At 61.7% G+C, this 51782-nt stretch carries 48 protein-coding genes, 3 pseudogenes and 1 riboswitch (1 of these 52 cut by a window edge); of the genes and pseudogenes, 14 read left to right on the forward strand and 37 right to left on the reverse strand.

Features of this window, described 5'->3' with window-relative positions; all coding sequences use genetic code 11:
• Positions 1–341 carry the 5' portion of a demethoxyubiquinone hydroxylase family protein gene (locus ATY29_RS11885; RefSeq protein ID WP_097532834.1) on the reverse strand. The gene continues 256 nt to the left of window position 1, outside the view, so the window shows 341 of its 597 coding nt (coding positions 1–341); its start codon is at positions 339–341; its stop codon lies off the left edge, out of view.
• 101 nt (positions 342–442) lie between these two features.
• A pseudogene (locus ATY29_RS11890) lies at positions 443–2310 on the reverse strand (ABC transporter ATP-binding protein).
• A 201-nt stretch (positions 2311–2511) separates the two neighbouring features.
• Between ATY29_RS11890 and ATY29_RS11895 the strand changes: the two are divergent.
• Positions 2512–2913: a GFA family protein gene (locus ATY29_RS11895; RefSeq protein WP_097532793.1), complete on the forward strand. Its 402-nt coding sequence runs from the start codon at positions 2512–2514 to the stop codon at positions 2911–2913.
• Positions 2914–2946: 33 nt separating this feature from the next.
• Here the strand turns inward: ATY29_RS11895 and ATY29_RS11900 are convergent, their stop codons facing one another.
• The gene (locus ATY29_RS11900; protein ID WP_097532794.1) at positions 2947–3420 is read right to left on the reverse strand and encodes a VOC family protein; all 474 of its coding nucleotides are present in this window, start codon (positions 3418–3420) and stop codon (positions 2947–2949) included.
• 261 nt (positions 3421–3681) lie between these two features.
• On the opposite strand from ATY29_RS11900, the gene ATY29_RS11905 reads away from it, so the two are divergent.
• Complete coding sequence (locus ATY29_RS11905) at positions 3682–4284, forward strand: histidine phosphatase family protein (protein ID WP_003564458.1); 603 nt, start codon at positions 3682–3684, stop codon at positions 4282–4284.
• Between the two features lie 121 nt (positions 4285–4405).
• On the opposite strand, the gene ATY29_RS11910 is transcribed toward ATY29_RS11905, so the two are convergent.
• Positions 4406–5410: a carbon-nitrogen hydrolase family protein gene (locus tag ATY29_RS11910; protein WP_003564460.1), complete on the reverse strand. Its 1005-nt coding sequence runs from the start codon at positions 5408–5410 to the stop codon at positions 4406–4408.
• A gap of 221 nt (positions 5411–5631) precedes the next feature.
• Complete coding sequence (locus ATY29_RS11915) at positions 5632–6021, reverse strand: VOC family protein (protein WP_097532795.1); 390 nt, start codon at positions 6019–6021, stop codon at positions 5632–5634.
• A gap of 194 nt (positions 6022–6215) precedes the next feature.
• Here ATY29_RS11915 and ATY29_RS11920 point away from each other — a divergent pair, with 194 nt between their 5' ends.
• The gene (locus tag ATY29_RS11920) at positions 6216–6431 is read left to right on the forward strand and encodes a hypothetical protein (RefSeq protein WP_003564464.1); all 216 of its coding nucleotides are present in this window, start codon (positions 6216–6218) and stop codon (positions 6429–6431) included.
• Positions 6432–6538: 107 nt separating this feature from the next.
• Positions 6539–7309, forward strand: coding sequence for a 4-hydroxy-tetrahydrodipicolinate reductase (gene dapB, locus ATY29_RS11925; protein WP_097532796.1), 771 nt, complete (start codon positions 6539–6541; stop codon positions 7307–7309).
• 47 nt (positions 7310–7356) lie between these two features.
• Here the strand turns inward: dapB and ATY29_RS11930 are convergent, their stop codons facing one another.
• A complete protein-coding gene (locus ATY29_RS11930; protein ID WP_003564467.1) occupies positions 7357–8283 on the reverse strand; it encodes an ornithine cyclodeaminase family protein in 927 nt (308 codons plus the stop codon).
• A 100-nt stretch (positions 8284–8383) separates the two neighbouring features.
• On the reverse strand, positions 8384–8890 hold the full coding sequence (locus tag ATY29_RS11935; RefSeq protein ID WP_003564469.1) for a GNAT family N-acetyltransferase: 507 nt from the start codon (positions 8888–8890) through the stop codon (positions 8384–8386).
• Positions 8891–9780: 890 nt separating this feature from the next.
• Here ATY29_RS11935 and ATY29_RS11945 point away from each other — a divergent pair.
• Both ATY29_RS11945 and ATY29_RS11950 read left to right on the forward strand, forming a co-directional pair.
• On the forward strand, positions 9781–11241 hold the full coding sequence (locus ATY29_RS11945) for a pyridoxal phosphate-dependent decarboxylase family protein (protein WP_244597393.1): 1461 nt from the start codon (positions 9781–9783) through the stop codon (positions 11239–11241).
• A 123-nt stretch (positions 11242–11364) separates the two neighbouring features.
• Complete coding sequence (locus tag ATY29_RS11950) at positions 11365–12150, forward strand: class I SAM-dependent methyltransferase (protein WP_003564475.1); 786 nt, start codon at positions 11365–11367, stop codon at positions 12148–12150.
• Between the two features lie 75 nt (positions 12151–12225).
• Here ATY29_RS11950 and ATY29_RS11955 read toward each other — a convergent pair whose 3' ends face one another.
• Together ATY29_RS11955 and ATY29_RS11960 are read right to left on the reverse strand one after the other, a co-directional pair.
• Complete coding sequence (locus tag ATY29_RS11955) at positions 12226–12648, reverse strand: TIGR02594 family protein (RefSeq protein ID WP_003564477.1); 423 nt, start codon at positions 12646–12648, stop codon at positions 12226–12228.
• Positions 12649–13146: 498 nt separating this feature from the next.
• The gene (locus tag ATY29_RS11960; RefSeq protein ID WP_097532798.1) at positions 13147–14319 is read right to left on the reverse strand and encodes an MFS transporter; all 1173 of its coding nucleotides are present in this window, start codon (positions 14317–14319) and stop codon (positions 13147–13149) included.
• A gap of 344 nt (positions 14320–14663) precedes the next feature.
• Between ATY29_RS11960 and ATY29_RS11965 the strand changes: the two genes are divergently transcribed.
• Entirely contained in the window at positions 14664–16565 is a 1902-nt protein-coding gene (locus ATY29_RS11965; RefSeq protein WP_097532835.1) for a potassium transporter Kup, read from the forward strand.
• Positions 16566–16594: 29 nt separating this feature from the next.
• Here the strand turns inward: ATY29_RS11965 and ATY29_RS11970 are convergent, their stop codons facing one another.
• Positions 16595–18175: a Na+/H+ antiporter gene (locus ATY29_RS11970; protein WP_003564485.1), complete on the reverse strand. Its 1581-nt coding sequence runs from the start codon at positions 18173–18175 to the stop codon at positions 16595–16597.
• Between the two features lie 206 nt (positions 18176–18381).
• On the opposite strand from ATY29_RS11970, the gene ATY29_RS11975 reads away from it, so the two are divergent.
• Positions 18382–19161, forward strand: a complete 780-nt coding sequence (locus ATY29_RS11975) for a dioxygenase family protein (RefSeq protein WP_097532799.1) — start codon at positions 18382–18384, stop codon at positions 19159–19161.
• A gap of 159 nt (positions 19162–19320) precedes the next feature.
• Complete coding sequence (locus ATY29_RS11980; protein WP_003564489.1) at positions 19321–19602, forward strand: hypothetical protein; 282 nt, start codon at positions 19321–19323, stop codon at positions 19600–19602.
• A 17-nt stretch (positions 19603–19619) separates the two neighbouring features.
• Here the strand turns inward: ATY29_RS11980 and ATY29_RS11985 are convergent, their stop codons facing one another.
• The 15 genes from ATY29_RS11985 to ATY29_RS12055 form a co-directional block, all read right to left on the reverse strand.
• Positions 19620–21107 (reverse strand): right-handed parallel beta-helix repeat-containing protein, encoded by a 1488-nt coding sequence (locus ATY29_RS11985; protein WP_003564490.1) that lies wholly within the window; start codon positions 21105–21107, stop codon positions 19620–19622.
• 392 nt (positions 21108–21499) lie between these two features.
• Positions 21500–22996: a right-handed parallel beta-helix repeat-containing protein gene (locus tag ATY29_RS11990; protein WP_097532800.1), complete on the reverse strand. Its 1497-nt coding sequence runs from the start codon at positions 22994–22996 to the stop codon at positions 21500–21502.
• Positions 22997–23371: 375 nt separating this feature from the next.
• Complete coding sequence (locus ATY29_RS11995) at positions 23372–24580, reverse strand: ABC transporter permease (protein ID WP_097532801.1); 1209 nt, start codon at positions 24578–24580, stop codon at positions 23372–23374.
• A gap of 4 nt (positions 24581–24584) precedes the next feature.
• A complete protein-coding gene (locus ATY29_RS12000; protein WP_003564496.1) occupies positions 24585–25724 on the reverse strand; it encodes an ABC transporter permease in 1140 nt (379 codons plus the stop codon).
• The gene (locus ATY29_RS12005) at positions 25721–26419 is read right to left on the reverse strand and encodes an ABC transporter ATP-binding protein (protein WP_097532802.1); all 699 of its coding nucleotides are present in this window, start codon (positions 26417–26419) and stop codon (positions 25721–25723) included. The genes ATY29_RS12000 and ATY29_RS12005 overlap by 4 nt, the downstream gene beginning before the upstream one ends.
• Before the next feature lie 91 nt (positions 26420–26510).
• Positions 26511–27737 carry an efflux RND transporter periplasmic adaptor subunit gene (locus ATY29_RS12010; RefSeq protein WP_025416487.1) on the reverse strand — a complete coding sequence of 409 codons (1227 nt, stop codon included), beginning with the start codon at positions 27735–27737 and terminating at the stop codon, positions 26511–26513.
• A 127-nt stretch (positions 27738–27864) separates the two neighbouring features.
• Entirely contained in the window at positions 27865–28947 is a 1083-nt protein-coding gene (locus ATY29_RS12015; protein ID WP_003564502.1) for a helix-turn-helix domain-containing protein, read from the reverse strand.
• Between the two features lie 106 nt (positions 28948–29053).
• The gene (locus tag ATY29_RS12020) at positions 29054–29635 is read right to left on the reverse strand and encodes a dienelactone hydrolase family protein (protein ID WP_097532803.1); all 582 of its coding nucleotides are present in this window, start codon (positions 29633–29635) and stop codon (positions 29054–29056) included.
• A gap of 27 nt (positions 29636–29662) precedes the next feature.
• On the reverse strand, positions 29663–30028 hold the full coding sequence (locus ATY29_RS12025; protein ID WP_003564505.1) for a cytochrome C oxidase subunit IV family protein: 366 nt from the start codon (positions 30026–30028) through the stop codon (positions 29663–29665).
• Between the two features lie 7 nt (positions 30029–30035).
• Entirely contained in the window at positions 30036–30755 is a 720-nt protein-coding gene (locus tag ATY29_RS12030; protein ID WP_003564507.1) for a heme-copper oxidase subunit III family protein, read from the reverse strand.
• A gap of 11 nt (positions 30756–30766) precedes the next feature.
• Positions 30767–31480, reverse strand: a complete 714-nt coding sequence (locus ATY29_RS12035; protein WP_097532804.1) for a cytochrome c oxidase subunit 3 — start codon at positions 31478–31480, stop codon at positions 30767–30769.
• Positions 31477–33246 carry a cytochrome c oxidase subunit I gene (gene ctaD / locus ATY29_RS12040; RefSeq protein WP_003564511.1) on the reverse strand — a complete coding sequence of 590 codons (1770 nt, stop codon included), beginning with the start codon at positions 33244–33246 and terminating at the stop codon, positions 31477–31479. The genes ATY29_RS12035 and ctaD overlap by 4 nt, the downstream gene beginning before the upstream one ends.
• 64 nt (positions 33247–33310) lie before the next feature.
• Positions 33311–34129 (reverse strand): cytochrome c oxidase subunit II, encoded by an 819-nt coding sequence (locus ATY29_RS12045; protein ID WP_003564513.1) that lies wholly within the window; start codon positions 34127–34129, stop codon positions 33311–33313.
• 146 nt (positions 34130–34275) lie between these two features.
• Complete coding sequence (locus ATY29_RS12050) at positions 34276–34665, reverse strand: c-type cytochrome (RefSeq protein ID WP_003564516.1); 390 nt, start codon at positions 34663–34665, stop codon at positions 34276–34278.
• A gap of 179 nt (positions 34666–34844) precedes the next feature.
• Positions 34845–35768: an MYG1 family protein gene (locus ATY29_RS12055; RefSeq protein WP_097532805.1), complete on the reverse strand. Its 924-nt coding sequence runs from the start codon at positions 35766–35768 to the stop codon at positions 34845–34847.
• A gap of 272 nt (positions 35769–36040) precedes the next feature.
• Between ATY29_RS12055 and ATY29_RS12060 the strand changes: the two genes are divergently transcribed.
• Positions 36041–36532 carry an HIT family protein gene (locus ATY29_RS12060; protein WP_025416492.1) on the forward strand — a complete coding sequence of 164 codons (492 nt, stop codon included), beginning with the start codon at positions 36041–36043 and terminating at the stop codon, positions 36530–36532.
• A 38-nt stretch (positions 36533–36570) separates the two neighbouring features.
• On the opposite strand, the gene ATY29_RS12065 is transcribed toward ATY29_RS12060, so the two are convergent.
• The 6 genes from ATY29_RS12065 to ATY29_RS12090 all read right to left on the reverse strand — a co-directional run bounded on the left by ATY29_RS12065 (position 36571) and on the right by ATY29_RS12090 (position 42627).
• Entirely contained in the window at positions 36571–37134 is a 564-nt protein-coding gene (locus tag ATY29_RS12065; RefSeq protein WP_097532806.1) for a hypothetical protein, read from the reverse strand.
• Between the two features lie 111 nt (positions 37135–37245).
• Positions 37246–38010, reverse strand: coding sequence for an ABC transporter ATP-binding protein (locus tag ATY29_RS12070; protein WP_097532807.1), 765 nt, complete (start codon positions 38008–38010; stop codon positions 37246–37248).
• The gene (locus ATY29_RS12075; protein WP_097532808.1) at positions 38007–39047 is read right to left on the reverse strand and encodes a FecCD family ABC transporter permease; all 1041 of its coding nucleotides are present in this window, start codon (positions 39045–39047) and stop codon (positions 38007–38009) included. The genes ATY29_RS12070 and ATY29_RS12075 overlap by 4 nt, the downstream gene beginning before the upstream one ends.
• Positions 39044–40060 carry an ABC transporter substrate-binding protein gene (locus ATY29_RS12080; RefSeq protein WP_097532809.1) on the reverse strand — a complete coding sequence of 339 codons (1017 nt, stop codon included), beginning with the start codon at positions 40058–40060 and terminating at the stop codon, positions 39044–39046. Before ATY29_RS12080 ends, ATY29_RS12075 begins: the two co-directional genes overlap by 4 nt.
• A gap of 156 nt (positions 40061–40216) precedes the next feature.
• Positions 40217–40472: riboswitch (cobalamin riboswitch) on the reverse strand.
• Positions 40473–40639: 167 nt separating this feature from the next.
• A complete protein-coding gene (blh, locus tag ATY29_RS12085) occupies positions 40640–41920 on the reverse strand; it encodes a bifunctional sulfur transferase/dioxygenase Blh (RefSeq protein ID WP_097532810.1) in 1281 nt (426 codons plus the stop codon).
• Between the two features lie 113 nt (positions 41921–42033).
• Entirely contained in the window at positions 42034–42627 is a 594-nt protein-coding gene (locus tag ATY29_RS12090; RefSeq protein WP_025416498.1) for a hypothetical protein, read from the reverse strand.
• Positions 42628–42744: 117 nt separating this feature from the next.
• On the opposite strand from ATY29_RS12090, the pseudogene ATY29_RS37650 reads away from it, so the two are divergent.
• Positions 42745–42942, forward strand: a pseudogene (locus tag ATY29_RS37650) (hypothetical protein); the annotation flags it as partial.
• A gap of 205 nt (positions 42943–43147) precedes the next feature.
• Here the strand turns inward: ATY29_RS37650 and ilvB are convergent.
• Together ilvB and ATY29_RS12105 are read right to left on the reverse strand one after the other, a co-directional pair.
• Positions 43148–44820 (reverse strand): annotated as a pseudogene (ilvB, locus tag ATY29_RS12100) (biosynthetic-type acetolactate synthase large subunit).
• 308 nt (positions 44821–45128) lie between these two features.
• Positions 45129–45590 (reverse strand): hypothetical protein, encoded by a 462-nt coding sequence (locus ATY29_RS12105; protein WP_037091365.1) that lies wholly within the window; start codon positions 45588–45590, stop codon positions 45129–45131.
• A 248-nt stretch (positions 45591–45838) separates the two neighbouring features.
• Between ATY29_RS12105 and ftsZ the strand changes: the two genes are divergently transcribed.
• The gene (gene ftsZ, locus ATY29_RS12110) at positions 45839–46861 is read left to right on the forward strand and encodes a cell division protein FtsZ (protein ID WP_003564537.1); all 1023 of its coding nucleotides are present in this window, start codon (positions 45839–45841) and stop codon (positions 46859–46861) included.
• A 799-nt stretch (positions 46862–47660) separates the two neighbouring features.
• On the opposite strand, the gene ATY29_RS12115 is transcribed toward ftsZ, so the two are convergent.
• Positions 47661–48485 carry a helix-turn-helix transcriptional regulator gene (locus tag ATY29_RS12115; protein ID WP_097532811.1) on the reverse strand — a complete coding sequence of 275 codons (825 nt, stop codon included), beginning with the start codon at positions 48483–48485 and terminating at the stop codon, positions 47661–47663.
• A 92-nt stretch (positions 48486–48577) separates the two neighbouring features.
• On the opposite strand from ATY29_RS12115, the gene ATY29_RS12120 reads away from it, so the two are divergent.
• On the forward strand, positions 48578–49468 hold the full coding sequence (locus ATY29_RS12120; RefSeq protein ID WP_097532812.1) for an SDR family oxidoreductase: 891 nt from the start codon (positions 48578–48580) through the stop codon (positions 49466–49468).
• Positions 49469–49525: 57 nt separating this feature from the next.
• Here the strand turns inward: ATY29_RS12120 and ATY29_RS12125 are convergent, their stop codons facing one another.
• Positions 49526–49735, reverse strand: coding sequence for a hypothetical protein (locus ATY29_RS12125; RefSeq protein ID WP_097532813.1), 210 nt, complete (start codon positions 49733–49735; stop codon positions 49526–49528).
• A 1-nt stretch (position 49736) separates the two neighbouring features.
• Complete coding sequence (locus ATY29_RS12130) at positions 49737–49937, reverse strand: hypothetical protein (protein ID WP_025416503.1); 201 nt, start codon at positions 49935–49937, stop codon at positions 49737–49739.
• 126 nt (positions 49938–50063) lie between these two features.
• On the opposite strand from ATY29_RS12130, the gene ATY29_RS36845 reads away from it, so the two are divergent.
• On the forward strand, positions 50064–50237 hold the full coding sequence (locus ATY29_RS36845; protein ID WP_097532814.1) for a hypothetical protein: 174 nt from the start codon (positions 50064–50066) through the stop codon (positions 50235–50237).
• A 517-nt stretch (positions 50238–50754) separates the two neighbouring features.
• Here ATY29_RS36845 and ATY29_RS12135 read toward each other — a convergent pair.
• A partial coding sequence (locus ATY29_RS12135) for a calcium-binding protein (protein WP_097532815.1) occupies positions 50755–51782 on the reverse strand: 1028 nt, incomplete at its 5' end.

Here is a 51782-nt window from a genome sequence, read left to right on the forward strand (position 1 = left end):
GTGCTTTCCACTGCCTCTGTGCAAATCCAGATCATGTTGCGCCCGCCAAGCGCCGTCAGGATGCCGAGTATGGAGCCGCCGAGGCTCCAGAAGGCCATGACGCGACAGGGCTTGGCGTTCCTTGCAGGCATCGCCTCACGAAATAGGCGGCAATGGTCGATCTCGTCCTCACGCATCTCTTCGAGCGCCGGGACGATGTCGGGAAACAGACGCCGAGCCATCAGGATCTGGGCGCCATAGATCCTGACAGCGCCGAATTCCCCCGCATGATTGACCTTCAGAATACGACGGATCGTGACATCGGGGTCGCGGATACCCGAGCTGTCCGACGGATTGACCATGACCACCTCGCCCCAATTGCCTTGGAGGCAATAGGCAGCAACGCCGCTGCTCTCGTCAAGGGGCGCTGGCCTTGCTCGATCTGCCGCGGCAAGATGGGCGATCACCCCCCAGGCGGGCCCGGCACGGGGTCGTCAATGTCTTCGGGAATGAAACCGCCGGTCTGGCGTTTCCACAGACGGGCAAACAGCCCGTCGCGTTCGACCAGTTCGTCCGGCCTGCCCTCCTCCACGATCCGCCCGTGATCGAGCACGACGATCCGGTCCATCCTGGCGATGGTCGAAAGGCGATGCGCGATGGCGATCACCGTCTTTCCCTCCATGACGAGGTTCAGCCTTTCCTGGATGGCGGCTTCGGATTCGCTGTCGAGGGCTGAGGTCGCCTCGTCGAGCACGAGGATCGGCGCGTCCTTCAGCAGAACACGGGCGATCGCCACACGCTGCCGCTGGCCTCCCGAAAGTTTGATGCCACGGTCGCCGACGAAGGCTTCATAGCCCTTGCGGCCCTCGCCGTCCGAAAGATCGGCAATGAAGGCATCGGCGCTTGCCATCTTCGCCACCGCCTCGATCTCCTCCATCGTCGCCTCCGGCCGGCCGTAACGGATATTGTCCCCGACCGAACGATGCAGCAGCGCGACATCCTGTGCGATGACGCCGATGGCGCGGCGAAGGCTCGCCTGCGTCACCGCGCGGATGTCCTGCCCGTTGATCAGGATCGAGCCGTCGCCGATGTCGTAGAAGCGTAGGAGCAGGCTTACCAGCGTTGTCTTGCCTGCTCCGGAGAGGCCGACAAGGCCCACCTTTTCGCCGGGCCTAATCGCCAACGACAGGTCATCGATAACAGGCTTGCCGGACTTGTAGGCGAATCGGACGTTCTCAAAACGGACCTCCCCACGGCTGACCGCCAGTTCGGCCGCATCCGGCCGGTCGATGATGGTGGGCGGCGTTGTCATCACCGGCATGGCATCCTTGATCGTGCCGAGCGCGCGGAAGATCTGCTGTCCCATCTGCAGGAAGGTGAAGGAGCCTGCCGAGAGGCGTTGGAGGATGTAAACCATCGCGGTGAAATCACCCACGGTCATGAAGCGGTCGAACAGCCCCCAAAAACCCATTCCGAGCATGACGAGCCAGAGCACCATGTTGAGGCTGATGACGACGAGCTCCGTTGTGCGGTAGATGCGCTGTTCGTGGTGAAGCGTGTCGACCCCTTTGGACATGATCTTTCGTAGCGCGCCCGCCTCGCTGTCTTCCGCGGCGAACTGCTTGACCATCTGGATATTGCCGTAGATGTCGGTCAGCGCACCGGAGATGAGGCTGTTCTGCTTTGCCGAGCGGCGAGCGCGCTCCGTAAAATCCGGAACGACCTTGATCGCGAAAACGATGTTGAAGGCGACCCAGGCTATGACCGGCAGTGCAAGCTGCCAGGAGAGCGCGAGCAGAAGAAGAACGGAACCGATGATCTGAAGCAAGAAGCGGGGTGCCGTCTGGAACGCGATGAGGATCTGTTGCTGGACGGCAGTAGCGACCTGACCCAACCGGGATGCGACCTGGCCGGCGAAAAGATCATGGAAGAAAGCGAGATCCTGTCGCTCGACGGCCTTATGCCCCTGCCATTGGATCGCAACGGGTAGGCTAATGCCGATCGTATGCGAGTTAAGTAGAAAAGAACGGGCATCACCGGAAAAAGCAGAAAGGCGAGGACTGTTAGGAGTCGGAACTCACTGTCGACGAAGAGTTCCACGCCTTGTGTCGTCACTCCGTCGACAATGACGGAAAGACCCCAGATGATCGTAAGGTTGATTGCTTCGATCGCCATCGAGGTCAGCGCCATGGTAATGATAACACCCCGAAACATTGCGATGAAGTGCAAGAGGACCGCCACAGGTCCCTTGGTGGGCATCGGCCTGTAAGGAATGTCGAGCGGCCGAATCAACGTTTCGAAGGGACGATAGATCGCATCTGAAATCGACATGGGCCACTCGGATTAGATCGGGAGAAGGCGTGGACTCAGCTACGCAAGGTCGCAGAAAACCATCTCCACGCTGCAATCTCAATTAGAAATTTCAAAAATCTACCAAACGAAATAGGCGGGCCTGGATCGCTCAATTGCGGTCATCGCGCCATTGAGGCACGATGCCTCAAGGAAACAGCGAGCAGAATCGGACCGACCCTTATGCTGACGGGCTCATGTCATTGCGGCAAGGCGAACTGGACGCTGGAAGGCGATCCCGGTTCGATCACCGCCTGCAACTGTACGCTCTGCCGGCGCTACGGCACGCTATGGGCCTATGATTACGAAGGAGAGCGTATCGCTGTCAGCGGAGAAACCGCTTCCTATACCCGCTCCGACCGAGAGACGTCGTCCCTCGAAATTTTGTTCTGCCCGTCCTGCGCCTGCGTCCTGAGTTGGCGCGGCCTGCGGCATCAAAAGGACGGCCGCCGGCGCATGGCCGTCAACCTGCGGCTTGCGCCGCCGGATCTCGTCGCCGATCTGCCCATCGATCATTTCGACGGGCTGGACACGTTCGAAGATCTTCCATCCAAAGGGCGTTGCGTGCGCGACCTCTGGTTCTGACAGCCGGGCATTTATTGGCTTCACGCGGGCATCTCAGCCGCGCCGGGCCGCCTCGATCGCTGCGATATCGATCTTCCTCATCGTCATCATCGCGTCGAAAGCACGCTTTGCCTGACCACCGCCTGCCGCCAGCGCTTCGGAAAGGACACGCGGCGTGATCTGCCAGGACACACCCCATTTATCCTTGCACCAGCCGCACTCACTTTCCTGGCCGCCATTGCCGACGATGGCGTTCCAGTAGCGGTCGGTTTCCTCCTGATCGTCGGTTGCGATCTGAAACGAGAAGGCTTCGGTGTGTTTGAACGTGGGGCCGCCGTTCAGGCCGATGCAGGCAACACCCGCAACGGTGAATTCAACAACCAGCACGTCTCCCTGCTTGCCATCCGGATAATCTCCCGGTGCCCGAATGACGGCGCCGACGGCGCTGTCGGGAAACGTCGCGGCATAAAAGCGGGCAGCCGCCTCGGCGTCTTTGTCGTACCATACGCAGATCGTGTTCTTGGCCATTGCGCGGATCCTCTCGCTTTCGTTTGAATTTCCCCCGTGAAATAAGAAGCAAACCGCGTTTCTCCAGCCCACCGAAACAATTTCCCGGCAGCGATCGCTGCACTGCCGAGTAACCAAACGCGCCGGTCGGAGAAGATGGGGGCTCGTGTAAATCGCGCCAATTGCGGTCATCATCGATCTGTAGGATGACTGAGGCTGCTGCAACCGCCCCTCTCGGTTCAGCGGACCGCTCATTGTTGCATTGGCCGGACTGGAACACTGATGATTTACCTGCTTCGCCACGGCGAGACCATTTGGAACAGCTTGGGCCGTTTCCAGGGCCAGAAAGATTCATCGCTGACGGAGCGCGGTATCGAACAGGCTGAACAGGCCGCGAAGCTCCTGAAAAAGGAAGTTGCGGGTAGCGAGGATTCATTCCAGCTCCACGTTAGCCCGCTAGGCCGTACTCTGGAGACTGCGGCTCGCGTGAAACGAATATTGCCACTGGTGGCCCGCCTGGAACCACGGCTGATGGAGGTGACCGTCGGCTCTTGGGACGGCATGACCCAGTTCGAGATCGACAACGAGTTTCCAGGAATGCTGGACGGATCCGACGCTTTTGATTGGTATTTCAAATCGCCCGACGGGGAAAGCTTCGATGCTGCCTGTGCCCGGGCGCAGGACTGGATCTCAGGCATAGCTGGACCGACAGTCGCGATTTCGCACGGGCTGTTTGGCAGATTGGTCCGCGGCGTATATTCCGGCCTTTCAAAACGAGAAATGTTGGAACTGCCCGTTCCCCAAGACGGGTTCTATCGCCTTTGCGATCGAGAACTCACTTTGGTAAGCGCTTCGGTCGAACCAATATCCAGCGTCATTGCATGATAAGGGCTCATGTCTAGGTGACCGCCGCGACCCACCAAAGTTCATTGCCGTTTTATAGCGCCGCATCACCGGCGACGCGCTTTGTTTTTATGCATGTCGGTATCCCGGACACCGGACGACACTAGAACATGTTCCGACCTTCACTGCGCGGGTCACCGTCAACACGATGCGGCTCGTAGAGCCCGCTCCGCGCCTTACGCCGCCAGGGACGGGAAAGATCCCCGGAATTGTCATCGATATCGGCGAGCGATATCGCGGCCGTTCCATCCGTAGGGCATTGCGCCGCCCATCGACCGCCAGGAGCGACGATCCCGGAAGACACGGGATCAGCTAAACCCGGATGTGCGAGTAGGGAAAAGCTGACCCAGTAGCGATTGCTCGCCGCATGCCCCTGCGCCTCTGCAGCGAAGCCCAAATCGTTGACGGGTAAACCACCGGTCGACGAAAACAGCACACAATGGACATCGAGCCGCTCATACTCGCTGAAAATCTCCGGATAGTGACACTCCATGCCGAGCGCGCAGCCGAAACGAATGCCGTCGACCTCGAAGGTCACCGGGATCGATCCCGGCGTGTACATGAAGGAGATCTTGGTGTTAGACAGTAGGCGTTCGTCGTAGCGCGTCACCAGTTCACCGCGGTCGGAGATGACGTAGAGGCTGTTGTGCGGCCGGTGCGGCGCCGTCAGCGGATGCACCGAGCCGATGACCGCCCAGAGCCCGAGCTCGCGTGCCAGCCTGCGCGTCGCATCCAGCTCCTCACGCAGCACCGCCCATTCGAACCGGCGCCAATCGGATGGTCCGATCTCTCTCGGCCCCATCTTCGACATGATGCGCTTGTTGGGCGATGATGTCGTCCCTTCGGGAAAGTGCACGAGCCGCGCACCCGCCTCTCGCGCCTGCTTCATCAACAGGCGCATCTCCTCGCCGCTCCGGCGAAGTTTGTCGATATCCCGGGGATCGTCTGCATAGGTGGTCTGCGCCACGGCGAGACGCAAGCGTCTTGCCTCGGGCAATGCGTCATTCGTCAGCTTGGGAAGAACATGCATACGGGCGGCAGTGTAGGATTCACCCGTCTTGGCGGCGCGCGCACGCACCCGCCGCTTGAAATTTCCATTCTCAGTCATATCAGGGCCTCTCACGTTCCGGACATCGTTCCCCAGCAACAGGCCCGAAACATCAGGACCAGGATTACGACCCGAGACGAAAGTCCCTTTGCCTCCGATTGAAGACCTTGCTGGGGAAGGTCTAGGGAGGTTCGGCGTTAGGTCACGCCGAATGGAGGATGTCGAGATGGCCGCGATTCGTCAATTCGGGGAATGGAGGCGACTGGTGGGCGCCGAGGGCCCTACTCGGGCCTGCTATCTTGACCCACTCGCCACGGCGGGTCGACGCGGTTCGATCCGGCGAAATAAAGGATGATGCGGTTGCCGCCGGGATCGAATAATTCGGCTTCGCGCCAGAGCCAACTCTTGTCCTCGGGGCCGCTCACGAAACGAAGACCGGCCTCGCTGAGACGGCCGACCGTCTCGTCCAGGCTCTCGCATTCGAAATAGACTGTGGTTCCACCACCGCCAATTTCGCCCTGATGCAGGGAGAAGGTACTGTCCCCGTCCGGGCAGACGAAGCGCGCATACCGAGGACGGGCGTCGACGATGGGCTTGAGACCGAGGGCGCAGTAAAAATTCCAGCCCGCATCGAGGTCAGGCATGGTAACGGTCACCTGGTTCAAGCGCATGATCTATCCTCCCTGATGAGTTCGCCGAAAACTGCCGGCAATTCTGGGACCACGAGATCCATAAAAACAGAGAGCTGAGACCGTCGCATGAACCAAATTCTAAGCGACACGCTTTTTGTGTCCTTGCCACAAATCTCGTGTCAGACTGCTGCAAGCTGCGCATCGCCTGCGCGCCAGTCGAAAGGGCCGAAGCCATGCACAAGTTCACCGTCACCCTCACCCGCGAGATCGAGGCCGATACCGCCGAAGAGGCCGCATTGCTCGTGTACCAGGAACTGTCAAGGGAACCGGTCCCTGACAGCTATTCGGTCACCGACGAGAGGAAGGTAACCAGTGAGATAAAGCTGGACCGAAATAAGGCTGATGAATTCGCCAGCATCGATCACACCGCCGATCCCGGCAACTGGTAACCTCAGGTGGGCATTCCGGCTTTTCGATGAGAGCCGAATGCGCTAGTTGCAAATTCCCTTCCCCGGCGCGAGTGCCGAATTTAAACAGCCCGAGCCAAGGAAAAGCCGTGACCTCACCAATCAAAATAGCGGTCGCCGGCGCGAACGGCCGCATCGGCCGCACTATCGTGCCGCTGCTGGCGGCCGATCCGGCTTTTGCCTTCGTCGGCGGCATCGGCCGTGAGGGCTCCGCGGGCGCCGGGCTGATCGACCGTTCGGCGGCGATCGCCGCCGCCGACGTGATCCTGGATTTCACCACGGGACGTGCCGCCGCTGAACTTACCGGCCTCTGCGCATCAGCAGGCGGGCCAGCCCTGGTGATCGGGGCCACGGGCTTCGAACGGGACGAACTCGAACGGATTGCGGAAGCCGCCCGGACGATTCCGACCCTGCGCTCCGGCAATTTCTCCATCGGCTTGAACATGCTGCTCGGCCTTGTCGCCCAGGCCGCGCGCGCCCTTCCCGCTGAAGGTTGGGATATCGAAATCCTCGAGGCCCATCACAACAGGAAGATCGACGCGCCGTCCGGCACGGCGCTGATGCTCGGTGAGGCAGCCGCCGAGGGCCGCGGCGTCTCCCTCGCCTCCGTCGAGCGGCGCGGGCGCGACGGCATCACCGGGGAGCGGCCGCCCGGCGAGATCGGATTCGCGGTCTTGCGCGCCGGCGGGCTTGTCGGAGAACACAGCGTGCTCTTTGCAGGTGCCGAAGAAGTCGTGACGCTCTCTCATTCGGCTCTCGATCGCAGCATGTTTGCCCGCGGTGCACTGGCCGCCGCCCGCTGGATTGTGGGGCGCGCACCCGGCGAATATGGCATGCGGGATGTCCTGGGTCTGGCGTGAGAAGGGGAACAGGGAGAGTGGACAGAGGCTTGAAGCGCGTTCTTGAATCAAATTCTAAGCGCATCGAAGATCGCAGAAGCGACGACCACTTCCGTTCCGGCGAGACCTACGGAGCAGAATAGCGTGATTTCCTCAGCCGATCCCCGGCCGGCCGCTTTCCCGGCAATGATGTTGGCAAGATCGGCCATGCGGCGCTCGCTGCCGGAACCGGCGAGGAAAAAGGGCGATGCGTAGGCCCAGGTCTGTTCGGGCGAATCCGTCGCGATCACGGCGGCGGCATCCGCGACATCAAGACCGAGTTCATATCCCTGAAGCGTTTTCGGACCCACCGTGTTGACGTGCACACCGGGCTTCAAATCACGCGCATGGATAACGGGTGCTCGGCTCGTCGTTGCGCAGATGACGATATCGGCATCATCAACGGCCTCAGCGACGCTTTCGACAGGTTCCACCTCCAGCCCCAGGGCGTGCTGCATCTCGCTGGCGAAGGCGGCTCGATTTTTCTCGTCGCGGCTATAGACGCGGGCGCGGGTCAGTTTTCGGACGGCGGCGGCTGCGGCAAGCTGGCTTCGCGCTTGCGCTCCGCTGCCGATGATCCCGACGATCCTGGCGTTGGGCGTGCTGAGATGGCGAACGGCGAGACCGCCGATGGCACCGGTCCTGAGGTTGCCGAGGCGCTCCCCGAGAACGATGCCCTTGAGCCTGGCGTCGTCGGCCGACCACACCGCGACGATCTGCGAATGCTCCACCCCGTCGAATGTTTCGTAGACACGGAAACCCGCGAGCGGTTTGTCGCCAAGCATGCCGCCGACGGTGAAAACGAGATCGCCTCGATCGGGAAAGGACACGTGATGCCGGGGCGGAGAGACCAGCCGATTGCCGGCTCTCGCGATAAAGGCGGTCTCGAGCGCATCGATGGCAACCCGCATCAATGCGTTTCCGCCCAGATCCTCGTCCCTCAATATTTTTGTCACGGGCAAATCTCCACCAGCTTAGGCGGGCATCCTCCGACCCCAACTGCGCTTGAGGTCAATAGGGCAGGGAAAGCGATTGCGCTGAAATTCCGAGTGAGGCCTAGTCGACCAGACGGCGGGCCATGATCACGTCGTCGATCTCCCTGCCCTCTTCCAGAACCCCGGCAGGAATCCTGCCGACTTCGGAGAAGCCCTGTCGCTGATAAAACCGGATTGCCGCCGCGTTCTCCGCGCTGACGAAGAGCTCCAGCTGGCGGATGCCGAGATCGCGAGCGTGGTCGGAAACCGCCTGCAGCAGCCTCCGGGCAAGACCCGTTCCACGCAGGTCGGCGCGCACATAGACCATGACGATCGTGGCGCGATGGGCCATCTTGCTCGACCGTTGCCGAAACAGCCCCATGATCCCGACGGGGGCGCTGTCCTGGAACGCAATGAAAACCGGCTCGTTCAGGCGATCGACCCACTCCTCGGGAGAAAGAGCCTCCCAGTCTTCGTAGCGGCTCGCAAACGAGGACGGCTCGGCGCGCAGCGCTTCCAGACGAATAAGCCGGAAAGCCTCCACTTCGTCTGCCTGGATAAGCCTGATCGTCACACCGCCTGCATCCATCGGAACCTCCTGCGATATCGCAGCCATCGTCATTGCAGAGGGCTCGGGCCGATGCAAGCGCGGAAGATTTGGCAGGAATCACTCGAGGATAGGTGTGGCCCCGATAGCAGGTAGCGAGGGCGCCGGGATTTCGGCTTGGCTATGCTGCGCCAGCGCCCTGGGAAGCTTCACTGAGGCGCCCAGCGACAAGCTCGAAGGGTGAGGCCGATGGCCCGCCTGCAGTCATTGCGCTGGGGTTCCCACCCGGCCGCCCTTGCGGACGCCCGACGGATCCCCGGGCGTCGGCTGGTTCGTTGGCCGGAGGTCCCATTGATCGGACGGCCGGACGGCCGGTCGCTCGGTCGCCGGTTCGGGCGTCGACCGTACGACCAGATTGTCCGGCTGTTTGGTTGACCCTGTCGCCGCTTCATCAGTTGACCACTCGGTCGCTTGATCGCTCGGCTTGTCCATCTTGAAGGGTGCAATCTGATTGATAATGACGAGCAGAACTATCCCGACCATCATGCAGACCAGCGTATAGAGAGCGAAATACTTCAGTGCATAACCCTCGCTGATTGGCAGAGCGGCCTTGACAGCGGCGCGAAATGATATTTTCGCATTATTGAAGGATACTTGCAGAAAAGGCAATAGATTTTAAGCATATGTTAAGCATTCCAGAAATTTCCAGCTTATGACAAGGTAGTTATTGGAAGGATCAAGGAAACAACTCCCGCACTGCTCGATTTATCTTAAGAATCCCGGTAAAGGCGAGACGCCCGCGCGGCTGCTTGTAATAGGCTGGCGTCATTGGCGAGGGTTCGCCAAGACAATGCCGGTGATATAGGCTAGATTGCATGGTGCCGGCAGCCTGGTTTCGAGGGTACGCCTTCGGGGTCGGCAGGGGGATCTGCATGTCGGCCATTGCATCTCTGTTTCAGGAAGCCGCCCGGCTTGCGGCCGGGTTTCGGCAGGCGACACCCGCCCGCCACATGCCCAGCCACGATTACGCCACCTCGCTTGCCGCCTTCGGCGAGCCGCTGCCAATGGCCGGATCACAGATGCTGGATGTCATCAGGCGGCTCGCAGATGGCGCCGAACCCGGGCTGCATGCAACCACCGGCCCACGCTTCTTTGGCTGGGTCATCGGCGGCTCCCATCCTGTCGGCGTCGCGGCCGATTTCCTCACCAGCGCCTGGGGCCAGAATGCCGGAAACCATGTCGCCGCTCCGGCTGCGGCCGCCGTCGAGACCGTCGCTGCGAGATGGCTTCTCGATCTCCTGAAGCTGCCAGCCGAAAGCTCGGTCGGCTTCGTGACCGGCGCGACGGTCGCGAATTTCACCTGCCTTGCCGCCGCCCGCGGCGAGGTGCTGCGCCAAGTCGGCTGGGATGCCGATGCCAAGGGGCTGTTCGGCGCGCCCGAAATCACCGTGCTGATCGGTGACGACGCCCACACGACGGTGTTCTCTGCGCTGCAATTCCTCGGCCTCGGCCATGATCGCTTGCTGCGCGTCCGCACCGATCCGGTGGGACGGATAGACCCGGCCGCGCTGGCGGGCACGCTCGATACGGTCTCGGGTCCCGTCATCGCCATTCTCCAGGCGGGTCAGATCAATACCGGCGCTTTTGACGACTTCGCCGCGATGATCCCGCTGCTTAAAACGAAAGGCGCCTGGGTGCATATCGACGGCGCCTTCGGCCTTTGGGCGCAGGCGTCGGTGAAGACCAGCCATCTCAGCCGCGGCATCGAAGCCGCCGACAGCTGGGCGACCGACGGCCACAAATGGCTACAGACACCCTATGATTGCGGCTATGCGATCGTCCGCAGCGAACTCGCCCATCGCCGCGCCATGACGATCGCCGCAAGCTATCTGCCGCTCGCCGGCGTAGGCGAACGCGATCCCTCCCATTATGTGCCGGAGCTATCAAGAAGGGCGCGCGGCTTTGCCACCTGGGCGATGCTGAAACATCTCGGCCGCGAAGGCATGGCCGCCCTCATCGACCAGTGCTGCGCCTCGGCACGACTGGCGGCTGATCTGCTCGCCCGCGAGCCCGGCATCGCCATTCTGAACGAGGTCACGCTGAACCAACTCGTCATCCGCTTCGGAGCCGGCCGTCCGGACGAAGAAGGCGATGCGCTGACCCGAAAGACGATCGAAAAGATCCAGGCGGACGGCCTGATCTTCGCCGGCGGCGCCAAATGGCGCGGCCGCGACGTGTTGCGCCTCTCCGTCACCAATTTCCAGACGACATCGGATCAGGCGGAACTGGCCGCCCACAGCATCATTGCGGCTTACCGGAGCGTTAGCAGCGTGGACAGCGCGCCAACTGACAGGGTCCCGGCTGACAGGGTCCCCAGTGGACACGGCCAATGAAATGCCAACACTTATATGGGCGGGCTGGCTGTATTGCCGGCATCGATTCGCGCCCGTCATCCCATTGCCACAGGCAGCGATTATAGCTCCGCGTCCGTTCCGATCGCGCAAGGAGGATGAGCCATGAACGCCAATGATGTCGCCGCTCATTGGGAGAGCAATGCCGAGAACTGGACGATCTATAGCCGCGCGGGCTACGACAAATATCGCGACGCGCTGAATACGCCGGCCTTTCTCGATATGCTGCCACCGGTCGCCGGACTTGCCGGGCTCGACCTCGGCTGCGGCGAAGGCTCGAATACCCGCGCCGTCGCCCGTCTCGGCGCCCGTATGACCGGCCTCGACATCGCGCCGACCTTCATTCGCCATGCCCGCGAGACCGAGACACAGGCGCCGCTCGGCATCGGCTACGTGCTTGGCGATGGCCAGAGCATCGACTTCCCGGCAGCGACTTTCGATTTCGTAACCGCTTTCATGTCGATGATGGACATGGCCGATCAGCGCCAGGTCCTGAACGGCATCCACCGCATTCTGAAACCCGGCGGCTTCCTGCAGTTTTCGATCCTCCACCCTTGTTTCGTGCCGCCGACGCGCCGCAATATCCGCAATGAAGCGGGCGAACCGATCGCGGTGGAGATCGCCGATTATTTCGACGAGAGCGACGGCCGGATCGAGCGCTGGATCTTTTCCTCTATCCCCGAGGCGGAGCGGGCAAAGCTGCCCCCCTTTTCCATCCCGCGCTTCCACCGGACGCTGTCGACCTGGGTTTCGATGATCGTCGAAGCGAGGCTGACGATCGAGGCCTTCGGCGAGCCGATGGCGTCGTCGGAGGTGGCGCAGGCCGAGCCTGTCGTCGCCGACACCCGCATCGCACCGATCTTCCTGCATATCAGGGCGCGCAAGCTTTAAATTCGCGTCATCGAGGTTTGGAAGGACGTTCCTCAGCGCGCTGACGAACTCGGCTTCACCTCAGACGAACCGGCATCATCGTCGCACTGCGACGACCGAACTGGCGCGGTACCTGGACAGCTGCACCCGGTTGGATTGATTGCCGCCGAACAGGTAGACGTACTGACGGCGCTGATCGATGTGATCGAAAAGGCTCACATGAAAGCGCTTGCCGTTGCGGATCACCACGACATCCCCTCGCCTGGCGGCGCGGAAGAACACCGGCTTGCCGAACTTCCTCCAGGACGCTGCCATGTTCGGATTGGGCGGCGGCTCCCGCGACGATCGCTTGGCGATAAAGGCCAGGAACGCTCCGCACCACGACACCCTGCGGGGATTGACGCTGAGGAAGGAGATGGAGCGCTCGTGCATGCTTTTGTACTTCGATGCCGTGCCCAGCATGTCCGCCTCACAGGGCACGGCAAGCGCCGTGAGGACGATGACGAGAATAACCTTCATAGTTACCCACCATTGTTTTGTATAAACGCTCAAATTCCGAAATGTGGCGAAGAATAAAACAGGCGCGGCAACGTAGATGCCAATTATGGCGTGATTTAGAAACAACTAATACTGGCATTTTGCTGGTGAAAATTGGCCCAAAACAAGGCGCCGGGCCACCACAGACGAGCCTTCTTGCAGCCGGGCACGACCAATGCAAATCCTGCAAATACCGGGTTTACAAGCCAGAAGTGTTGGAGTTTCACCCATTGGAACCGGTTTCACACCGACCGCAGTCGCAAGTGATTGAGCAACAAGATCATTCGCCAAAGAGTTGACAGCACTGCGCGGCCTAGGCCATCACCTATACGAGCTATATTTCCGATAGCCCCTAGTAATACTTAGCCATGAGGGGAAATACATAGCGCTCGCCGCCCTTCATTGGTGAAAACCGGAGGTCCTGCCCCCTGCCGATCGCGGACATGGACGTTCCGAACACCGGATAGCCGGCGCCGTGAGTTAACCGTGGGGTTGCACCGTGGGCTGGCCCATGACCGAGGCAGGATTCGCGGCAAGCGCCCTGGTGACCAGAAGTGCCGCGGCAAGAACAGGGACCATCGCCCAATACGAAAAGCGGATGCCGACATGTTCGGCGACGAAGCCGAGCAGCGGCGGTCCGGCGAAAAACACGAGAAACGTCGTCTGCCCGAGTGCTGCAACGCTGACCGGCGCGGGTCGATCCGTGCGTCGGGCCGCGGCCGAGATGGCAAGCGGATAGACCGATGAGCAGCCGAGCCCCGTCAGGCCAAAACCTGCGAGCGCGACGACAGGATGCGTGGCCGTCGCCACCATCGCGACACCGATGGCCGTGATCCCAAGAAGAGTTAATGCGACCGGGCGTGGATTGAAGCGGTCGATGACAGGGTCCATGCCGAGCCGCCCGATGGCGATCAGCAAGGAGAAGATGGTCACGCCGAGCCCGCCGACGAATGGTTCGACGGCAAATACGTCCCGCATATAGATCGCCGACCAATCGACGCTTGCGCCTTCGGCAAGAAGAGGACCTGCGCCGACGAGGCAAAGGGGCAGCAGCCCGATGGTGGGAAAGGCGAAAAGCGGCGCATGTCCGGGGTGTGCGTCGCGCCGTTTGGGCGCATTCTCGATCCCGGAGAAAACGATCGACCCCGCAATCAAGACAATGATGAGGATGATGAAGGTATGCAGTTCGATGGAGACGGCCACCTGCCGCATGCCGGCGGCAACCAGGGCGGTGAGGCAGAAGCCGAGGCTCCACATGCCGTGAGCCCGGCTCATGATGCGGTATCCGAGCAACGCCTCATGGCGATCGGTTTCGATATTGGCGTTGATCTCGAATGCCCCGGTGAAAATGCCAGCAATGAAGAACAACGGCACGGCCAGCGGAGCTGAAGGCATCCACGGGATCAGCGCCAAAAACAGCGAAGCGCCGAAGACAGTGACAAAGGCGGTCGTGCGCGCACCGAGCCGCTCGATGGATCTCACCGCGAACGTCAGCCCGCAGAGAACACCTAACGACAAGACTGCGAGCAAAAGGCCTAGTTCTCCTTCAGCAAGGCCGAACTTGCGCTGCAGGTCGGGCAGCCGCGAAAGGAACGCGCCGAGGGAAACGGCCACGGCAAATTGAATGAAGAAAATGCGATGATGCGGCTTCATCTCGGGACTTGCTCCGATTGCGGCGGGGTTGAAGCCCAGATATCCGAGCGGCAAAGCCGGACATTCCAACGAAATGGCGACTGGCCCAAATCCGCGGCTCCCGGTTGTCTCACACCGTTGCTGACAGTTTCTGTCAGCATGCCGGTGCCGCCCGTCGTTTGACGCGGGTTGGCGGTTCGCCGGAGGTGGTCGCCGGCCTGACGGCTTGTGACGTCACGAGTGGATGGTGCCCGCCTCTGCCGCCTCTCCCTCTCACAAAAAATTCGCACCCACATCAATTTACTTGCCGTTCTGCAATGCGGCATATGTTTGTGTTCATGGCCAAGTGGCATGAGCGGGGAATCATGACGTCGACACATGCAGACAACAGGGGTGAAGGTGCCAGCCGAAGGGGCTTTGTCGGACTGGTCGTCGGCGCGGTCGGCGTCGTCTACGGCGATATCGGCACCAGCCCGCTCTATGCATTTCGCGAGGCGCTGAGGCCCTTTGCCGCCGATGGCGTGCACGAGGCCGAGGTCGTGGGTCTCATTTCGCTGATGGTCTGGACGCTGACCATCATTGTGACCTTCAAATATGTGCTTTTTCTTCTCAGGGCGGACAATGACGGCGAAGGCGGCGCGCTCTCGCTTCTCGCCCTCCTGATGAAGAAGATGGGACGGAACGTCCCCGTGCTCTTCTTCGCCGGTCTGATCGGAGCGGCTCTCTTCATCGGCGATGCGATGATCACGCCCGCTCTGTCGGTCATGTCGGCGCTGGAAGGCCTGAAGCTCGTCACACCGGCCTTTGCAGAATACGTTCCGCTGGCGTCGGCCGCGATCATGATCATTCTCTTTGCCGTCCAGTCGAGGGGAACTGCTGCCGTCTCGACGTTTTTCGGCCCGATCACGGTGTTGTGGTTCCTGGCCATGGCGGCGGGCGGTCTGATCCATATCGGTGATGACTGGAGGATTCTGGAGGCCCTCAATCCAGCCAATGCATTCCTGTTCCTCACCCATGCCGGCAGCGTCGGCCTCATCGTGCTCGGCGCCGTCTTTCTGACTGTCACCGGCTGCGAAGCGCTCTATGCCGATCTCGGACATTTCGGCCGCCGCCCGATCCAGATGGCATGGTTCGTGCTCGTCTTTCCGGCGCTGCTGTTGAACTACCTCGGCCAAGGGGCGCTGGTTCTCGCCCATCCCGAAACGGCCGGCAACCCGTTCTTTCTGATGTATCCCGATTGGGCCTTGCTGCCTATGGTTCTCCTGGCGACGATGGCAACGATCATCGCCAGCCAGGCGGTGATAACGGGCGCATTTTCGCTGTCCCGCTCGGCGGTTCACCTCGGCTTCCTGCCGCGGCTCAGGATCAAGTTCACCTCGGAGACCAACACCGGCCAGATCTACGTGCCGGCGGTCAATCTTCTCCTGCTGGTCGGCGTCTTGATGCTGATCTTTTCGTTCGGCGACTCCGAGTCGCTGGCGACGGCCTACGGCATTTCGGTAACCGGAACCATGGTCATCTCGACCATGCTGGTCTTCCAGTTCCTTCGGGTCGTCTGGGGCTACTCCCTGCTGCTCGCCGCCGCCTGGCTGCTGCCGCTCTTCACCATCGAAGTCATGTTCCTGGCGGCCAATCTGCTGAAGATCTACGATGGCGGCTGGGTTCCGGTCGCCCTTGCGCTGGCGATCATGATGCTGATGTGGACGTGGACCAGAGGGCAGACCTACCTCAAGAGAGTGCGGGCCAACAACGAGATCCCGCTCGATTCCTTCATCAGGTCGATCGAGCGCAAGTCGGAGCATTCGCCGGTCACCGTTCCGGGAACGGCAGTCTTCCTGACCAGCGTCCCGGATCGGACGCCGAATGTTCTGCTCCACAATCTCAAGCACAACCACGTGCTTCACGAACAGAACGTCATCCTGACCGTCTGGACCGAAGACGAACCTTATGTCCCCGACAGCCGCCGTATCAAGATCAGCCAGCTCTCGCCGCGCTTCGTGCGCCTTGATATCAGCTTCGGTTTCATGGACGATCCTGACGTCACAAGGGCGCTGGCTCTGTGCAGAGAAGGAGGTTTCAAGTTCGAAATCATGAAGACCTCCTTCTATCTCGGTCGCAGAAACCTCGTCAGGACGCCGAACACCGGCCTGCCCGGCTGGCAGGAACGCATATTCATGGGGTTGGAAGGCTTGGCCATCGATCCCTCCGATTACTTCAACCTGCCGTCAAACCGCGTCGTCGAACTCGGCGAACAGATTGCCATCTAGAAGTGGACGCCGGGGAAGAGAGTTGCCCGTCAGGCCTTGGCCGAAATCGCGCTCAACTCCTCGAGATCGAGATCACGTTCCAGCTCGTCCAACGTCTCGTCATCGATGTCACCGGCGCGGTGGAGGCGAATGAGCTCCCGGCGTCCTGTCGCAACCGCTTCGAGAACGACGTCGAAATGAGCATGGAGCATCGGCACGTAGTGCTCGGTTCTCTCGGCATAGTCGACGATCGCTGTCGCCCTGCGCTGATAGCGCTCCAGCAATTGCGGGTGGATGAGCTCTCCCTCTGCGTCATAAGCCAGGTTTTGCACGGTCCCGAGCTGCACCTGCGCCATGGCGGCTTCGGCCTGGCTCATTGTCAGGCGCGCTCTTTCCGTCTCCGGCGCCAGCCGCGCCCACGCAATCACCCGCCCCAATGTCGTGCCCTGCACGAGAACGGTCCCGAGAATGACGGCAAAGGACGTGGCGAGGATGAAGTCACGGCCGGGGAACCCCTCGGGCAGGCTCAGCGCCAAGGCGAGCGTGACCACTCCGCGCACGCCCGCCCAGCTCAGAACGGTCGCACCGCCTGCCCCGAGCGGCCGGGTCCGCGTGAACCCCAGCGCCGCACATGACTTGATGACGAGATCGGAGGCGAACACCCAGGCAAAACGCGCGACGACGAGTGTCACGAGGACTGCGAGCATCGGCAGCCCCATTGTCGCGATCACGGTGGTAAAACCGCCGCCGCGTTCGACGACGTCGCGGAGTGACAGCCCGATCAATGTAAAGACCGCTGCTTCCATCAGAAAGATCATCACCGTCCAGAACGACGTGCCGCGCATGCGTGTGGCCGCTGAAAACACCGTGTGCTGGTGCCAGGAAGCGATCAGGCCGGTGGTCACGGTGGCGATGACCCCGGAAACATGCAGCAGTTCGCCAAACAGGTAGGAAATCCAGCCGAGCAGCACGGTGGCCGCGATGATCAGATAGTCGTCGCCGAGATGCCGGATGAGTTTGACCCATGCCGCTCCGACCACGATGCCGACGATGGCGCCGCCCAGCGCCAGCACGAAGAAGTTGCCAACCGCTTCCCCCGCGCTGAAGGCGCCTGTTGCGGCGGCGGCAACGGCAAACCGGAAAAGAACCAGACCGCTCGCATCATTGAGCAGGCTTTCGCCTTCCAGCAGAATTTGCAGCCGCCGTGGCAGCCTGACGCGCTCCAGCACGGCGCGCGCTGAAACCGCGTCCGGCGGCGCAACGATCGCGCCCAGTGCCGCGCAGGCGGCCCAGGGGAGTGACGGAAAGATAAGATGGGCGACAATGGCCACGACGGCGCACGTGAATAACACCGCGCCGACGGCGAGCGAGGCGATGCCGATCATATGGCGCCGCAGCCGCGCCAGCGCGATGGACCAGGCGCCATCCATCAGCAGCGGCGGCAGGAATATGACCAGCACCAGCTCGGGATCGACTTCTATTGCCGGCAACCCCGGCACGAACGCCAGCAAGGCGCCACCGGTCAGCAGTGCGACCGACGGCGGCAGTCCAAGCCTGTGGGCGGCATAGTGCAGCGCGATGATCGCGAGAAACATCGCGATGACAAGCTCGAATAAAGGGGTTGGTTCCATGTTCCCTGCCCTGGCTCAGCAACGAATGTGAATATGTGCTGGCAAGAATTACAGCGACCTTGCGCATCTGAAAAGACGCGCCGCGCTTTAGAATTCTCCCCGGGATCAAGACCTCAGCTCGCGCCGCCATCGATCATTACCTGGATTTAATTGGAGTTTCCTGCGCATCCTCCTTACATCAGGCGTCCTGAGGCAAAGGAAGGTCCATGAAAAGGCGGACGCTGGTGCTCGCAGGTGCGACCATTGTCGCTTCCACCGTGGCTGCGGCAGCGATCTGGCCACGGCGGCATATCACCGTTGCCGCCAGGACTTTCGACTGGAAGGGAACAGATTTCCTGAGCGGCGGCACAAAGTCGGTCGCATTGGAAAAGCTGCCTGCGCCGCTCTTCCGCAGCCGTCCGAATTGCCTCGTGACATCAGCCCAGACGCTTGGCCCCTGCCATGTCAACAATATTCCGGCCCGTCAGGACGTCTCGGAAGGAAAGGCCGGACTGCCCCTGCGGCTGGCCGTCCGCATCGTCCATGCCGCCGATTGCCGGCCGGTCGACAATGCCGACATCGAAATCTGGCATACCGATCATCGTGGCTTCTATTCCGGCCGCGAGGCGGCCGACATGTTTACGCTCGGCGACGCCGAGGCAATCAGCGGGCTGGCCTTTCGCGGGCGCCAGCTGACCGATGCGGAGGGGCAGGCAAGCTTCCTGACGGCCTATCCCGGATGGTACAGGGGCCGCACGCCGCATGTTCACTGCCGCATCCTCGTCGAAGGCAAAGAACTTCTCGTCAGCCAAATCTATTTCGACGATGCGCTGAGCGACATCATTTATGGCGAGCATCCGGACTATCTTGGACGCCCTCCCCGCGATACCCGCAATGAAGCGGACGGCCTTTTCCCGGAGGATGCCGCCGATCACATGTTCGATTTCGAGAAGCTAGACGGCGGCGTGCTTTCCGCCACCATCACGATCGGCCTCTCTTCTTCGTAAGCCAATCGCGCAGGAGAAAGCCATCGCCGGCGGCTGGCCTTGCCGACTGCCTCCATCATCGAAATTTCAAGGGCGACTTTGCATCCGGCATGAAACCAGATGCAGCATTCCTGCGTACTAACTCTCAACAGCGCAATATAGGCAACGAGGGTCGATGGCATGGTCCGGAAAGAAGGCGTCGCACACATCCCCCGGCCAGTAGCCGAACAGGGACTGGCCAGGTTGATGATGAGGCTGCCCGCGACGCGGGCCACGATCAGAGCGGCCGCGGCGCGCCAGCCCCATCTTTACGAACTGTGCGGCGCCTATGGCGAGGCCTGCGCCGTTCTTGATCGCATGCGCAAGGATAGGTCGGCCGACCCGGCGATCGTCACCGAATACGAGATCATCTGCGCCGAAATCGAAATCGACGTCACCAGGATCCTGCTCGGCGGCCGATGAGTTTGCTGCCGATCCTGTCAGATCAGCACGCCATCCACATCGATGGAAATGCTCAGCGTATCCGTATCGAAATGATGCGCAGCCCCATCCGAAATCTTGTAATGGAAAGTCTCGCTGACGTCTCCGCTGAGCCCGGCGAGCTTCGTCGCATCGACCGTGTAGCTGTAGTCGCCATGGTCATCGACATGGATGGTGCCGTATTGCCCGGTGAGCGTCAGACCGTTCTTGCCGACGACCTCGCCCTCGAAGCGGCGGAGCAGCAGGATCCCATTAGCCGAACTGTCGTTTTCGAGGAGATTGCCATGATGGGCACCATCCGTGTCGGCTGAGATTGTCAAGCTGTCATGAACCGCGACAATGATCGGGGCAGCGTCCGTATGCGTTGCATCACCGGCAACGTGACTATCAAGGCTCACCAACAGGGCGTCGGCCTCCTCGATCGTCGTATTGTTGCTGGCGGGAAAGGTGTTCGCGGCGATGATGGCCGGCGATATGCTGTATGGCGTGACATCGCTGGCGATGACATTGTCGTGGAAAGCCCCTGATGCAGGCCTGTCGACCTTCAGCGCCGCCTGCGACAGGTCGTCGAAAACGTTGTTGTGGATATCGATATCTTCGCGAACGTAACTGGTAGTGCCGGCTGAGCTCACCACAACGCCCCACACGCCGTCATGGATGTAGTTGCCTGATATATCGTAGTCGCTCGTGTTGCCCTGGTCGCCGAGACCGATGGCGTAGGACCAGCTATAGCCGCCATAGCCCGAGATATCGTTGTCGTGGATGGCAATGTTCGTGCCTGCTTGCGCGCTGATACCGAAGCCGCCGCCGCTGATTGTATTATCTTCGATAACAGCATCCACGGCCCGCACGATCGTCAGCACGCCCTTGGGTGTCACCGCACCTGTCTGGTCGAGACTATTGCCGCTGATCAGGATGTTGCTGCTGTCATTGATCTGGACGGCATCCGCCGTGGTGCCATGGGCGTTGGTGACGGTATTGTTGAGGAGCGTGACCCCATTGAACTTTTCGATCCAGATGCCGTCACCGTTCACATCGTTGATGGTGCTGTTTTCAATGGTAATGTTCGAGCCGGTCCGGAAGGTGACGGAACCGGTCTTGGACAATCCGGTGTGATCGATCTCGACATTGTTGATCGTCCAGTTTGAAACATAGCCGCCATAGATGGCCGCACCTGACGTGTCCGAAATCTTGATATTCTCGATGACGATGTTCGAGGCGTAGAGGCTGTGAATGCCGTCGCCGGGGCTATGGATGACGGGGGCGTCGCCGACCCCATAGCTGCCGATCGTGATCGGGGCGCTGGCGGTGCCCGAATATTTGAGGTCTAGCTGGTCGTTGAACACGCTTCCGGCGGCAAGCAGCACGCTGTCGCCGGGCTGCAGCTTCAAATTTTCTACCGCCCAAAACGTCGCAAAAGGCGAAGCCTCGCTCGTTCCGGCGTTGCTGTTGGATCCTGTCGCTGAATTCACATAGTAAACTGTCATATCGCCATTTTTCTGATGATTTCGCAGCTGTTGGGGGTTGGCTGCGATGGATCTTTTGGAGGCGGCGAATACAGGCCATATCGAAAGGCCCTATGACCAAGGCGGCGGCTGGCAGGCCCGCGGGCCCGCCCTTGTCCGGGAAGGCGCCGACGTTGGTACACCTCAATGATCGCAACTTACGCGAAGATAAGCAATGAAATATCTACCGAAAGGTGAATGAACAGTACTGACTGTGCCGTTCCGCAACGCGGGTCGATGCGACCGGGCCGCATGAAGATGCCGCCCGTTCGGCACGTCTCTTTTCGAGACACAGTCAAGTTGGACGAGCGCTTTCAGCACTCGTCCAACGGAGAGCATTGGGAGGCGAGCTCTGCGTCGCTTCCGGCTTCCCCTTAGCTCAGCACGCCATCCGCATGGATGAAGACGGTCAGCGTGTTCGCATCGCCATGATGCGAGGTGCCATCGTCGGTCCCGTAACTGAAGGACTCGCTCACGTATCCGTTATGATCGCCATGGTCGGGAAGCTTCGTGTCATCGAGTGTATAGGCATAGTTGCCTTCCTGATCCACGTGAATGACGCCGTATTCGCCGGTCACCGTCAAGCCGTGCTTGCCGACGGTTTCGTCCCCGAAGCGGCGAAGCACCAGCGTATCATTGTCCGAGCTGTCGTTTTCAAGGAGATTGCCATGACGGGCAGCATCCGCATCGGTCAGGATCTTCAGGTTGTCATGGACGGCGACAACCGCTGAATCCACGGCCGGCTCCGTCGTTGCGGCAGCCTTGGTCTCGGTGCTTGCAAGCGTCGTCTCGACATTTGCGACCGTGTGGTTGTTGCTGACGGAAAAGGTGTGCGCGTCGATGATGGCGGGCGATATGCTGGTGGCCTTGACGCCGGTCTCGATGGTATTGTTGGTGAAGGAGCCGGATGCCGGCCTGTCGACCTTCAGCGCCGCCTGGGTGAGGTCGTCGAAGACGTTGTCGTGGACCTTGATATTCGTCAGGCTATAGTTGCTGCCGGTGGCTCCGCTGACGGCCACGCCCCAGGCGCCGTCGTGAATATGGTTGCCCGATATGTCGTAATCTCGCGCACTACCCTGATCGCCGAGGCCGACGGCGAAGGACCAGCTGTAACCGTGATATCCCGATATGTCGTTGTCGCGGATGGCGACGGTTTTGCCCGCAAGCGCGCTGATGCCGAAGCCGCCGCCGGTCAGCACATTGTCCTCGACCACGGCGTCGGTCGCTCGCACCAGCACGATCACGCCCTTCGGGCTGTCGGCATGGGTCTGGTCGAGATGATTGCCCTTGATCAGAACATTGCTGCTGTCGTTGACCTGCATGGCATCGGCGGTCGAGCCGTTCGCGCTGGTGACGGTATTGTTGAGAAGTTTGACGACAGCGACCTTTTCGATCCAGAAGCCGTCGCCTTTGACATCGGATATCTTGCTGTCTTCGATCGTGACGTTCTTGCTGTTCCTGAAGGTGACGGCACCGGCGTCTTGCGACATTCCGGACTTGGCGATCTCGACATTGCGGACCGTCCAATTGGTGACATCACCGCCATAGATAGCCGCACCGCCGGTATTCGATATTTTGAGGTTCTCGATGACGATGTTGGAGGCATAAAGACTATGAATGCCGTCGCCGCCACTGTGGATGACGGGTGCGGCCCCCGTCCCGTAGCTGCCGATCTTGATCGGCGCGGTCTCGGTGCCGGAATGTTTGATATCGAACTGCTCGTTGAACACGCTTCCCTTGGCAAGAAGCACGCTGTCTCCAGGTTTTAGCCCCAAGGATTCCACTTTGGACAAAGTCGCAAAAGCCGATTTCTGGTCCGTCCCGCCGTTGCGGTCGGAGCCAGTCGCTGAGTTCACATAGTAGATTGTCATATCACCAATGTTGCCCTGTTCGTCGGATCGCTATGTCGCCACTGGAATCGGCCGGGGATCGGCCGACCGGATGCGGCGGGGGCAAACCTCCATGGCAAGAAGGCGATAAGATGGTGTCAATGCGGCAACGGGCCCGTTTGCGGGTCGCGCTCCACAGGCGAGGGCGGCGCTGCGGGAAAGCTGCAACTTGGCCAGAGAAAGCCGCGACTTGGAGGCGAATAAATCGAGGAATCTTGGAGCAACGTACCTCACCTTCAAGCTGTACGGCAGGTGATTCTGCTCTTCGCTTGAGCTCACCAAAGCCAAGCAATGAAAGATGTGCCGTGTGGCCCCTCACATCCTCCAAGCACGTTTACCCCTCTCCAAGGCGCTACTTCACCCCCTCTCCCGCAACGCCGTCGTCGGCGGCAGCCGCGCAGCCGCCAGCGCCGGCAACGCCCCGCCGATCACCCCGACCGCCAGCCCAAGCAGTCCTGCCGTCAAAATCACATCGGGCGTAACGACAAGCTGGAAGGCCATCTTCGTGTTGTTGGCGCCCATCGTGCTCGCCTGCCAGCCGTTAAAGGCAAACCATGAGGCGATGACGCCGACTGCGGCACCCGCCGCGGAAAGCAGCACCGCCTCGACCCAGGTGGCGGCGAAGGCCGGCAGACGGGAAAAGCCGAGCAGGCGCAGCGTGGCGATTTCGGTCGCGCGGTCGGAGACCGAGCTCATCATCGTGTTCAAGGCGCCGGCTATCGCACCCACCGCCATCAGCAGCGCGATCGGCCAGCCGAACAGGCGGATCAAGCTCTCGGTGCGCTCGGCCTGCGCGGCATAGAGATCGCCCTCGGGGATGGCTGTAAGCGGCGTGCCCGATATATCGGACAGCCGCTCGCGCAGTGCCGCCAGTGCCGTTGCAGGGTCGCCGCCGGCCAGCCGCACGCGCAGGCTCTGCACCTGCCCTTGGCGGTCGAAGGCCGATTGCACCGCGTCCAGATCGGCCCAGATCTCGGATTCGAAGGCGCTGCCAGCGGCGGTGAAATGACCGGCGACGGTCCAGTCGACCGCGCCGAACCGCACCCTCTGGCCGACGGCAAAGCCAGGGAAAGCGTCCGCGATGCGGGCGCCGACGACGATTTCGCGGGCGCCCGATAGAAATAGCCGCCCCTGCGAAAGCCGGGCGCGGGCGCGCAGATCGAGCCCTGCCGGGTCCATGCCCCTGAGCGACAGCGTCTGCTCCGCACCGTCGCTTCCCCTGACATCGATCGGCACGATAGTCTCGCGAGAAAGCGCCGATCCGCCGGTACCATCGGGCGCAATTCCGGTATCGCCGCTCATGGCGGTCAGGCTGCGGATCGCATCGGCAGGTACGTCCGAGCCGGTTTCCTGGTTGGTACCGCCACCTAGGATGACGGCGATATCAGGCGAGCCAGCCCCGGCAAGGGTGGCCTCGAAGCCGCGCGCCATCGCCAGAAAGCCCGACAGCACCGCCACCACGAGGGCGACCGACAGCACCATCGACAGCGAGATCGCAAGCCGCCGGGGCAGGCTGCCGACATTGACTCCGAGCATGAGAAAGGTCTGTTTGAGCGTTGATGACATTGGATTATCTCGTTCTGAAGGCGTTGACGATGGGCAGGCGCATGGCGTTTGCGGCCGGCAGCAGCCCGGTCAGCAGGCCGAGCCCCGCAATGATCGCGGCGGATTTCAGCAGCACCTCACCGCCGAAGACGAGGCCGAATTCCGGCCCGATCGAGAGCGTCGCGAGCTTTGCCAGAATGAGCCCACCCACGCCGCCAACGGCGAAGATGAACAGCGTTTCGCCGAGAATGAGCGCCGCGATCCGCCCGCGGGAAAAGCCGAGCACCTTCATCACGCCGATCTCGAAGCGGCGCTCCCGGATGGCGAAGAGCATGATGTTGACCGATATCATCAGGATCGTCACGAAGGCGGCGCCGACGACGAGGCTGACGATCAGCCCGACATCGGCGAACTGCCGGAGAAAGGCTTCGAGGAACTGCTTTTCCGATTGCGTCCTGGTTTCAGCCGCCGAATTGGCAAACAGCGCGTCGATGCGCGCCGCCAGCACGCCCGAGGCGACGCCGTCGCGCGGGCGCACCACGAAGGCGTCGACCGTATCCCTGTCGCGCGCACGGGCTGCATTGACCATGTCGTAGCGGGCAAGCATGAAATAAGTGTCGGTGCCGGCATCGGCCCCCGCGAAGATACCCGCGACGGTGAAGCTCCAGTTCCGGCTGCCGTCGGCCTTGATGAGCTGGCTGGTGACGCCGATGCGCTGGCCGACCGACCAGCCCTGCGCCTCAGCCAATGCCCTGCCGACAAGCACCCGGTCACCGCCCTCTTCCAGCGCCGCGATCAGTTCAGGCGTCAGCCCGAGTTCGGCGCCATTGGCGGCGGCAATCGCCCGCGGATCGACCGCGCTGACGGCCACCAGATTCTTCTCGACCTCGACGAAGCCGCGCATGCGTGCGGTATAGGCGACGGCTGCGACGTCGCCCTCCGCCGCGATCCGGTTGAGATAGGCAATCGGCAGTGGCAGCCCCCGGCCCGCTTTGTTGAACACGCCGAGCAGGTCGTCGCTGGCGCCGGCCGCCCCCTGGCTGCCGCTGACGAAACTCGCCGTCAGCCCGTAGATCAGGAAGGCGATGCCGACCGAAAACATCAGCAGAACGGCCCGCAGCCGGTTGCGCCAGGCGTTGCGCCGCATCAGCTGAAAAAAGGTCATCGGCCTTCCCCCTCGACGAATTCGCCCTTGTTGAGATGCAGCGTGCGCCGGGCAAAGGCGGCAGCCTCGGGATCGTGCGTGACCATGATGATCGTCTTGCGAAGCTCACGATTGAGGAAGCCCAGCATCTCCAGGATATCATTGGCCGATTTCCGGTCGAGATCGCCGGTCGGCTCGTCGCAGAGAATGAGACCGGGATCGGCGACGATGGCCCGGGCAATGCCGACGCGCTGTTGCTGCCCGCCCGACATGCTGGAGGGAAACTGCCGCTGCCGCCCCGCGAGCCCGACCAGATCCATCACCGTATCGACGCGCGCCCGCCGCTCCTTGCGCCCGAGCGGCTTCAAGAGCAGCGGCAGCTCGATATTCTCCGCGGCATTCAGCATCGGCAGCAGATTGTAGAACTGGAAGACGATGCCCATGCTGTGCGCTCGCCAGGCGGCTCTCGCCCCCTCGCCCATTTGCTCGAGATGACTGCGCCCGATCCGGATCTCGCCGGCGTCCGCGCTGTCGATGCCACCGAGCATATTCAGCAGCGTCGATTTCCCCGAACCCGACGGCCCCATCACCGCGACGAAATCGCCGCGCGGAATGGCAAGGTCGAGCCCTGAAAAGATCGGTATTGTCTCCGCCCCGATCCGGAAAGCCTTCCTGACGCCCGCAAGCGCGATATAGGAATCTTGAGTATCTGTCATTTTCGGCTCCTTGGTGGTTTATTCATCGGAACAGCGGCGCGAAGACCAGCCCGTCATCCTGAGTTGCGATCCACAGGATCGCCTCGAGGGATCAACCCGCATCGCCCAACCTGCGGGCCGGAGTCTCGAAGGATGAGGGCGGGTGAGTAGCACCAGCGCTTCCCTCACCCACCACGAGGCGAATGCGCGCCGCCATGGCAGGCCGCATGCCCGAAGGCGGCTGAGATAGCGACAGTCGAAGCGTCACCGTCCCCTTTTCCCGCGAAATCACCGGCGCGATCTTCGACACCTCGACCGCAAAAGGCTGGCCAGGAAAGCCGTCAAGCACCGCCTCGCCCGACAGGCCCGGCCGCATCAGCGCGATATTGGCTTCCGCCACATCCGCATCGATGACCATCTTCGCCGTATCGGTAATCACAAGCAGGCTTTCATTCTCCCGCACGCTGTCCTCGCGCGACAGCACCGTGTCGCCGACATGCGCGGTCAACCGCGTGATGGTGCCGGAGATCGGCGCGCGCACGGTCAACGCCTCCACCTGCTCGCGCGCTTTGTCGATCTCGAGCTCCGCCTTTTCGACATCCTGCCTTGCCTGCAGCGCGGCATTCTCGGCCCTGTCGGCAGCCGTTTTCGCCTCCTCTAGCGCCTGCATCGACATGGCGTCGCGCCCGGCAAGCCGCTCGGTGCGCACAAGCGATAACCGCGCCTGCGCGAGCTCGATGTTCTTTGCATCAAGCGCCAACGCCGCCGCCTGGCCTGATATCTCCGCGCCCCGAAGCGCGAAGCGTGCGCCGGCATCTTCGAGCCGCACCAGCACCTGCCCCGCGACGACAAGATCACCGGCCTCAACCTCGACCGCGACGATCCGGCCCTCATATTTGGAAAAGGCGGTGGCGGTGTCGGGGGCGATGACATAACCGGAGCCGGTGATCTCGCGAGGGAGCGCAGCCGTGCTCTTCGCTCCATCCTTAGTCGGCGTACGTCCCCCCTCAGCAGCGGCATCGTCTCGGGCTCGCGCCTCCGCTCCATTGGCGGATATCGTAAAGTCGCTGCCCGAAAACATCGCAAGCGCGGTCTCGATGCGCTCCAGCATCTCAGGTCCATAGAGAGAAACCGCCGCCAGCGATGCCGTTGCTACAAGGACGAGCATTACGCCAGGGATCATGCGCCGCCGGGCAAGAGGCGCCGGCGACTCTGTTTTGAAAGCCGCGGGCTCGATCGAAAGCGATCTTAGCTTGGCGGCAAGGTTTCGGTCATGTTCTGATGTCGTATTCATGCCGGCAAACATCGCCGACCGGGCAGAAATCGCGACCTCGAACACGATCCAGGCAGTCCTCGATCGCGATTATGTACCCGGTATCAGCCATACAGTGCGGAACCGGTTGTCTTTACGGAACGGCGAACGCGGATTGGCGAGGACCACCGCCTCGAACGACGATGGCGGGTGGCTAAGCCCTCCTCTGCCGCCATGCAATCGGCGTCATCTCAGTCACCCGGCGGAATTCCCGGTTGAAGTTGGACTTCGTCTGGAAGCCGACCTCGAACATCACCTCGGTCACCGGTTTCTCAGTGCCGGCAAGCAGCCGGCATGCCTCGCCGATCCTGTAATCATTGACATATTGCGAGACGTTCTTGTCCATCACCCGGTTGATCGCAGCCGAGATCTGACGGGCGGGGATGCCGGCCTTGCGGGCCAGCCGGTCGAGATTGAGATTGGCGTCGCGATAGAGTTTGCGGCCCTCCATCAGCGCATCGACCGCGGCGATGGTCTGCTTGTCCTCGCTCGTCTCCGGCCGCGGCGCCACGTCCACCATCTCGGCCGGCGCCCGGCTCCGGCTGGCGGCGGCCGCTGCGATACCGAGGATGACGAGGACGGCGAGATTTCCGATACTGATCAGCGTCAGCGCGCGCTCGCTATGTGCCGAGGTGAGGTCGAGAAAGACGAAGGTATCGACAGCGGCCGAAAGACACAGGGCGGCGGCCGTAAAGATGATCGCCCGATAGGCCGGCACCGCCCCTTCGAAGGGCGCCAGCCGCAGCGCATCGGCGCCCGGGCGCATCAGAAGCAGGATGGCCATGGCATAACCGATAAAGATCAGCACCAGCGCGATGTCGATCGCATCCCGCCAGAACGCCATCAGCAGCAGGATGACGGCGGCGGGCACGGCATGAAGGGCCATCCGCACCGGCAGTGGCCGCCGGCTCGTCCTAACCAATCGGGAAACCCCGGCATAGGCAAGCGGCGGCACCGTCGCCGCGATCACGGGCGCGACCAACCCGATGGCCTGTAGTCCATATCCCCAGCGAAGGCCGGAGAGCACGGATTGCAGCGCGGCGAGCAGGATGAGTGCCAGAAACGGCCGGTTGGGCTCATCCTCATCGTCGCGTTTGAGGACGACGACGAAAAGGATGAGCAGCAATAGGGCGACGACAAAGGGAAGCGGTATGAAGATCATGGGGCCCATGAGATCGGAAATGGCGAAGAGAAGGCCATCATTGCCGAGATCCTCACCCGGCGCGACCTTCATCATGTTTTAGGACGCGTCTTAAGATCGGATTTTTGAGCTGGCGCCCCCGGGCTTCCAGCCGAACTGACGGTGCAAGAGCGGCAATTGCCGTGGCGATCGCCCTCTTCGATCAAACGCGTTTCAGAAACGCAAGCACTCGGCTGGTGAGGAGCGCGGTCGCATCCGCGTCATATGACGGCAGCGAGCTGTCGGCGAAGTAGTGCTGATCGCCGGGATACAGGAAAAGTTCCGCATCCTCGACCGCCTCGACGATCTCGCGGGCGGCATCGATATCGCCCTCGCCGACGAAAATCGGATCACTGTCCATACCGTGGATCTGGACCGGCACGCCATCCGGCCAGGGTCCGAAGGCCCACTCGCCACGGATCGGCAGACAGGAGTAAAAAAGCAGAGCGCCACGGGCCCCTGGCCGTGTCTGTGCCAGCTTTTGCGCTGGCAGCACACCGAACGAAAAGCCGGCATAGACGAGCGCCGCAGGCAGTTCGTCGGCGAGGCGAACGCCGCGCTCCCTGATATCGTCGAATCCGATCCCGCCGATATAGGCCAGACCCTCGTCAATGCTCTGAAACATGCGCCCGTCGAAGAGATCGGGCGTGTGCACGATATGGCAATTTGCTCGCAAGGCGTCGGCGAAGGCGCGCACGCCCGGGGTCAGCCCTTGAGCGTGATGGAACAACAAGACTTCAGCCATACCAAACCTTCTCCCGATGATCGGTATCTAAGGCGTAGCACCGAAGAAGGCCAGCCGGGTGAAGATCGTATAGTCCGCTTCCGATACCATCAGCGCAACGAAAACCAGCACCAGCAGCGGCGGCAGCAGGATGGCGTAGACCAGCGCCAGCCGCTCCCAGGCCATGTGCATGAAGACGGCGACAATCAGACCGGCCTTCAGCATCATGAACAGCAGGATCAACGTCCACCTCAGATAGCTCTGGACGCCGAGATAATCGACCATGTAGGACGCCGCGCTGAGCACGAATAGCAGCCCCCAGACGAGGAGATAGAGCCGGATCGGATGCTGCTGTCCGGTGTGTGCCTGTGCATGCACCGCTTGGTTTTGAGCATGCGCCGTTGTCTCGCTCATGACGACCTCACCACAGATAAAAGAACGCGAAGATGAAGACCCAGACCAGGTCGACGAAGTGCCAGTAGAGGCCCATGATCTCGACGGCCTCGTAGCGGCCTTTCCGGCTGGTGAAGAAGCCGCGCCGCTCCACGTCGAAATCGCCCCGCCAGACCTTGCGGGCGACGATGAGCAGGAAGATGACGCCGATCGTCACATGGGTGCCGTGGAAGCCGGTGATCATGAAGAAGGTCGATCCGAACTGGGCAGCCCCCCATGGGTTCTCCCAGGGGCGCACGCCTTCGGTGATCAGCTTCGTCCATTCGAAAGCCTGCATGCCGACGAAACAGGCTCCCAGAAGCGCCGTCAGCAGCATCAGTATCGCAGTCACGCGGCGGTCGCGGCGATAGCCGAAATTGACCGCCATCGCCATGGTGCCGCTGCTGGAGATCAGCACGAAGGTCATGATTGCGATCAGGATCAGCGGCACATCCTGGCCGCCGATATGCAGCGCGAAGACCTCGCTCGGATTGGGCCAGGCGACGGGCGTCGACATGCGGGCGGTCATATAGGCGATCAGAAAACAGCCGAAGACAAAGGTATCGCTGAGCAGAAAGATCCACATCATCGCCTTGCCCCAGGAGGCGGTCTTGAAGGCGCGCTGATCCGAGCTGAAATCGGCGGCGACACCGCGAAGGCCCGCTGGCCTGAGATTTGCCTCGCCGTGGGTCTGGACAGAATCTACCATCTTCAAATCCCCTAGCTTATCAACGTCCGGCAGAGATCGACGAAATCGTTCGCCCAGCCGGCAAAGAGCGCAAAGAGCAAAAGCCAGACGGCCAGCATGAAATGCGAATAGATGGCCGAAAGATCGACGCTGAGGCGCAGCCTTTCCGGCGCAACCTCGGCCGAGAATGCCCTGACCGTCGTATGCGCGAGCACCGCGAGCCCGCCGAGGATGTGCAGCCCGTGGAGGCCGGTGAGCATGTAGAAAAAGCTGTTGGCTGGATTGTCGGCAAGCACGTAGCCGGCCGCCGTCAGCTCCCGCCATGCCTGGATCTGTCCGGCGAGGAAAAAGACCGCAAGCCCAAGTCCGGTCACAAGCGCCGGCCGCAGGGCTTCCATGCGGCCGTGCCGCGCTTCTCGCTTGGCCCATTGCAGCGCGGCGCTGCTCAAGGCCAGTGCCGCGGTGTTCACCCAAAGCAGCCGCGGAACCGGCATCCCCCACCAGTCCGCCGATGCCGCACGCATGAAATAGGCGCTGACAGCAAGGCTGAAGACGGCGCCGACGACGCCGAGAAACACGAAGAGGCCGATCTTCACCGCCGGCACAGGCGCCCGCTCAGTGCCATGATGATCCGGCAACTGAACCGAGCCGGTTTCCAGCCAGGGCTTCGAGGTCAGCCGCTGCCCGGCCAGCCACCAGATCATGATGGCGGCGATGGCGGCGAGGAAGATCAGCACGACGCTCATGCCGGGACCTCTCGCGTCACGCCGTCGCTTGCCGGCACATTCTGCGGAATGAAATCCTCGGCCGCGCCCGGCACGCTGTAATCATAGGCCCAGCGGTAGACGACGGGCAAATCCTTGCCCCAGTTGCCATGCGCTGGCGGGGTCTGCGGCGTCTGCCATTCAAGCGTCGTCGCCCGCCATGGATTGCCGCCTGCCTCCTTGCCCCTGAAAAGGCTCCAGACCAGATTGAACAGAAAGACCATCTGCCCGGCCCCGACCACAAGCGCCATGACGGTGATGAAGATATTCAGTGTGTGGGCGGAAGGCGGGACGAAGGCCGTCTCTCCCATCTCGAAGTAGCGGCGCGGCACGCCGAGCAGCCCGAGATAATGCATCGGAAAGAAGATCGCATAGGTGCCGAGGAAGGTGACCCAGAAGTGGATCTGGCCGAGCATGTCGTTCAGCATGCGGCCCGTCACCTTCGGATACCAGTGATAGATCGCCCCGAAGATGACGAGGATCGGCGCCACCCCCATGACCATGTGGAAATGCGCGACGACGAACATCGTATCCGACAGCGGTACGTCGACGACGACATTGCCGAGGAAGAGACCTGTCAGGCCGCCGTTGACGAAGGTGACGATGAAGGCGAGCGCAAAGAGCATCGGCAGCGTCAGGTGGATGTCGCCGCGCCACAGCGTCAGTACCCAGTTGTAGACCTTGATCGCCGTCGGGATAGCGATGATCAGCGTCGTGGTGGCGAAGAAGAAGCCGAAGGCCGGGTGCATGCCGCTGACATACATGTGGTGCGCCCAGACGACGAAGCTCAAGCCCCCGATGATGACGATCGCCCAAACCATCATGCGGTAGCCGAAGATGTTCTTGCGCGCATGCGTGCTGATCAGGTCCGAGACGATGCCGAAGGCCGGCAGTGCGACGATATAGACCTCAGGATGGCCGAAGAACCAGAACAGGTGCTGGAAGAGGATCGGGCTACCGCCGCCATGCTGCAACTGCGTGCCCATCTCGACGATCGCTGGCATGAAAAAGCTCGTGCCGAGCACACGGTCGAACAGCATCATGACGCAGGCGACGAAGAGGGCCGGAAAGGCCAAGAGCGCCATCACGGTCGCGGTGAAGATGCCCCAGACAGTGAGCGGCATCCGCATCAGCGTCATCCCCCGCGCCCGACCCTGCAGCACTGTTACCACGTAGTTCAGCCCGCCCATGGTGAAGCCAATGATGAAGACGATCAGCGAAATTAGCATCAAGAGGATGCCCCAATCCTTACCACCCGGCGTGCCTGATAGCACCGACTGCGGCGGATAGAGCGTCCACCCCGCTCCCGTCGGCCCACCAGGAGCGAAGAAGCCGGCGGCGAGGATCAGCACCGCAAGCAGGTAGATCCAGTAGCTCAGCATGTTGGCATAGGGGAAGACCATGTCGCGGGCGCCGACCATCAGCGGAATGAGGTAATTGCCGAAGCCGCCGAGGAAGAGCGCGGTCAAGAGATAAATCACCATGATCATGCCGTGCATGGTGATGAACTGGTAGTAGTGATCGGCATCGATGAAGGAGAGAGCACCGGGAAAGGCGAGCTGAATGCGCATCAGCCAGGAGAGCACCAGCGCCACCAGGCCGATCGAGATCGCGGTCAACGAATATTGCACGGCGATGATCTTCGCATCCTGGCTGAACACATATTTGGTCCACCAGCTATGCGGATGATAAAGTTCGACATCCTCGACTTCGGCGGAGGGGATGCCGTCGGATGGAATCTCGACCATGATCTCTCTTCCCTTCCCGCCGGTTTCTTGAACCGGCAAACGGCTTTCCGGCCGCTGCATCGCGTCAGTTTGCCGGCGGCGGCTCTCCCGATGACGCCGTCAACTGGGTGAATGTCTGCTGCTGCCCGAGCCAGGTCTGGTAGTCGGCATCCTCATCGACGACGACAGTGCCGCGCATTTGCGGGTGGCCGACGCCACAGAGTTCGGCGCAGAGGATCTCGAAAGTCCCCGTCCGGGTCGGCGTGAACCAGAAATAGGTAATCATGCCGGGGATCATGTCCATCTTGGCGCGGAATTCCGGCACGTAGAAATCGTGGAGCACATCGACGGAGCGCAGCAATATATGCACCGGCTTGCCGATCGGCAGATGCAGCTCGCCGCCCTCGATGATGATGTCGTCTAGGCCGCTCGCGTCGTTCTTATCGAGACCGAGTGGATTTTCGGCGGTGACGTCGCGCGTCTCCGCACGGCCGAGCTTTCCGTCCGCCCCCGGCAGGCGGAAGCTCCACAGCCATTGCTGGCTGACGACCTCGACCGATGCGGCATCGGCAGGCACCGTGATGAACTGGTTCCACACGATGAGGCCGGGCGCCAGCATCGCCGCGACGCCGACCGCCGTTCCCCCTGCCAGCAGCAGCTCCAGCCGGCGGTTCTCGGGCTCATAATGCGCTTGGTTGCCCGGTCTGTGCCGGAAGCGGAAGACGCAGTAGGCCATGAACGAAACCACCGCCACGAAGACGATGCCGGTGATCCAGAAGGTGATGACGAGGGTGCTGTCGATATAGGTCCAGTTGGACGCGATCGGCGTCCACCACCACGGGCTCAGCACATGGAACAGCACGGAGCCGACGACAATCAGGACGAGGATCAGCACGACAGCCATGTCCGCTCCTCCTCGAGCAGGTTGACCCGTGAAACCGCATTCCGCAAAAAGTCCGTGTTTATTATCGCACAGATAGAAAATATCGGCAATTACGGCAATTTAAGCATGCCCTACCGGCCGCGGCCCGTCATTTGGGCTATTGCCCGTCATTGCGAATATTGCTTGAGATAGGCGATGAGATCGGTGATCTCCTTGTCGTCCTTCACGCCGACAAAGGCCATCTTCGTGCCCTTCACCTTCGCTTTCGGATTATGCAGATAATCGCGCAGCACCGTCTCGTCCCAGACGAGACCGCCTTCGCCGGCGGCCTTCATCGCGGCTGAATAGGCGAAATCGGGATGCGTCCCGGCCTTCCTGCCGAACAGCTTGTTCAGCGACGGACCGACCTTGTTGGTATCGGACTCGACGACATGACAGGTTGCGCATTTCTTGAAAACAGTGGCGCCCGCCGTCGCATCACCCTCCTGCGCCCCGGCATAACCGGGGAAAAGGGCACTCGCGGTTGCACCAATCAGCAGAACAACACGGTAATCCATGGCAAACCTCATCCTCCTCAAGGTCGCCAGCCACTCACACCGTCCACTATCTCTCGCGTGTGAGTGGTGGTTGTTATGGCCCGAAGCTTAGTCCTTCGCGGATGCAAGTCAATCGCTTCGACAGTTGGGGTCGGCTGAACGCATCTGAGATCCGGTGAACCCGACGCTGGTAATGGCCGCTACATCCCGATCGAAAGCGCCTCCCGCACCGCCAGTTCGGCCATGGCAAGCGCCGCCTCGCGGGTCCTGGCGGCCGCGATGAAGCGGCCGTTGTGGCAGAAGCTCGCGCCCTCTATGCCACAAACCCCCTCCAGCTCTCCATTGGTAAGACCGGCCCAGGCTGCCGGCAGATCGGCCCGGAGCTCGAACCCTTCCTCGGCGCGGCGGATACCGGTCACACACCAATCTTTTTCACGCGGGTGGACGACGAACAGCAGGTGATCGGCGCCCGCCTTGACGATGGCCGGACGGAAGGGCATGCCCCTCGGCAATTCCAGAACACGCCCCTGCCCCGCAGCCTGGATTGCCTGATGCACGATCGTCTCGGCTCGTAATTTTGCAGCACTTTGGCCGATCCTGGCCTCGACGAAACTGCGAGCAATGGCAAGCGCCGCATGGAAAGCGCGATCGTCGGCCTCGGGCTCCGCTTCATCGAAAACCGGTTTCAGCGTCTCCAGCAGCACCGGCAGCGTCAGTCCCGCCAGCGGCCCCGAGGGACTGAGCGCGCCGTTGTCGGTCAGGTCGATCGGCAGCACGAAGCCGGCGTCGAAGGAAGCGTGCACCGTCTCGACATCTGCCTCTGGAAGACCGGAGGCAGCGAGATAATCCCTGCCGAAATGCTTCCAGATCAGGCCGAACGAGCTGTAGGGCTGGCCATCTTCGCGCAGCGGCGCGCCGCGCTGATGGTGATCGAATATCCGGGCAGCAGGGTCATAGGTTCCGCCGACATCGTAGATGATGCGGTCTTGACCCGGCGTGATCCATTCCGGCAGCCGGCTGCGGACGATCCGCGCCTGCGGGAAAAGCCCGGTCAGGATGACGCTTGACAGCAATTCGTCGGCATGGAAGCCACCGGAATGGGTGACGAGGAAATCGGGGATCATGAGAGCTTACGCCTTGTCGTTCGCGGAGGTCCGCTTGCGGGTCGGCACCAGATAGCCGTTGCCGGCTGCTATCTCAACCCGTCCGTCACGCATTTCGCTCAGCGCCTGTCGATCGTCGCTTGTTTGTCGTCGCCGAACTTTGCGAGTGACAGACGCCGGTGGCTGCACGTCTCGTCACGCTCTGGATCGACGTTGCCGCCCTCGCAAAACTGCCTATCCTGCGACCATCAGAAGTGGCTAGCGAAATTTGCAAAATCGGAAAGAGGCAGCGCTTGGAAATTCCTCCGCACTTTCATGTTGTCGAGACGGCCGGATGGCTTGTGAACCACCGTATGAACTCCGCTCTCCCCGGCTATCTCATGATCGGTTCCAAGACCGACACGACCGACCTGTCGGATTTGTCCGTAAACGCCTTGGCCGAATTCGGCCCCTTGCTCGCAAGGGCTCAGAGCGCATTGAAGCAGGAATTGAACGCTCAGCGCGTCTATATCGGCCGATACGGGCACACGCCCGGTTATCCGATCCATTTCCATGTGATCCCGATCTATGACTGGGTGGAGGAATTATTCTGGAAGGACGCCCGCTATCGCCTGCTGGCGAATTTCGCAGAGGGACCGGGGGAAACCGCAACGGATGGCGCGGAACTGACGCTGTTTGTCTGGCGTGAGTTCTGCGAACGCGCAATACCGCCGCCCATCACCGGGCCATCGGTCTCAGAGGCCATCCAGTTGTTGCGGGACACAATGGTGTTTCCGGCGCTTTAGGTTTTTGCGCTCAGACGCGACATGCACGAAGAACGAGGCTAAGACAGCGCCGGTTCCGGCTGTCCTGCGACGAGCGCACGAGCGGCTGCTGCGCCGGCATGCAGGCAGATGAGCCCGATCGCGGCCAGAGAATTGATCAGCAGGACATCAGCCACGACCGGCGCCGAAAACGCGCCCTCGCCTGACGGAAGCACCGCCGTTGCGGCAAAGAGCACGCCTTCATAGGCAACGAAGCCGGCGATGAAGGCGCCGGCCATGGTGACGGTAAGGCCGGCAGTGAGACGAAGTACCCCAAGCGCTGCGGCCAGCGATGCCAATGCCGCAACACCGATCGCAAGGCCCCAGGCATAACTGTCCCAGGTCTGGGGATAGCCGAGCACGAGATATCCGACCATCTGGTTGGCGAACCAGGCCAGCAGTACCGCCGTCACCGCCATCCGCCGGGGAAGAATGACGGCCGACACCGCCGCCAGGGCTACGAAGGGTGTGACGCAGGCAAAAAGCAGGCTGAGCGCAACGCTCGCACCTGAAATGAGGACGACCCAGGCAACAGCGAAGCCGGGGACGACAGGGCGCAGGGGAAACTGATTTCGTTCGAGCATCTCGAAACTCCGTTCGGCCGGGCGCACGCGCCCTGCGAAATCATACGCCAGTCCAGAAAAAAGGCCAGTGAGGTCACAGCGCCCCTTTAGGTCGAAATCCCCGGGCGTTCCTCAATCGATGACGTACTGGATATGATGGCGGCCATGCACGGCCGATTTCTGGACATGGGCGCGAACGCCGAAGACCCGGCCGATCATATCCTCCGTCAGCACATCCTCCGGCGCGCCGGAGGCGACGACCTCGCCCTTCTCGAGCACCGCCAGGCTGTCGCAAAACATCGCCGCCAGATTGAGATCATGCAGCGCGACGACAGAGGTGATGCCGAGTTTCGAGATCAGCGAGAGAATGTCGAGCTGATGCTGGATGTCGAGATGGTTGGTCGGCTCGTCGAGCAGCAATTCGCTCGGCGACTGCGCCAGGGATCGCGCAATATGGACGCGCTGGCGTTCGCCGCCCGACAGCGTCTGCCAGAGCTGGCCCGCCCTCTCTCGCATGCCTACCCGCAACAGGGCCTCTTCGACGGCGGCATCATCCGCGGCGCCCCAGGACGACAGCAGCCCGCGATGCGGCGTGCGGCCAAGCCGCACGACATCTCGTACTGTCAGTTGCGTATCGGTCGCCGACTGCTGCTCGACGAAGGCGACACGGCGCGCAAGGTCTGCGCGCGACAGCGAGGAAATGTCGTCTTCCCCAAGCCTGATGACGCCGCTGCGAGCTTTGCGCAGGCGGCAGATCAATCTGAGCAGGCTCGATTTTCCGGAGCCGTTCGGCCCGAGCAGGCCGAGCACCTTGCCCTTTTCCACGGCCAGGCTGACGCCGTTGACGATGACAGTGTCGCCGGCGGCAAAACTCACCTTGTCGATCCGGATGCTCATGCGCTTCTCCGCACGCGATAGAGAATGACGGCGAAGGCCGGTGCGCCGAACAGCGCGGTGACGACGCCGATCGGCAGGATCTGCTGCGGTATGATGATGCGCGAAACGATATCGGCGCCGACCATGAAGATCGCGCCGCCGAGCGCCGTTGCCGGCAGCAGTCGCCCATGCGCCGGCCCGACGAGGAAGCGGGCGGCATGAGGAATGACGAGGCCGACAAAACCGATCGATCCGACCATGCTGACGACGCTTGCCGTCATCGCCGCGGTCGTGCCGAAGAGCACGATCTGGACGCGGCGCACGGAAATGCCGAGCGAGGCTGCCGCATCGGTGCCGAAGGCGAAGGCATCGAGCGCCCGCACATGAGCCATGCAGATGATGAAGCCAATCAGCGCGATCGGCACCGAGAGATAGACATCGGGCCAGCGCACCCCGCTGAGCGAACCGAGAAGCCAGAACAGGATGCCGCGCGCCTGCTCGGCATTCGCCGATGTTGTCACCACGTAGGAGGTCAGCGCATTGAAGAGCTGCGACCCGGCGACGCCGCAAAGAATGATGCGCTCACCGGTTCCCCCGACCCCCGTCGCCAGGAAGCCGACCAGCAGGAAAGCGATGACCGCGCCGATAAAGGCGCCGCTCGAGAGACCAAGAACGCCATAACCGAAGCCGAGGATCATCACGCAGACGGCGCCGGTCGAGGCGCCGGCGGAGATGCCGAGCACATAGGGTTCGGCCAGCGGATTGCGCAGCAGCGCCTGGAGGATCGCCCCGCAAAGCGACAGCGACGCGCCGGCGCTTGCGGCAACCAGCGCCCGGCTCAGACGATAATCCCAGACGATGCCCTGGTGGATGCGGCTGAGTTCGAAATCCGTTCCGAACAGCCGGTTCAAGACGGCCTCTGCCGTCGTCGCAAGCGGGATGGCGATCTCGCCGATGGAAACGGCAAGGCTGACCATCAGCCCGAGAAACAGAAACGCTGCAACGGTGAGCGCTGCCAGCGCCCACCATCCCTGTTTCCTGGCGGAGATCGCGCTCACTGCGAAAGGCCGAAAGACTTGATGCCGTTCGCCAATGTCTCGATGCCGTCGATCGTCCGGATCGTCGGGTTCATCGACTGCGCGTCCATCATCACGAAGTGCTTGTTCCTGACGGCATGCAATTCCCTGGTGACCGGGTCGTTCTCGAGGAAGTCGACCTTGACCTTGGGATCGTCGGCCGCGTAGCGGCGGCGATCCATCGTCGCGATGACGATGACTTGAGGATTTGCCTCGGCGATGGTTTCCCAGCCGACCAGCGGCCATTCCTCTTCCGTCGTCACGACGTTCCTCGCACCGATCGTCTTCAGGATATAGGCCGGTGCGCTGTTCTTGCCGGCAATAAAGGCGTCGCCGTTGACGTCCTTGCTGGAGAACCAGAAGACCACCGGCAGGTTCTTTCCCGATGCGCCTGAAATCGACGCCACGGCATCGGCCTCGCGCCTCTTCAGCTGCGCGATCAATGCATCGCCGCGCTCCTTGACGTCGAAGATCTCAGAGAGTTCGGCGATTTCCTGGTAGATCAGGTCCATCGTGAACAGCTCCTTGCGCACGCCGTCACCGCCGTCGGTGTTGACCTTGGCGACGCAATCGGCCGGCGCGAGATAGGTATTGATCCCGAGGTCGGCGAACTGCTCGCGTTTGCCGACCGAGCCCTGCGCGCCGACATGCCATTCGAACTCGGCCGCCACCAGATCAGGCTCCTGCCCGACGACGGATTCGAAGCTCGGATCGTTGTCGGCAAGCCGCTTGATCTTGCTGTTGGCCTCGGCATATTGCGGCAGGACGGGACCGACCCAGACGGCCGTACCCGTGATCTTGTCGGCAAGGCCGAGCGAAAAGAGGACTTCGGTCATGCCCTGGCCGATCGAGACGATCTTTGCCGGTGCCTTCTGGAAGGTCACCGGCTGGCCGCAATTGGTGATGGTCAGCGGATATCGGGTCGCGGCAAGGCTTGGTGCCGCAAGGCCTGCGAGCCCGAAGGCACATGTCATGGTGGCGAGAATTTGGCGCATGGAAAACCTCGATGAAGGGAAAAGAGGGGCAGAAATCACGCTTACGCGTAGACTACGCCGCAGGAGGCCCAATCGAGACGGATGCATGCCGATATGAGGCGAAGGTTCAGAAGGTCAATCATGTCTGTTCCTTGTCCGGGCATCCCCGCCCGGTTGATTGGATCGTGATTGACGGCAGGTCTCCTGGCTTGCGGATATGCGCCGTTTCAACCGCCTTCCCGCGCGCTATGCACAGTGGCTGGGCCAGAGGCCCCTGGGAATGAACGCTGACGCGCTCGCCCCAGGATGATCGACAATCCGCATACAGTTGCGGGGGCAGCCACGGTCTCGGTCCCTACTGGGTCGTCCTCACCGTGTTCCCTATTAATCCCCTTGGAGTCATCTTCAGGGAACCGTCGCCCCCAGTTACGTCGCCTGCCCGGGCGGCGTCAATGACTATTGCGGGGGAGTTGAGAAATGGAGAGGGAACGTGGGAGCGCTGTCTGTCGTGGCTCGCGGCATCCGCCAACGTCCCTCATGCTGCGATGCGCAGCCTGCGAGTGCGAAGCCTCGAAGCACGCGCCGCAACGCTGCTCCTTGCTACAACGCATCCAGCGGGATCTTCAGATAGCGCCGGCCATTATCCTCCGGTTCGGGCAGCCGCCCGCCGCGGATGTTGACCTGTAGCGCGTGCAGCATCAGCTTCGGTTTCGGCAGCGTGCGGTCGCGTGCCTGGCGCAGCGCCACGAAGCCGGCCTCGTCGATGCCTGATATATGCGGATTGGCGCGCTTCTGGGCGGCGACCGTGCTTTCCCAGCGCGGGTGGCGACCGCCGGGCTGATAGTCGTGGCCGGAAAACAGCCTGGTCTCCTCGGGCAGCGACAGGATCGCCTGGATCGAGTGCCAGAGGGCGCTGGCGCTGCCGCCGGGGAAATCCGTGCGCGCCGTGCCGGAATCCGGCGTGAACACGGTGTCATGAACGAAGGCGGCGTCACCGATCACATAGGTCACCGAGGCAAGCGTGTGGCCGGGCGAGAACATCACGCGGGCTTCAAGCCCGCCGATCTCGAAAGTGTCGCCATCGCCAAACAGCCGATCCCATTGCGAGCCGTCGGCTTCGAACTTCGGCCAGTTGTAGATCTCCTTCCAGAGCCGCTGGACGTCGGTGACATGGGCGCCGATCGCCGTCGGCGCGCCGGTCTTTCCTTTGAGGTAATGCGCGGCGGAGAAATGATCGGCATGCGGATGCGTGTCGAGGATCCACTCGACCGTCAGCCCCTGGCTTTCAATATGCGCGAGGATGGCGTCGGCATTGGCCGTTCCCGTCGCGCCCGACATCTCGTCGAAGTCGAGCACCGGGTCGATGATGGCGCAGCGTTTCGTCGCCGGGTCTGAAACGACGTATTGAACGCTGCAGGTGCGAGGTTCGAAGAAGGCCTTCACATGAGCCGCCTGCCCCGCCCGCTTCTCCAGCCAGCGGCGCGCGCCGGCAAGATCGAAGCCCAGATTTTGACCGAACGCCTCGACATCCCCCGCCTTCATCCGCCCGTCCAGCACTTCGCCCAGCGCATAGAGCGTCAGCGCCCGTGTGCCGCTCTTGCAATGGGCAACGATCGGTCCCTTCGCTTGCGTCATCGCGGCCTGGAAGGCGTGAATATCGGCCTCGGTGATCTCGGTCCCCTTCACCGGCACGAAGCTGTAGGCGAGCCCGGCGGCGGCTGCGGAAGCCTTCTCCGCTGCATTGCCGGGTTGCCCCGGCTCCTCGCCATCCGGCCGGCCATTGATGACGGCGGCAAAGCCGTCTGCCGCGAAAGCGGCAAAATCGGCGGCATCGGGCTGCCCCGCCACCGATATCAGCTCATTGACCCTCACGGATGTCATCGAAGCCCCCGCGCTGCCTGCATCATACAGTATCGCATGTATATCGATACAATCTCATAAGTATATTGTTGAGCGCAAGGATGCGCGCTCTACCATGCTGCAAGCCTCACGTCCTATAGTGCCGGCGCGGAGAAATATTTGCGCGGCACCTTCTCCGTAAGGCGCTGCATCTCCTGTTCGACAGCGAGCGCCCTGTCCTTCACGATGCCAATCTCTTTTTCCACCATGCCCGCTATCAGCCAGCTGTAGGCGACAGCCATCATGGTCGGGAGAAGGCAAATCCCGGTGACGCCGAGAAAATAGCGAATGCGAATGGCCTCTCCCGCAAAGGCAGAGCACAGTACCAGAAGAACGAAAGCGATGGCGCCGACAACAAGCGCCGCGTAGCTGACAGCCTTATCGTAAGAATACATGTTTTCGCTGTAGGGTGCCTGCGAACGACGCTGGTTCCAGATATGAAGGTTCAGTTTCTGAGCCTCCACATCCGCCGTCATCCAAGCGCTTGTCTCCTCGCTGCCCGGCAAGATCTTTTCCGGTTTCGGTACCGATCGGTAAAGCGCCAGAGCCCGCGCAATGGTCTCGTCGGTCTGCCTCATGGCGCGATCGTATTGCTTCAAAGCCGGCGTGCGTATCTCGCGAAACGAAAAATACGCCAGATTCAACGCAACGCTGATTTGAAGAACAGACTGCATGTCACCCAGCCGCATCCGCCACTCCGCCCTGATCATGCAATCCCAAATGCACAATCTCACAGGTCCATTGTTTCGTGCAAGCATTGCGGCGGGAGGCTTTCGCAGACATTTCTGCCCAGCCCCAGCTTTTCACAGCCAATCGCGGCGATCACCGACGACGCAGGCTACGCCACCGACGCCGCCTTCAACCGCGCCTTCTCCCGCGCCTTCGCTACCCCGCCGGCCGCCTGGCGGGTGATCGCGCGGGAATGGCGTGTGAGGCGCCTGGCATCGAGTCGACAGCATTCACTCGGTCGGCAAAGGTTTCCCGCTGCGATGGGTTGCGGCTGAGCCGTAAGCGTCATCAAATAGCCGGCCCGAGCGCTGAAAACCTCTCCCTAAAGCCGGAGGCCTGATGGCTCGATGTCAGTCGCAGAATCCACAGCTGCGACTGACATTTCAAACCGTGTTCCAAAGTCGCTAGACGCGACTCTCTCCGCCAACATCGGCTGACGCGGCAAACAGCGCGTCGCCAACCTCGCCGGGCAGCAACATATTATGATACGCCCTGCCCGCCCCAGTCGTCGGCAGGCGCGGCGAATTCGGCGACGCGGCAGTCGAACAGAACAGGCCTGTTCACCTCGATCATCTCCGTAATCGCATCGTCGAGTTCGGCCGGCCTCTCGCAGCGAATGCCGTGTCCGCCATAGGCTTCCGCAAGTTTTACGAAATCCGGGTTTCCGTGCTGCCGTGCGTTAACTGATCGCCGCCGTTGAGAATGAAGATCTTGATCGGCGCCTTGTGCTGCACGGCGGCCGACATTTCCTTCATCGTCGTCTGCACCGAGGCATCGCCCGCTATGTCGATGACGAGGCTGTCGGGATTGGCGATCTGCACGCCGAGGGCGGCGGGCAGCCCGTATCCCATCGTCCCCAGGCCGCCTGATGTCATCCAGCGGTTCGGCTGCTCGAAGCGATAATATTGCGCCGCCCATATCTGATGCCGGCCGGCCTCCGTCGTGATGTAGGTTTCCCGATCCTTGGTCAGTTCATAAAGCCGCTCGATGGCATATTGCGGCATGATGACGTCCTCGCGCATCGCGTAGGAAAACGATCGCCGTGCCAGCCAGCCCGCGATCGCGTTCCGCCACTCGGTCAGTCTCGCCCGGTCCGGTGCCCGCGGCAGCGCCCGCCACAGACGAACGAGGTCGGCAAGCACCTTGGCGGCATCGCCGCGGATGGCGATATCGGCGCCTACGGTCTTGTTGAGCGAGGAAGCATCGATATCGATATGAATCCTCCGGGCACTCGGTGACAAACCATCGACGCTGGAGGTGAGCCCGCCGTCGAAACGCGCCCCGATGCAGAGTATGAGGTCGCAGTCGTGCATCGCCATATTGGCCTCATAGGAGCCATGAAGCCCGGTCATCTTCAGCCAGTTCGGGCTGGAAGCGGGATAAGCGCCGAGCCCCATCAGCGTCGACGTGACGGGAAAGCCGCAGAGATCGACCAGCTCGCGCAGCAGTCTTACCGCTTCAGGGCCGGAATTGATGACGCCGCCGCCCACGCAGATGACCGGCCGGCGCGCAGTTGCCATCAGAGCGACGGCAGCCTCGATCTCCCCGATGCCACCGCGATGGTCCGTCTGGTCGCTCGTTCTCGGGGCGACGGCCTCAGGCGGCGTATAGCTGCCGCTTGCAAACAGCACATCCTTGGGCATGTCGACCAGAACGGGGCCGGGCCGGCCGGATCTGGCGATGCGAAAGGCCTCGTGGATGGTGGCGGCAAGGTCATTGACGTCGCCGACCAGCCGATTGTGTTTCGTGCAGGCTCGGGTGATGCCAACGGTATCGCATTCCTGAAACGCATCGGACCCGATCAGCGTCGTCGGCACCTGGCCGGCCAGGCAGACGAGCGGCACGGAATCCATCAGGGCATCCTGCAGGGGCGTGATCGCGTTGGTGACGCCGGGACCTGATGTGACCAGCATGACGCCGACCTTGCCCGTCGAGCGTGCATATCCCTCGGCGGCATGGCCGGCGCCCTGCTCATGGCGAACCAGAATGTGCCTGATGTCTTCCTGCTGGAAAAGCTCGTCATAAATCGGCAGCACGGCAGCGCCGGGATAGCCGAAAATGTGCTGGACGCCGTTGTCTCTCAACGCCTGGAGAACGATTTCCGCGCCGGTCATCTGCGCGCGCGGGATGTCGATGGAATGACGGGATCTCATGGTTCCGTTCCTTGATCAGTGTAATGATGTGTGGAAAGTCCGACGAGGCGCCCGCCCGGATTCAGGGCATAAAAAAAGGCCCCGTCAGGAGCCTGCTTATCGCGCATGGGAGCTTTCGCCGGATGGTTACACCACCCTGCCCATGCGCCCGATCACCACTGCCAGAACCATCGCGATTTTCATGGGCAGCATAGCTAGAGGTAAATCGGCGCACCGTCAATGCTTCCGCAGCAGACGAAGCCGCCCGCGCGAGAATGCGGGCGGTCGCACCGTCGTATAGCATTCTGGTTATGCCAGAATGTTCAAGCTTAGTCCTGGCCTTGCAGGCGGTCCATCACCTGGAGCAGCAGGTCGGCGCAGGCTTTCATCGGTTCGTCTTCGGCGCATTTCAGATCAATCCTGGTGTCCCCGTCCTCGATCCGGAAATGGGCGGCCTTCGACGGCGGCGGCAGGAACGGCCGATGACCGCGGAAACCACGGAAGCCCCTGTCGCCACGGAAACCCCTGTCGTCGTGGAAGCCCATATCGCCCCTCGATCCATGCCACCGGTAATCGGGGCGATCTCTTGGCCGCGCATCCGGCTCGCTTGTCATCGGCTCGTCATCACCGGAAGCAGACGGATTCGGTGGTGGAGGCGTCGGCGGCGGTGGCGAGCCCGTATCGGCCGCTGCGGGCGGTGTCCCCGTGGCTGGCGGAGCAGGCGGTTGTTGCGCGAAGGCTGTGCCGGCCAATGCCGCAAGAGCAAGGCCTGAAAGGAGAAGTTTTTGCATGGGGATCGTTCCTTTGCCGGAAAAAGAAGCCTGTCTGTAAACACCGCAGCGCGGCTTTGGTTCATGCCTTGTGGGCCAGTCAGCGAAATCAGCAAAGGCCATGGCCGCGATCGATGAAGACTACGTACACAGGAGTGTCGCCCCGAGACGTCTTTCGCCTCGCCTCCGCCATGTTGGGCGGCTATCCTAGGCCTCGATTCGCTAGGCACGACGAGGGCGTGGCGTGAAAGAACATCAAGGAGAGTGCGATGACGGACGCCAAGAGCGGCATTTCGGGACTGCGGCCGCATATTACTGTAATCGGCGTCGGCGGTGGTGGGGGCAATGCGATCAACAATATGATCGCGGAAAAGCTGGCGGGCGTTGAATTCATCGCCGCAAATACGGACGCCCAGGTCCTCGCCACATCAAAGGCGACGCGGCGCATTCAACTCGGTGCAAACGTGACGGAGGGTCTCGGCGCCGGTTCGCTCCCCGAGATCGGCCATGCGGCTGCCGAGGAGTCGATCGATGAGATCATGGATCATCTGGCGGGATCGCATATGTGTTTCGTCACAGCCGGCATGGGCGGCGGGACGGGCACCGGTGCTGCCCCAGTCATCGCCCGCGCCGCGCGTGCGGCCGGCATCCTGACCGTCGGCGTCGTCACCAAGCCCTTCACCTTCGAGGGCAATCGCCGCATGCGGACGGCGGAAGTCGGCATCGAGGCGCTTCGCCAGGCAGCCGACACGGTCATCGTCATTCCCAATCAAAACCTCTTCCGCATTGCCGACGCGAAAACCACTTTCGCCGATGCGTTCATGACCGCCGACCGTGTGCTCTATGCCGGCGTCGGCTGCATTACCGATCTCATCGTCAAGGAAGGCCTGATCAACCTCGATTTTGCCGACGTGAAGTCGGTCATGCAAGGTATGGGCCGCGCCATGATGGGCACGGGCGAAGCCTCCGGCGAGAGCCGCGCGATGAAGGCGGCGGAAGCCGCAATTGCCAACCCCCTTCTCGACGATATCTCGATGAAGGGCGCCAGGGGAGTGCTGATCTCGATCTCGGGCGGTTCGGATATGACGCTGTTCGAAGTCGACGAAGCGGCCAGCCGCATTCGCGACGAGGTACAGGACGATGCCGACATCGTCGTCGGCGCCATCTTCGACCGCAGCCTTGACGGCAAGTTCCGAGTCTCGGTGGTGGCAACGGGACTGGAAGGCGGCGGCGTGCCCGCATCCGCTCCTCACGCCCCCGCCGCGCAGATCCAGACACGTACGCTGCAATAGCATCGCCGCCCACGTTAGCAGCCTGCTCACGGCGGAGCTGCCCCATAAAAGTTGCCCCGCCATATGGAAAACGGGCGGGGCAATATCGGGGTTCGGCCAGAATACTTGCCGGATCGGACGTGCGCGACGCTGCGGCAATTCCCGTCCTGCCCGTGGGTGGTAACGGGCCGGCGCGCCACAGCCCATCCGCCTCATGCATCCGCCGTCGCTTTTCCTTATTGTCGATGCTTTCTGATTGGGGATCCGCCGATCACCGGCGCAACGGGGCTACCGCCTGTTTGTCGCGTTGCCGATCGCGCGCTCCGTAAAGTCACGTAAAGTAAAAACCGCACCAGAAATTCCGCCAACCCCGTAATAAACACTGCCCCATATCAACAAACTCAAAATAAAAGCCGCGATCAGAACTCGGATAGCCACGGAACACTTCTTTCCAACACGCCTTAATTTACTCAATATTAGAAATATATACTTACATAAGTTGACAAGGTCAAATACAATTATTCAACCCGCAATCCTTCGGCAGGGCGATGTTAGGACGAGCATCGCGCGCCTGTGGCAGCACGTGATCAATGCCCACCCACCTCTTAGTCGCTAACGGTAAAGCCCCATGAAGAGGGATCGATCAATTCCGCCGGCGGGATCATCTCCTTGAGATCGACCGGACGGCGCTTGATCTCGATCGCGGTATAATTGTTACCCCGGCTCAAATATTGTGAGCGTTGATGCACACCATCACTGCAGATTTGTCCGGATTGCGGCGGTGGATTGGCCCATCATGGGGATAATCAAATTCCCTCACTCACCCCAGCAACCCCGTGATCTTCTGCGTATCCTCAGCCGTCGCGGGGTTGTACACCACCATGCTGAGGTCCGGCCGGCCGTCCACCTGAAAGGCCGAATACTCAAAGGAGAGGAGCCCGAGGACCGGGTGTTTGATGTGTTTGGCGCCCTCGCCGTGGGTGCGCACGTCGTTGTCGCGCCACATGGCCAGGAATTCCGGGCTCTTGCGGCAGAGTTCCTCGACCAGCGGCTCAACCTCGGCAGCGGCACCCGCACGCGCCGCGTCGACCCGGAAGGCGGCGACGACGAAGCGGGCGACACTTTCCCAGTCGTACTGGGCGGCGCGCACGCGCGGATCGAGGAAGATGAAGCGCAGCACGTTGCGCTCTTGCGGAGGCAGCGCGCCGTAATCGGTCAGCAGCACGGTCGCCGCCCGGTTCCAGGCGACTACATCCCAGATCGCGGTGCGGATCAGCGCCGGGCTCGGATCCAGCGCATCGAGCACGCCTTGTAGGCGCGGCGTCACGCCCTCTTCTTTGCGGTAGCGCACCTCGGGCGGCCGGCCGAGGCCGATGAGGAAGAGATGCTCGCGCTCGACATCTGTCAGCATCAGGGCGCGCGAAATCCGGTCGAGCACATCGGCCGACGGCGCCCCGCCGCGTCCCTGCTCCAGCCAGGTGTACCAAGTCGGGCTGATATTTGCGCGGCTCGCTACCTCCTCGCGGCGCAAGCCAGGCGTGCGCCGTCTCTCTGCCGCAAAACCGAAGGCGGCGGGATCGAGCTTGGCGCGGCGGTCCTTGAGATAGCTGCCGAGAAGATTGTCGGTGGCGACGAATTCGCCCATCCTATTAGCCTTTATACCATGATAATGTCACTACTTTACCATGATACCCTAAGCCTCGATATGTGTCTCCTGTCGAAACCGGAGATTTGCATATGCGTGTATTTGTAACCGGAGCCACCGGCTGGGTCGGCTCGGCTGTCGTCAGCGAGCTGATCGCGGCCGGCCATCAGGTGTTAGGCCTTACCCGATCGGAAAAGGGCGCTGAAGAGCTCAGGGCCGCCGGCGCCGAGGTCCACCGCGGCACGCTTGAGGATAGGGAAAGCCTGAAGCGCGGTGCCGCCGAGGCCGACGGCGTCATCCATACCGGCTTCAACCATGACTTCTCAAAATTCGCTGAGAATTGCGCCCTTGACCGGCGCGCGATCGAGGCGCTCGGCGAAGCCCTGAATGGCTCCGGCCGGCCGCTGCTGGTGACGGCAGGCCTTGGCCATGCGCCGGGTCGCGTCGGCACCGAGAACGACCCGCCCATGCCGACCACCGAGACCTATCCGCGGGCCTCCGAAATCACCGCGGTATTGCTCGCCGCACGCGGCGTGCGCGCCTCCACCGTGCGGCTGCCGCCTTCGGTGCATGGCCGCCGCGATCACGGCTTCGTGCCGATCCTGATCGACACCGCCCGGCGAAAGGGTGTCTCGGCCTGCATAGGCGAAGGACTGAACCGCTGGCCTGCCGTGCACAGGTTGGATGCTGCTAGGGTCTATCGCCTGGCGCTGGAGCATGGCGTCGAAGCCGGCCCCTTCCTTGCAGTTGCCGAAGAGGGCGTGCCGTTCAGGCAGATTGCCGAGGTGATCGGCCGGCGACTAAATGTGCCTGTCGTTTCACTTTCACCGGAAGAGGCGGCCGAGCATTTCGGTTGGTTTGCGATGTTTGCCGGCTTCGACGTGCCGACCTCGAGCGCTCACACCCGCGCGCTGATCGGTTGGCAGCCGGAGCAGCCTGGCCTCCTCGCCGATATCGATCACCCGGCCTATTTCGGCGGCTGAGGGATGTAAAACAAAGACTAGCCGCGTTGCATGAATCGAATTCTGTATGCGATGTGGTTAGCGCATCCGGCCTTCGTTCATATCGGCGGGATCGTAATTGATGTCCCAATCCTTGCCCGACTTCTTCTTGCCGGGCGGGTTCTTGTGCACCGTCGCATCTTGCGAGCCGGTGATGACAGTTGGCTTGGCGCTGGCAACACCCGTGCTTTTCCGGTCGGCCCGAGATTTTGCGAACTGGCCGGCCGCGTCTTTTTCGGGATTGGCCATCTCATTCACCCTTCTGCTTCAGCGCGTCGCCGAGGTCCTTGGTCTCGGGATCGCGGTTGTTTTCGCCATGCGCGTCGCGATCGCGGTCCGGATCGTCTTTGGCTTTCAGATAGCCGCGCGGGGTGTTTTCCTTCGGGCCTTCCCATCGGGGAGACTGATCTGTGGTGCCGGGAGCGCCATCCTTGGGGGTTGTCATGCCCATCGTCGTTTCTCCTTGGTTGAGTAGGAAAAACCGGGAAGCGCGCCAAGTGTTCCCGCACAAAATTTGGAACAGTGTCGTCCCCCACTGGTTCTCTCGAGGTCGCAACCTCAAACAGGGAGCCGAAAGATGAGCAAGACCAACGTCCGTGAACTCCAGAAACGCGCTGAACAGCAGGTTAAGAACACCAGCGCCGGCGGCCACCTTGGCGGTACCTATTTCGGCCAACAGCCGGACGGCAAAACCACCTCGGACAGCAGAAACGACAGCGCCAAGGCGCGGCCGAACGACGGGAGCAATTGAGGGCGCATGCTGCTGGTTCCTGACATTCTAAAGACCACCGAGGATCCATGCTAGGAGAGCCTTCCACCCACGGATTCCTGTGCCCGCCACAGGAATCCGGGCACGGCGCGTTCGCGCGGTAAACAGCCAAATGCACGCTTGAAGAGACTTCCGCGCCCAAAGACTTGGGCGCGCTCGATCCTGTGACCAGCGCAGGGATGAGGGGATTGGAGGAGGCGGAGACGTTCTCCCACCCTCCCACCTCTATTGGGAAGCGGCAGCCTCAACCCGCATCGTGCTCAGCCGCCACGCCGGTCAGTCGACGGCCTGCCCTTTGGGTCGGTGCCGCTGATCCTGGTAACGCCGATCGCGGAGGCCAAATCGACGGGCGTGACCCCGACGAGTAATGGGGAAGCACGGCGGCGCGCGAGGCGTTCGCGAAACGGGATCAGGCTCCCGCCGTAGCCGGACGATTGCGGCGCCTTTTTAGCTCATCGTCTGCGAGCGCGGTCAATGCTGGTTGTGGTCACAGACCGCCTCAGCCAAACAAGAAATCGCCCGAGTTGAAATTTGCAAGTCCGCCGAGGGTGGTGATGTTGTCGAATTCAGCAACCAGCACCGCGCCGCCGGCTGAACTTGGGTTCGGATCGTAGTAGACCGCCGCATGGCCGAGATCCGTATTGTGGAACACGAACAATGCCCCTGTGGTTATGTTGCTGTAACCGTTGATGGTGCTCTGGACGGTTGCGTTCGTGACGCTCACGTCCGTTTTGACGCCAACCTCCGTTCCGGCAACATTGATCGTGCCGTTGTTTCCCACCTTCACGTTTTCCACGCTTGTATTGTTGTTGCCGACGGCGAACTCCAACGCGCCGCCTCCAACGTCTAATTGGAACCTGTCCACCATTGTGCTGTTCGTCCCAGCATTGAAGTCGGTCATATGGTTCGTGGTGGTGGCAAACCTTTGGAGAAAGAAGGTGTCATTTCCCACGCCCCCGGTAAGGGTGTTGTTACCAGCACCGCCGTTGAGGGTGTCATTGCCGTCTTGGCCGAAAAGAGTGTCGTCACCTCCTAGCCCGAACATCATATCGTTACCGCCACCGCCGTAGAGCACGTCGTCGCCCGTTCCACCGGTGGGATTGTCCTGTGAATTGCCGTTGCCACCGGTGATAATCGTGAACGTCTCGGTCTTTTCGAAGGCCGGCCCTATGGGATCACCCGTCTGCGTCGCCGTTACCGTCACCGAAAATGTACCGTTCGTCGATAGTGCATCCGAACTCAGCGTATTGCCGGTTATCGAAAACAAGCCCGGATTCGACTGCGAAGCAATGCCGAAGTTGAATCCGCCTGTGTCGGCATCAGTCGCCGTCAGCAGACCACTGAATTCAAAACTATTGAAGTTGACGCTATCCGCCGGAACGACAGGCGTCAGCTTAATATCGGTCGGTGCCTGCCTGGCTGGTCCATCATCGGCGCCGGTGATGGCGACGACGATATTGTGGCTGGCCGTGCCGTCGAGCGAGCTGACGCTCAGCGTGTCGGTGACGGCGTCGCCCTGGTTGAGCG

It is taken from the genome of Rhizobium hidalgonense (assembly GCF_002914525.1).
Taxonomy (GTDB): Bacteria; Pseudomonadota; Alphaproteobacteria; order Rhizobiales; family Rhizobiaceae; genus Rhizobium; species Rhizobium hidalgonense.

What these genes read in the sequence shown, in the direction of transcription:
- ATY29_RS11895 (WP_097532793.1), top strand. Translation starts at nt 2,512, where the DNA reads ATGCTGACGGGCTCATGTCATTGCGGCAAGGCGAACTGGACGCTGGAA.
- ATY29_RS11900 (WP_097532794.1), bottom strand. Translation starts at nt 3,420, where the DNA reads ATGGCCAAGAACACGATCTGCGTATGGTACGACAAAGACGCCGAGGCG.
- ATY29_RS11905 (WP_003564458.1), top strand. Translation starts at nt 3,682, where the DNA reads ATGATTTACCTGCTTCGCCACGGCGAGACCATTTGGAACAGCTTGGGC.
- ATY29_RS11910 (WP_003564460.1), bottom strand. Translation starts at nt 5,410, where the DNA reads ATGACTGAGAATGGAAATTTCAAGCGGCGGGTGCGTGCGCGCGCCGCC.
- ATY29_RS11915 (WP_097532795.1), bottom strand. Translation starts at nt 6,021, where the DNA reads ATGCGCTTGAACCAGGTGACCGTTACCATGCCTGACCTCGATGCGGGC.
- ATY29_RS11920 (WP_003564464.1), top strand. Translation starts at nt 6,216, where the DNA reads ATGCACAAGTTCACCGTCACCCTCACCCGCGAGATCGAGGCCGATACC.
- ATY29_RS11935 (WP_003564469.1), bottom strand. Translation starts at nt 8,890, where the DNA reads ATGGATGCAGGCGGTGTGACGATCAGGCTTATCCAGGCAGACGAAGTG.
- ATY29_RS11945 (WP_244597393.1), top strand. Translation starts at nt 9,781, where the DNA reads ATGTCGGCCATTGCATCTCTGTTTCAGGAAGCCGCCCGGCTTGCGGCC.
- ATY29_RS11950 (WP_003564475.1), top strand. Translation starts at nt 11,365, where the DNA reads ATGAACGCCAATGATGTCGCCGCTCATTGGGAGAGCAATGCCGAGAAC.
- ATY29_RS11955 (WP_003564477.1), bottom strand. Translation starts at nt 12,648, where the DNA reads ATGAAGGTTATTCTCGTCATCGTCCTCACGGCGCTTGCCGTGCCCTGT.
- ATY29_RS11960 (WP_097532798.1), bottom strand. Translation starts at nt 14,319, where the DNA reads ATGAAGCCGCATCATCGCATTTTCTTCATTCAATTTGCCGTGGCCGTT.
- ATY29_RS11965 (WP_097532835.1), top strand. Translation starts at nt 14,664, where the DNA reads ATGACGTCGACACATGCAGACAACAGGGGTGAAGGTGCCAGCCGAAGG.
- ATY29_RS11970 (WP_003564485.1), bottom strand. Translation starts at nt 18,175, where the DNA reads ATGGAACCAACCCCTTTATTCGAGCTTGTCATCGCGATGTTTCTCGCG.
- ATY29_RS11975 (WP_097532799.1), top strand. Translation starts at nt 18,382, where the DNA reads ATGAAAAGGCGGACGCTGGTGCTCGCAGGTGCGACCATTGTCGCTTCC.
- ATY29_RS11980 (WP_003564489.1), top strand. Translation starts at nt 19,321, where the DNA reads ATGGTCCGGAAAGAAGGCGTCGCACACATCCCCCGGCCAGTAGCCGAA.
- ATY29_RS11985 (WP_003564490.1), bottom strand. Translation starts at nt 21,107, where the DNA reads ATGACAGTTTACTATGTGAATTCAGCGACAGGATCCAACAGCAACGCC.
- ATY29_RS11990 (WP_097532800.1), bottom strand. Translation starts at nt 22,996, where the DNA reads ATGACAATCTACTATGTGAACTCAGCGACTGGCTCCGACCGCAACGGC.
- ATY29_RS11995 (WP_097532801.1), bottom strand. Translation starts at nt 24,580, where the DNA reads ATGTCATCAACGCTCAAACAGACCTTTCTCATGCTCGGAGTCAATGTC.
- ATY29_RS12000 (WP_003564496.1), bottom strand. Translation starts at nt 25,724, where the DNA reads ATGACCTTTTTTCAGCTGATGCGGCGCAACGCCTGGCGCAACCGGCTG.
- ATY29_RS12005 (WP_097532802.1), bottom strand. Translation starts at nt 26,419, where the DNA reads ATGACAGATACTCAAGATTCCTATATCGCGCTTGCGGGCGTCAGGAAG.
- ATY29_RS12015 (WP_003564502.1), bottom strand. Translation starts at nt 28,947, where the DNA reads ATGATGAAGGTCGCGCCGGGTGAGGATCTCGGCAATGATGGCCTTCTC.
- ATY29_RS12020 (WP_097532803.1), bottom strand. Translation starts at nt 29,635, where the DNA reads ATGGCTGAAGTCTTGTTGTTCCATCACGCTCAAGGGCTGACCCCGGGC.
- ATY29_RS12025 (WP_003564505.1), bottom strand. Translation starts at nt 30,028, where the DNA reads ATGAGCGAGACAACGGCGCATGCTCAAAACCAAGCGGTGCATGCACAG.
- ATY29_RS12030 (WP_003564507.1), bottom strand. Translation starts at nt 30,755, where the DNA reads ATGGTAGATTCTGTCCAGACCCACGGCGAGGCAAATCTCAGGCCAGCG.
- ATY29_RS12035 (WP_097532804.1), bottom strand. Translation starts at nt 31,480, where the DNA reads ATGAGCGTCGTGCTGATCTTCCTCGCCGCCATCGCCGCCATCATGATC.
- ctaD (WP_003564511.1), bottom strand. Translation starts at nt 33,246, where the DNA reads ATGGTCGAGATTCCATCCGACGGCATCCCCTCCGCCGAAGTCGAGGAT.
- ATY29_RS12045 (WP_003564513.1), bottom strand. Translation starts at nt 34,129, where the DNA reads ATGGCTGTCGTGCTGATCCTCGTCCTGATTGTCGTCGGCTCCGTGCTG.
- ATY29_RS12050 (WP_003564516.1), bottom strand. Translation starts at nt 34,665, where the DNA reads ATGGATTACCGTGTTGTTCTGCTGATTGGTGCAACCGCGAGTGCCCTT.
- ATY29_RS12055 (WP_097532805.1), bottom strand. Translation starts at nt 35,768, where the DNA reads ATGATCCCCGATTTCCTCGTCACCCATTCCGGTGGCTTCCATGCCGAC.
- ATY29_RS12065 (WP_097532806.1), bottom strand. Translation starts at nt 37,134, where the DNA reads ATGCTCGAACGAAATCAGTTTCCCCTGCGCCCTGTCGTCCCCGGCTTC.
- ATY29_RS12070 (WP_097532807.1), bottom strand. Translation starts at nt 38,010, where the DNA reads ATGAGCATCCGGATCGACAAGGTGAGTTTTGCCGCCGGCGACACTGTC.
- ATY29_RS12080 (WP_097532809.1), bottom strand. Translation starts at nt 40,060, where the DNA reads ATGCGCCAAATTCTCGCCACCATGACATGTGCCTTCGGGCTCGCAGGC.
- blh (WP_097532810.1), bottom strand. Translation starts at nt 41,920, where the DNA reads ATGACATCCGTGAGGGTCAATGAGCTGATATCGGTGGCGGGGCAGCCC.
- ATY29_RS12090 (WP_025416498.1), bottom strand. Translation starts at nt 42,627, where the DNA reads ATGCGGCTGGGTGACATGCAGTCTGTTCTTCAAATCAGCGTTGCGTTG.
- ATY29_RS12105 (WP_037091365.1), bottom strand. Translation starts at nt 45,590, where the DNA reads ATGCAAAAACTTCTCCTTTCAGGCCTTGCTCTTGCGGCATTGGCCGGC.
- ftsZ (WP_003564537.1), top strand. Translation starts at nt 45,839, where the DNA reads ATGACGGACGCCAAGAGCGGCATTTCGGGACTGCGGCCGCATATTACT.
- ATY29_RS12115 (WP_097532811.1), bottom strand. Translation starts at nt 48,485, where the DNA reads ATGGGCGAATTCGTCGCCACCGACAATCTTCTCGGCAGCTATCTCAAG.
- ATY29_RS12120 (WP_097532812.1), top strand. Translation starts at nt 48,578, where the DNA reads ATGCGTGTATTTGTAACCGGAGCCACCGGCTGGGTCGGCTCGGCTGTC.
- ATY29_RS12125 (WP_097532813.1), bottom strand. Translation starts at nt 49,735, where the DNA reads ATGGCCAATCCCGAAAAAGACGCGGCCGGCCAGTTCGCAAAATCTCGG.
- ATY29_RS12130 (WP_025416503.1), bottom strand. Translation starts at nt 49,937, where the DNA reads ATGGGCATGACAACCCCCAAGGATGGCGCTCCCGGCACCACAGATCAG.
- ATY29_RS36845 (WP_097532814.1), top strand. Translation starts at nt 50,064, where the DNA reads ATGAGCAAGACCAACGTCCGTGAACTCCAGAAACGCGCTGAACAGCAG.